This window comes from Pseudomonas citronellolis, from assembly GCF_900112375.1.
Lineage (GTDB): Bacteria > Pseudomonadota > Gammaproteobacteria > Pseudomonadales > Pseudomonadaceae > Pseudomonas > Pseudomonas citronellolis.
The window spans coordinates 57,076-113,375 of sequence record NZ_FOLS01000014.1; the positions used below are offsets into that span (position 1 = coordinate 57,076).

The following is a 56,300-nucleotide window of genomic DNA, read 5'->3' on the forward strand; positions in this document are numbered from 1 at the left end:
GATCAGCACACGCTCGGCGCTCAGGTAGGGCGCGGCCTGGGCCACGGCGTGGCCGGTGCCCAGCTGTTGTTCCTGGACCACGAAATTCAGGTCATCGGCCTGCAGGCGCTCGCGCACCCGTTCGGCGCCATGCCCGATCACCACGTGGATGCGCTGCGGGGCGAGGCCACGGGCGGTATCGATCACGTGGGCCAGCATGGGTTTGCCGGCGACCGGATGGAGGACTTTCGGCAGGGCCGAGCGCATGCGCGTGCCCTGGCCGGCGGCGAGGATGACGATTTCGAGGGACATGAAGTTGGACCGTCCTGGTAACGCTGGATGTAGAAAAAGAAAAAGGGTAGCCAAGGCTACCCTTTTCCCCTAGGTCGCTAAAGCCCGGGCCCCGGATTCGTCGCCGACTCCGAAGGCCCTGGCCGTTGCGAGCCGGCTCAGCCGCCGAACTTCTTGCGAACCTGCTGGACCGTGCGCAGTTGCGCTGCGGCTTCGGCCAGGCGGGCTGCAGCGGAGCTGTAGTCGAACTCGGCACCTTTGGCGTGCAGAGCCTTCTCAGCTTCCTTCAGCGCGGTCTGAGCGGCCGCTTCGTCGAGGTCGCCCGCGCGGATCACGGTGTCGGCCAGGACCTTCACCATGTTCGGCTGGACTTCGAGGAAACCGCCGGAGATGTAGTACACCTCCTGCTCGCCACCCTGCTTGACCACGCGGATCGGACCCGGCTTGAGCTCGGTGATCAGCGGCGCGTGGCCCGGGGCGATACCCAGATCGCCGAGGGAACCGTGCGCAACGACCATCTCGACCAGACCGGAGAAGATCTCCGCTTCGGCGCTGACGATGTCGCAGTGGACAGTAATAGCCATACCCTTGCCTCACGTAAGCGCCCGTTGCCGGGCGCACGGATTACAGCTTCTTCGCTTTCTCGATGGCTTCTTCGATGCCGCCGACCATGTAGAACGCCTGCTCCGGCAGGTGGTCGTAGTCGCCGTTGAGGATGCCTTTGAAGCCAGCGATGGTGTCCTTCAGGGAGACGTACTTGCCCGGCGAGCCGGTGAAGACTTCTGCCACGAAGAACGGCTGGGACAGGAAGCGCTGGATCTTACGAGCACGGGCCACCAGCAGCTTGTCGGACTCGGACAGTTCGTCCATGCCGAGGATCGCGATGATGTCCTTCAGCTCCTTGTAGCGCTGCAGGATGTACTGCACGCCACGAGCGGTGTCGTAGTGCTCCTGGCCGATGACCAGCGGGTCCAGCTGACGGGAGGTGGAGTCCAGCGGGTCGACGGCCGGGTAGATACCCAGCGAGGCGATGTCACGGGACAGTACCACGGTGGCGTCGAGGTGGGCGAAGGTGGTCGCCGGGCTCGGGTCGGTCAGGTCGTCCGCGGGAACGTAGACGGCCTGGATCGAGGTGATCGAGCCTTGCTTGGTGGAGGTGATGCGCTCTTGCAGCACGCCCATTTCCTCGGCCAGGGTCGGCTGGTAGCCCACTGCGGAAGGCATACGGCCCAGCAGTGCGGATACTTCGGTACCGGCGAGGGTGTAACGGTAGATGTTGTCGATGAACAGCAGTACGTCACGGCCTTCGTCACGGAACTTCTCGGCCATGGTCAGGCCGGTCAGCGCCACGCGCAGACGGTTGCCCGGCGGCTCGTTCATCTGGCCGTAGACCAGGGCTACCTTGTCGAGAACGTTGGAGTCCTTCATCTCGTGGTAGAAGTCGTTGCCCTCACGGGTACGCTCGCCCACGCCAGCGAACACGGAGTAACCGCTGTGCTCGATGGCGATGTTGCGGATCAGCTCCATCATGTTCACGGTCTTGCCGACGCCGGCGCCACCGAACAGGCCTACCTTGCCGCCCTTGGCGAACGGGCAGACCAAGTCGATCACCTTGATGCCGGTTTCCAGCAGCTCGTTGCCGCCAGCCTGGTCAGCGTAGGAGGGAGCCTCGCGGTGGATACCCCAGCGCTCTTCCTCGCCGATGGGGCCGGCTTCGTCGATCGGGTTGCCCAGTACGTCCATGATGCGGCCCAGGGTCGCTTTACCGACCGGGACGGAGATGGCTGCGCCGGTGCTTTCCACGTTCAGGCCACGCTTGAGGCCTTCGGTGGAACCCATCGCAATGGAACGGACCACGCCGTCGCCCAGCTGCTGCTGGACTTCCAGGGTGGTGTCGACGCCCTGAACCTTCAGGGCCTCGTAGATGCTCGGCACGGCATCGCGCGGGAATTCCACGTCGATCACGGCGCCGATGATTTGAACGATACGTCCGCTACTCATGTCTGGTTCCTCTGAATTTTGAACCTGTTCTTACACCGCGGCAGCGCCGCCGACGATTTCCGAGATTTCCTGGGTGATCGCCGCCTGACGCGCCTTGTTGTAGACCAGCTGCAGTTCGCTGATCAGGTCACCGGCGTTGTCGGTAGCGTTCTTCATTGCAATCATCCGGGCCGCCTGCTCACAGGCGTTGTTCTCAACCACCGCCTGGTACACCTGGGATTCCACGTAGCGCACCAGCAGGCCGTCGAGCAGGGCCTTGGCATCGGGCTCGTAGAGGTAGTCCCAGTGGTGTTTCAGGTCTTCGTTGTCCTCGGCCACCAGCGGAACCAGCTGTTCCACGGTCGGCTTCTGGGTCATGGTGTTGACGAACTTGTTGGAAACCACGTACAGGCGATCGATACGCCCGTCCAGGTAGGCATCCAGCATGACCTTGACGCTGCCGATCAGATCGTTGATCGACGGCTCTTCGCCCAGGTGACTGATGGCTGCGACCACGTTGCCGCCATAGTTCTTGAAGAAGGATGCGCCCTTGGCACCGATCACGCACAGGTCGATCTCCGCGCCGGCTTCACGCTGGGCGGACATGTCCTTGACGAGCGCCTTGAACAGGTTGATGTTCAGGCCGCCGGCCAGGCCGCGATCGGAGCTCACCACGATGTAACCGACGCGCTTGACGGGGCGCTCGATCATGAACGGGTGACGGTACTCCGGGTTGGCGTTGGCCAGATGGCCGATCACCTGGCGAATGCGCTCCGCGTAGGGACGGCCGGCCGCCATGCGCATTTGTGCCTTGCGCATCTTGCTCACCGCCACCTTTTCCATGGCATTGGTGATTTTCTGCGTGCTTTTGATGCTCGCAATCTTGCTGCGAATCTCTTTTGCGCCTGCCATTTCACACCTATCGGGTTAGCAGGCGGGGGCCATTACCGGCCCCCGCTGCGGCTTACCAGGTTTGGGTGGCCTTGAACTTCTCGATGCCGGCCTTGATGCCCGCGTCGATTTCGTCGTTGAAGTCACCCTTCTCGTTGATCTTCGCCAGCAGAGCGGCATGCTCGCGCTGGAAGTAAGCGATCAACGCCTGTTCGAAGGCGCCCACCTTGGCGATCTCGACGTCCTGCAGGAAGCCACGCTCGGCGGCGTACAGGGACAGCGACATCTCGGCGATGGACATCGGCGCATACTGCTTCTGCTTCATCAGCTCGGTAACGCGCTGACCGTGCTCGAGCTGCTTGCGGGTGGCGTCGTCCAGGTCGGAAGCGAACTGGGCGAAGGCCGCGAGTTCGCGGTACTGCGCCAGTGCGGTACGGATACCGCCGGAGAGCTTCTTGATGATCTTGGTCTGGGCCGCGCCACCAACACGGGATACCGAGATACCGGCGTTGACCGCCGGACGGATGCCCGAGTTGAACATCGAGGTTTCCAGGAAGATCTGACCGTCGGTGATGGAGATCACGTTGGTCGGAACGAACGCGGACACGTCGCCAGCCTGGGTTTCGATGATCGGCAGAGCGGTCAGGGAACCGGTCTTGCCAGTCACGGCGCCATTGGTGAACTTCTCGACGTATTCCTCGGAAACGCGGGAAGCGCGCTCCAGCAGGCGGCTGTGGAGATAGAACACGTCGCCCGGATAGGCTTCACGGCCCGGCGGACGGCGCAGCAGCAGGGAGATCTGGCGGTAGGCAACGGCCTGCTTGGACAGGTCGTCGTACACGATCAGGGCGTCTTCACCGCGGTCGCGGAAGTATTCGCCCATGGTGCAGCCGGAGTACGGCGCCAGGTACTGCAGCGCAGCGGATTCGGAAGCGCTGGCAACCACCACGATGGTGTTGGCCAGGGCGCCGTTCTCTTCCAGCTTGCGTACGACGTTGGCGATGGTCGATTGCTTCTGACCGATGGCCACGTAGACGCAGCGGATGCCGCTGTCTTTCTGGTTGATGATGGCGTCGACGGCCAGGGCGGTCTTGCCGATCTGACGGTCGCCGATGATCAGCTCGCGCTGGCCACGGCCTACCGGGATCATGGCGTCGACCGACTTGTAGCCGGTCTGCACCGGCTGGTCTACCGACTTACGCCAGATCACGCCCGGTGCCACTTTCTCGACGGCGTCGGTCAGCTTGGCATCGATCGGGCCTTTGCCGTCGATCGGGTTGCCCAGCGCGTCGACCACGCGGCCCAGCAGTTCCGGACCGACCGGAACTTCCAGGATGCGGCCGGTGCACTTGGCGTTCATGCCTTCTTTGAGGTCCTGGTATTCACCCAGTACCACGGCGCCGACGGAGTCCTGCTCCAGGTTCAGCGCCATACCGTAGACGCCGCCCGGGAATTCGATCATCTCGCCGTACATGACGTCGGCCAGACCGAAGATGCGCACGATGCCATCGGATACGGAGACGATGGTGCCTTCGTTGCGCGCTTGCGAGGCGACATCGAGTTTCTCGATGCGCCCCTTGATGATTTCACTAATTTCGGAAGGATTGAGTTGCTGCATGCCGCTGCCCCTTCAAACTCAAGATTTCAACGCTTCAGCCAGTTTCGCGATCTTGCCGCGCACCGAGCCATCGATTACCAAGTCACCGGCGCGGATCACCACGCCGCCGATCAGGCTCGCGTCTTCCGACGCATGGAGTCGCACTTCGCGACTGAGCCGGGCGCTGAGAGCCTTGGCGAGTTTGTCCTGCTGTTCCTGGTCCAGGGCGAAGGCGCTCACGACTTCTACCTCGACCAGCTTTTCCTGCTCGGCCTTGAGCTGCTCGAACATCTCGGAGATGGTCGGCAGCAAGTCCAGGCGCTTGTTTTCAGCCACGGTCCGCACGAAGTTCTGGGCCGGAGCATTGAGCTTGTCGCCACAGACGTCGATCAGGGCATCGGCCTTGGCCGCCGCGGTCAGCTGAGGCTCCTTGAGCAGCTGGCGCACGGTGTCGTCCTGCGACACTGCAGCCAGCACACCCAGAGCAGCGGACCAATCGGCCAATTGCTGATGAGCCTGGGCGTACTCGAAAGCCGCCTTCGCGTAAGGACGAGCCAACGTGGTCAGTTCTGCCATATCGCCCTCGCTCAGATTTCGGCGGCCAGTTGATCAACCAGCTGCTTTTGCGCGTTGGCATCGATCGAAGCACCCAGGATCTTCTCGGCGCCGGACACGGCCAGGGCACCCACTTGGGCACGCAGGGCATCCTTGACGCTGTTCAGTTCCTGTTCGATCTGGGCCTTGGCCTGGGCGATCATGCGATCGCCTTCGGCACGGGCCTGCTCACGGGCTTCATCAACGATCTGATTGGCGCTTTTCTTCGCCTGCTCGATGATTTCGGCCGCCTGAGCCTTGGCCTCGCGCAGTTGCTGGCCCGCTTTCTCGTGGGCCAGTTCCAGGTCACGAGCAGCACGGTTGGCTGCGTCCAGACCGTCGGCGATCTTCTTCTGACGCTCGTGCAGAGCCGCGATGACCGGAGGCCATACGAACTTCATGCAGAAGATGACGAAGATGGCGAACGCAATGGCCTGGCCGATCAGAGTTGCATTAATGTTCACGCCAACACCTCGCTCGTTCGTTGTCAGTCACGGATTTCCGGAGGCCGGAAATTAGTGGGCTACCTGAGCAATGAACGGGTTAGCGAAGGTGAAGAACAGTGCGATACCAACACCGATCATGGTCACGGCGTCGAGCAGACCGGCGACGATGAACATTTTCACCTGCAGCATCGGAACCATTTCCGGCTGGCGAGCAGCGCCTTCCAGGAATTTACCGCCCAGCAGGCCGAAACCGATGGCGGTACCCAGGGCACCCAGACCGATCAGCAGAGCGACGGCGATAGCAGTGAGTCCAACTACAGTTTCCATTTTTCCTCCCGACTTTCTGTCGTGTTGGTTAAGTTTTGAAGCAAGTTAAGGTGGTGAAACTTCCCTTCCGCCCCCGCCGACGTGGCGGGGAGCGGTCAGAATCTTTGGATCAGTGGCTGTCTTCGTGGGCCATCGACAGGTAGACGATGGTCAGCATCATGAAGATGAAGGCCTGCAGGGTGATGATCAGGATGTGGAACACCGCCCACGCCCAGTTCAGCACCACGCCCATGCCGCCCAGCCAGAGAATGCCGGAGCCGAACATGACGGCGATGAGGATGAAGATCAGCTCGCCGGCGTACATGTTGCCGAACAGACGCAGGGCCAGGGAAACCGGCTTGGCGATCAGGGTGACGAACTCCAGCAGGAAGTTCACCGGGATCAGGATGATCTGCACCAGCATGTTGCTGCTGTGGAAGGGGTGCAGGGTCAGCTCGCCGAGGAAGCCGCCGATGCCCTTGACCTTGATGCTGTAGAAGATGATCAGGGCGAACACCGCGATGGACATGCCGAAGGTGGCGTTCGGATCGGTGGTGGCCACGGCGCGGAAGAACAGGTGCTCGTTGCCGGTGATCTTCGCGGCGGCCAGCGGCAGGAAGTCCACCGGCACCAGGTCGATCAGGTTCATCAGGAAGATCCACACGAACACGGTCAGCGCCAGCGGTGCGATCAGCGGGTTACGGCCGTGGAAGGTGTCCTTCACGCTGCCGTCGACGAACTCGACCATGACCTCGACGAAGTTCTGCAGGCCACCCGGAATACCGCTGGTGGCCTTCTTGGCCGCCATGCGGAAGATCAGGATGAACACCAGGCCGAGGAATACCGACCAGCCCAGGGTGTCGATGTGGAATGCCCAAAAGCCCATTTCCTTGGCTTGTTCGGCTGTGTGGGCGAACCCCCAGCCACCTTCCGGCAGACGACCGAAGGTCAGGTTCTGCAAGTGGTGCTGGATGTAACCCGAAGCGCTTTCTGCTGCCATGTTTGCCTCAATCGCTCTAAGGTCTTGTAAATGTGTGTCCCATCAGCAGGGGTGCGCACCAGCTGACCATCAGGGTCAGCAGGTAGAGGCCGAACAGAGCCAGGGGCTCCAGCGGCTTCACGCCTGCGAACGCCAGTGCGAAGAGCACTGCCGTCAAAACCAGCTTCCCGGCCTCGCCCGCATAGAAGGAGCGGACGATCATCTGAGCCGAGCGCGCTCCGCTATAGCGGAACGCCTTGTATGCGAAATAAACGTTCGGCAGCCAGGCGATCAGTCCGCCGAGCAGACCAGAATAGCCGGCAACCACGCCCCGGGAGAAAAACAGGACGGCAGCCCCCAGAAGCACCACGGCCAGCTGGACGAGCAACAGGCGCAAGGCCGGTTGGCGATGGAAGGGCAGGCGGTTCGGCTTGCTGGGTTCCATCTGTCTCAAAGTCCTCTGGCGTCGGCTTCGCAAATCAACAACTTGGCATACTTTGTGCCGACAAAATTGCGCGCAGAGTATAGGGGGCCGGGCATACCCATTCAACAGCCGGGTAGTGATTTCCGACTATCGCTACACAGACGATGGTCTTAGCGGATGTGGGCCAGAACCCCTTGCAACTCGTCCAGCGAGTTGTAGCGGATCACCAGTTGCCCCTTGCCCTTCTGGCCGTGGCGAATCTGCACCGGAGCGCCCAGGCGCTCGGCCAGGCGCTGTTCCAGGCGGCTGATGTCGGGGTCGGACTTGACCACCTTGGCAGGTTCGCTGGGGGCGTTGAGCCAGTGGCGCACCAGTGCCTCGGTCTGGCGCACGGTGAGGCCGCGTGCGACAACATGTCGCGCACCTTCCACCTGCCGCGCCTCGGGCAGACCGAGCAGCGCGCGGGCATGGCCCATCTCCAGGTCGCCATGGGAAAGCAGCGTCTTGATCTCCTCGGGCAGGGCGATCAGGCGCAGCAGGTTGGCCACGCTGACGCGGGACTTGCCGACGGCGTCGGCGACCTGCTGCTGGGTCAGCTGGAACTCCTGCTGCAGGCGTTGCAGCGCGACGGCTTCCTCGAGGGGGTTGAGGTCCTCGCGCTGGATGTTCTCGATCAGCGCCATGGCGATGGCGGCTTCGTCCGGCACCTCGCGCACCAGCGCCGGGATGGTGTCCAGGCCGGCCTGCTGGGTGGCGCGCCAGCGGCGCTCGCCGGCGATGATCTCGTAGCGGCCCTTGTCGACGGGGCGCACCACGATGGGTTGCATCACCCCCTGGGCCTTGATGGACAGGGCCAGCTCTTCCAGAGCCTGGGGGTCCATGTCGCGGCGCGGCTGGTACTTGCCGCGCTGGATCAGGTCCAGCGGCAGGTGCTGCAGTTCCTTGCGGTCCGCCTGGACGGCTTCTTCCTGCAGGGTGGCGGCGCTGGAGCCACTGAGCAGGGCGTCCAGCCCGCGTCCGAGACCTCGTTTCTTAACGGCCATGCGGGTTCCTTAATGGGTCATGCGGTGGCGGCTTTGCGGGCGGCGCGCTGTCGGCGCGAGAGTTCGCCGGCCAGCGCCAGGTAGGCCATGGCCCCGCGCGATTGCTTGTCGTAGACCAGCGCCGGCATGCCGAAGCTGGGCGCCTCGGCCAGTCGCACGTTGCGCGGGATCACGGTGGTGTAGAGCTTGTCGCCGAAGTGTTCCTGCAGCTGCGCGCTGACGTCGTTGGTCAGGCTGATGCGCGGATCGTACATGGTCCGCAGCAGGCCCTCGATGCTCAGCGTCGGATTCAGACGCTCGGCGATGCGCTGGATGCTGTTCATCAGGTCGGTCAGGCCTTCCAGCGCGTAGTACTCGCACTGCATGGGAATGATCACGCCGTCGGCGGCGGAGAGGGCGTTGACCGTGAGCATCGACAGCGACGGCGGGCAGTCGATGAGGATGTAGTCGTAGTTCTCGCGCACCGGGGCCAGGGCCTGGCGCAGGCGGTGCTCCTTCATGTCCATCTCCAGCAGCACCACTTCCGCGGCGGTGAGGTCGCGGTTGGCCGGGAGGATCTGGTAGCCGCCGTGCTCGGAGAACTGCATGGCCTGGGCCAGGTCGGCCTCGCCGGTGAGCACGTCGTAGATGGAATATTCCAGGGACAACTTATCCACACCGCTGCCGGTGGTGGCGTTGCCCTGTGGATCGAGGTCGATCAGCAGCACGCGGCGCTTGGTGGCGACCAGCGAGGCGGCGAGGTTGATGCAGGTGGTGGTCTTGCCGACACCGCCCTTCTGGTTGGCGATCGCGAATACCTTAGCCATGGTTTTCCCCCGTCCCCGTCATGCTCCGGCGCAGTATCAGCAGATGCCGCTGGCCTTGGCAACCCGGCACGCTGAGGGCGTGCTCGGCTTCGACCCGGAAATCTTCCGGGAGTGCCGTCAGCTCCTGCTCCGGGTGCACGCCTTTCATCGCCAGCCAGCGGGTCTCGCCGTCGCCGAGGTGGCGGGTCCAGTTGCAGAAGTCTTCCAGGCTGCTGAAGGCCCGGGAGACGATGCCGTTGAATGCCCGGTCCGGCTGGTAGGCCTCGACCCGGCTGTGGATAACTTCCAGGTTGTGCAGCTTCAGTTCCAGCTTCACCTGGGTGAGGAAGCGGGTCTTCTTGCCGTTGCTGTCGAGCAGCGTCAGGCGCTTGTCCGGGAACAGGATCGCCAGCGGGATGCCGGGCATGCCGCCGCCGCTGCCGACGTCCAGCCAGTTGTCGCCGCCGGCGGCGAGGAAGTGCGGGACGACGCTGAGGCTGTCGAGCAGGTGGCGCGAAACCATCTCGTCAATGTCGCGCACCGCGGTGAGGTTGTAGGCCTTGTTCCACTTCGCCAGCAGGGCGAGGTAGGCGAGCAGGCCCTGGCGGCCGGCTTCGTCGAGTTCGACGCCGAGCGCCGCGGCGCCACGCACGAGCTCGTCGGCGTGGGCTTGGGTGACCTGGGACATCAGGCGCTCTGCTCCAGTTGGCGGCCGCTGGCGCGTTTCTTCAGGTGGATCAGCAGCAGCGAGATGGCCGCCGGGGTGACACCGGGGATGCGGCCGGCCTGGCCGAGTGTCTCGGGGCGGGCCTGGCCGAGCTTGTTCTGGATTTCCTTGGACAGCCCGGAGATGCCCGTGTAGTCGATATCCACAGGCAGGCGGGTATCTTCGCTGGCGCGCAGGCGGGCGATCTCTTCCTGCTGGCGGTCGATGTAGCCGGCGTACTTGGTGCGGATCTCCACCTGTTCGGCGACCTGCGGGTCCTCGGCGCCGGCGCCGGTCACCTCGGCCAGGCTGGCGTAGTCGATTTCCGGGCGGGCCAGCAGGTTGAGCAGGTTGTACTCGTGGGCCAGCGGGGTGCCGAAGCGCTCGGCGATGGCGTCGCCCTGCGGGGTGTTCGGCCGCACCCAGGTGCTTTTCAGGCGCTGTTCCTCACGCTCGATGCCTTCGCGCTTGGCCTCGAAGGCCGCCCAGCGGCGGTCGTCGACCAGGCCCAGCTCGCGGCCCTTCTCGGTCAGGCGCAGGTCGGCGTTGTCCTCGCGCAGGATCAGCCGGTACTCGGCGCGCGAAGTGAACATGCGGTACGGCTCCTGGGTGCCCAGGGTGATCAGGTCGTCGACCAGCACGCCGATGTACGCCTCGTCGCGACGCGGGCACCAGGCCTCGCGGCCCTGGGCGCGCAGCGCGGCGTTGGCGCCGGCGAGAAGGCCCTGGGCGCCGGCCTCTTCGTAGCCGGTGGTGCCGTTGATCTGGCCGGCGAAGAACAGGCCGCCGATGACTTTCGTCTCCAGGCTGTACTTCAGGTCGCGCGGGTCGAAGTAGTCGTACTCGATGGCGTAGCCCGGGCGCACGATGTGGGCGTTCTCCATGCCGCGGATCGAACGCACGATCTGCAGCTGCACGTCGAACGGCAGCGAGGTGGAGATGCCGTTGGGGTACAGCTCGTGGGTGGTCAGGCCTTCCGGTTCGAGGAATACCTGGTGGCTGTCCTTGTCGGCGAAGCGATGGATCTTGTCTTCGATCGACGGGCAGTAGCGCGGGCCGATGCCCTCGATGACGCCGGAGTACATCGGCGAGCGGTCAAGGTTGGCGGCGATGATCTCGTGGGTGCGCGCGTTGGTGTGGGTGATCCAGCAGCTGACCTGGCGCGGGTGCTCTTCTTTGCTGCCGAGGAAGGACATCACCGGGATCGGGGTGTCGCCGGGCTGCTCGGTCATCACCGAGAAGTCCACGCTGCGGCCATCGATGCGCGGCGGCGTGCCGGTCTTCAGGCGGCCGACGCGCAGCGGCAGTTCGCGCAGGCGCCTGGCCAGGGCGATGGCCGGCGGATCACCGGCGCGGCCGCCGGAGTAGTTCTGCAGGCCGATGTGGATAAGTCCGCCGAGGAAGGTGCCGGCGGTCAGTACCACCTGGTCCGCGTGGAATTTCAGACCCATCTGAGTCACCACGCCGCGCACCTGGTCCTGCTCGACGATCAGGTCGTCGCAGGCCTGCTGGAATATCCACAGGTTCGACTGGTTCTCCAGGATCTCGCGCACCGCGGCCTTGTACAGCACGCGGTCGGCCTGGGCGCGGGTAGCGCGCACGGCTGGGCCCTTGCGGCTGTTGAGCACGCGGAACTGGATGCCGCCCTTGTCGGTGGCATGCGCCATGGCGCCGCCCAGGGCATCGATTTCCTTGACCAGGTGGCTCTTGCCGATGCCGCCGATGGCCGGGTTGCAGCTCATCTGGCCCAGGGTTTCCACATTGTGGGTGAGCAGCAGGGTCTTCACGCCCATGCGTGCGGCCGCCAGCGCGGCCTCCGTGCCGGCATGGCCACCGCCGATCACTATCACGTCAAAACGGGAAGGGAAATCCACCACGCACCTCGTGCCTGTCGATCAGGGAAAGAAAAAGAGAGCCGCACAGTATAGGGGCTTAGCCCTGCCGATTGAAGGGACCTGTATGAAAAGTAGCCAATCGGCATTTCGTGCGTCACACGAGGGAGTGCTTCATTCACAAAATAAAGAGAGAGGGAATTTTTAAATCTTTTTAGAGCTAGTGATTATGTTTGGTGTGGACAATTTTTGTGGATAAGTACCTTGAGCCCTTCTGCAGCGATATTTAAAGCGAAGGATAAACCTGTGCCGAAGGTGTCCGGAAGCGGGGTATTTCCGGTTGAACGCCTGTGTATGGAAAGCAGGGTTATGCACAGGCCGGTTATCCCCCGTTTTGACCACCGGGTTGTCTACGTAGCTATACGGTAGTTTTCCACAGGATTCGGGGCGACATGTGAATAGGTTGATCCAGGCCAGATTCCACGGTGGTTTCGTTGTTTACGCCGATAGATCAATCCACAAGCTGCCAGGGATATGGGCAAGGAAAGGGGCTATCCACAGGCCATTTCTTCCTGTGTTCAAACCAAGACGTGGGGAACGCGCACTGCTCTTCGTAGGAGCGAGCTTGCTCGCGAACCCCTGGGAATGAGTTCCTGGACAGAAGCGAGCGTGTACCATCGCCACTCTTCACCCGAACCAAGACAGCCAGTCATGAGTGAATACCAGTACTACGAATTCGCAGCCATCGATCGGCCGCTCACCCCGCAAGAGATGGCCGAACTGCGAGCCAGGTCCGGTCGCGCCGTCATTACTCCGACCGCTTTCACCAACCATTACAACTGGGGTGATCTCAACGGCGACCCGGATGAGTGGATGCGGCGCTATTTCGACGCCTTTGTCTATTTCGCCAGTTTTGCCAGCTGCCGGCTGTCGTTGCGGCTGCCCAGGTCCGCCCTCCCGGCGGAACGGGTATTGCCCTTCGCCATCGCCTCCTTCCGTTTTTCCATCGTCGCCAGCGATTCGCATTGGTGCTTCAACTGGATGCTCGACGAGACCGAGAACTTCGATCGTTTCGCCGTGGACAATGGCACGCAGTGGATGCCGCGCCTGCTGCCATTGCGGGAGGAATTGCAGGGCGGCGACCTGCGCCCGCTCTACCTGGGTTGGCTGGCGGATGCGCCTTTCCTGGAAGCTGAGGATGAGGAACCCGAGGTCCCGCCAGGCCTGACGGAGTTATCCACAGCGCAGCAAGCCCTGGTGGAGTTCCTCGAGATCGACCCGGACCTGCTGGACGCGGCTGCGGAGCCATGCGCTGGGACCGCCAGGCGTCGCGTGGCCGAACTCTGTGAACGCGCGGAGGCGATCGCTTCGGCCCGTTAGCGAAGTCACTGGAGAGTTTGTTTTCAGGCGCAAACCCGATAGGGGCGAGACGCAGGGCTCGAGTCAAGGCTATGGGTTGTTGCGGCAAAGGCTTGGCCGAGATTCTGCTGGAATTGGCGTATCGCTTTAGCGCGGACCGAGCCAAGGCAGCGGGTGGCCTTGGTAACGTTCAGCTTAGTACCAGCCAGCGATCGAGTGACCAACACGCCCGACAGCAGATCAGCCATGAACTCGGGCATGAAAGGTTGAAAGTGACGTCGATCTATCTGGGAACCTGAGGCTTATCCGTCATCTTGAGCGTTCGGATCACTGGCTGCCAGATTTTTCACTGCCTTGTCGAAGTCACTTTCAAACAGTCGATCCTGCACAATTCTGTACTTCTCAAATTCACTTTCCGCATGTGTCTGGGCAAGTTTCGCAGAAATCTTGCCGCTGTCCTGTAGCACTTCCCGGTCATCAAACTCCAGGAAGGCGTCCAGACGCTTGGACCAGTCTTCCATACTCATGGGGATCTTGCGGCGAGCACGATCCTCGGCCAATTCCAGGTAGGCGTTGACGATACGGCCCAATGAATCCAACTCGTCCTTGGTCAGGTAGTTCTTGGCCACGGCCACATCGGTTTTCAGAATCTTTCCTTCGGGCGCGTTCGCCCAGGAAGTCAGCCCCATATGTGACTTGCTGCTATCGGCCCGCTTACGGATCAACTCTGCAGCGGTATGACCGTGGATGGCGTAATGCAGTTTGTTCTGTACTTTGGCGAAGAATGCCTTGGTCGTCGGTGCGTCCTTGTTGTAATCCACGCTGGTGGCGTAGATGTCGGTGATCTTCTGGTAGAAACGTCGCTCGCTGAGGCGGATCTCGCGGATTTCCGCCAGCAGCCGCTCGAAGTAGTCCTCGCCCAGGAAGCTGCCGTTTTCCATGCGCTGACGATCCAGCACATAGCCCTTGATGGCGAACTCGCGAAGAACACCAGTCGCCCACTGGCGGAACTGCGTTGCGCGTATGGAGTTGACCCGGTAGCCGACGGAAATGATGGCGTCGAGGTTGTAGAAATCCACCGCCCGGGACACCTCCCGCTGGCCCTCCTGCTGAACTATCCGGAATTTCCGGATAGTTGCCTCAGGCGCGAGCTCATGACTGGCAAAGATGTTCTTCAGGTGCTCGCTGACGGTGCGCACATCCACCCCGAACAGTTCGGCCATCAGCTTCTGAGACAGCCACAGGGTTTCGTCCTCATAGCGGGCCTCGATGCTCTGTTCGCCGGCCTGGCCAGTGAAGATCAGAAACTCGGCCGTGCTGTTGCGGATCAGTTTTTTGCCATTCATACCAAGCCCCCTATGCAGTCATCACTTCGACCAAGCGCTCGACAGTGATTCCGCCTGCTTCAGCACCAGTTCGATGGCGGTAAGTGCTGCCCTGCCAGCCCAGCGCCTCAAGCTGGCGCTGAGATTGTCACGAGCCAGTTCCTGGGGTTGCCAGCGCACTTTGCGTGCCAATGGCATGCCTTGCTCGACCCATTCGGGATGGTGTTCGGAAGGCCCGTTGACTTGACCCACCATGTAGGCGCGGTTGGCTGGGGAATAGGTAATGGCCCAGTCCCCGTCCTGAATCTCATTGACGAAGCGCCACATTTGCGAGGCGCCAGAGATCACGGAACCTTGCTTCATTTGCGGCTCGGCCGATTGGTACAAGGCGATCAGTTGCTTGCGGGCAATTCCCGGTTTAGCTTGCGCCGAGATTTGTCGCCAGCCGATCGCTGCAATTCCGTGTTCTCTGAAGGCTTCATACAGACTTCCGCCTTCACCGCGTACCATCCACATCCGCGCCATACACGATCCTTAAAGATTTGCAGATTAAAGAGGGATGATGAGGCGCTCTACTTTACGGGGCCATCAAGCCTCACTTCCCGATGCAGAAACTGGAGAAGATCCGCCCCAGCAGATCATCGGAGCTGAACGCCCCGGTGATCTCGCCCAGGGCCTGCTGGGCATGGCGCAGGTCTTCGGCGAGCAGTTCGCCGGCGCCGGCCAGCAGCAGCTGGGCGTGGCCGTGGTCGAGGTGCTGGCCGGCCTGGCGCAGGGCTTCCAGGTGGCGGCGGCGGGCGCTGAAGCTGCTTTCGGCGGTCTGTTCGAAGCCCATGCAGGCCTTCAGGTGTTCGCGCAGCAGCTCCAGGCCGTCGCCGGAGCGCGCGGAAAGGGTGAGGGTGACGTGGCCGTCGGCGCTTTCCTCGATGCCTACCGGACTTGTGGATAAGTCGGCCTTGTTGCGGATCAGGGTGACCCGCGCCGGGTCCGGGCGTTCGTCGAGGAATTCTGGCCAGAGGGCGAAGGGATCGGCGGCCTCCGGCGCGGTGGAATCGATCACCAGCAGCACCCGGTCTGCCTCGCCTATGGCCTTGAGGGCGCGTTCCACGCCGATCTTTTCCACATGGTCCTCGGTGTCGCGCAGGCCGGCGGTGTCCACGACGTGCAGCGGCATGCCGTCGATGTGGATATGTTCGCGCAGCACGTCGCGGGTGGTGCCGGCGATGTCGGTGACGATGGCCGCCTCGCGCCCGGCCAGGGCGTTGAGCAGGCTGGACTTGCCGGCGTTGGGGCGGCCGGCGATCACCACCGTCATGCCGTCGCGAAGCAGCGCGCCCTGACCGGCCTCGCGCAGCACGCCGGCTAGTTCCGCGCGGACCTTATCGAGCTGCGACAGCACGTGGCCATCGGCGAGGAAGTCGATTTCCTCCTCGGGAAAGTCGATGGCCGCCTCGACGTAGATGCGCAGCTGGATCAGCTGTTCGGTGAGCTGGTGCACGCGCCGCGAGAACTCGCCCTGCAGCGAGCGCACGGCGTTGCGCGCGGCCTGAGCCGAGCTGGCCTCGATGAGGTCGGCGATGGCCTCGGCCTGGGCCAGGTCGAGCTTGTCGTTGAGGAAGGCGCGCTCGCTGAACTCGCCGGGGCGCGCCTGGCGCGAACCCAGTTCCAGGCAGCGCTGCAGGAGCATGTCCAGCACCACCGGACCGCCGTGGCCGTGCAGTTCCACCACGTCCTCGCCGGTGAAGGAGTTCGGCCCGCGGAAGAACAGCAGCAGGCCTTCGTCGATCACCTCGCCTTCGTCGTCATAGAAGGGTCCGTAGTGGGCGAAGCGCGGCTGCGGCTCGCGGCCGCTGAGGCTGATGGCGATGGGCAGCGCCCGCGGCCCGGAGACGCGGACGATACCCACGCCGCCCCGGCCCTGGGCGGTGGCGACGGCGGCGATGGTTTCACGGGCTGCGTTCATGGCTTTCCTCCGGATAGCAGAACGCCCCACGAGGGGGCGTTCTGAAGGTGGTTCGACAGCGCGGGGATCAGGCGGCCTTGGCCTTGCTCGTGGCGCGTTCGATCTGCCGGGTAATGTACCACTGCTGGGCAATGGACAGGCAGTTGTTGACCACCCAGTACAGCACCAGGCCGGCCGGGAACCACAGGAAGAAGAAGGTGAAGACGATCGGCATCAGCTTCATCACCTTGGCCTGCATGGGGTCCGGCGGGGTCGGGTTGAGCATCTGCTGGACCAGCATGGTGGCGCCCATGATGATCGGCAGGATGAAGAACGGATCCTTCACCGAGAGGTCGGTGATCCAGCCCAGCCACGGGGCCTGGCGCATCTCGACGCTTTCCAGCAGTACCCAGTAGAGGGAGAGGAACACCGGCATCTGCACCAGGATCGGCAGGCAGCCGCCCAGCGGGTTGATCTTCTCCTTCTTGTACAGCTCCATCATCGCCTGGGACATCTTCTGGCGATCGTCACCGTGCTGTTCCTTGATCGCGGCCATCTTCGGCGAAACGGCACGCATGCGCGCCATCGACTTGTAGCTGGCGGCGGACAGCGGGAAGAAGGCCAGCTTGATGACGATGGTCAGCAGGATGATCGACCAGCCCCAGTTGCCGACCAGGCCGTGGATATGTTGCAGCAGCCAGAAGATCGGCTGGGCGATGAACCACAGCGGGCCGTAGTCGACGGTCAGCTCCAGGCCCGGGGACAGCTCGCCCAGGTACTTCTGCAGCTTGGGACCGGCATACAGGGTCAGGCTGGTCTCGCCCTTGGCGCCGGCGGGCACGCTCAGGGTCGGGCCGGTGAAGCCGACGATGTAGTTGCCCTGGGCGTCCTTGCGCGTCATCACGTTGTGGGTATCGCCCTTGGCGGGCACCCAGGCGGTGACGAAGTAGTGCTGCAGCCAGGCTACCCAGCCGCCCTGCAGGCTCTGCTTGAAGGGCTCCTTGTCCATGTCCTTCATGGACACTTTCACGTAGGGCTTTTCCGGGGTCCAGACCGCGGCGCCCAGGTAGGTGGACACGCCGGTGGCGGTGGTGGACGACGGATCGGCGCTGGCGTCACGCTTGAGCTGGGCGAACAGCGAGGCGCTCCAGGGCTTGGCGCTCTGGTTGTCGATCAGGTAGGTGACGTCGATCTGGTAGGCGTTCGGGTTGATGCAGTCGAGCTTCTTCTGCGCCTTTTCCTTGTCGCTGCAGTCGGTCTTCAGGCCGCGGTGGAAGGTGAAGCGCTTGATGTAGCTGACACCGTCGCGGGCGAAGTTCAGGTCGACCACCAGTTGGTCCTGGCCGTCGGCCAGCTGGTACTGGGGCTTGGCGCTGCTGTACAGCGGGCGGCCGGCCACGGCGGCGTCCGGACCGTCGGTGCCGGTCAGGCCGCTCTGCGCCAGGTAGGTGCGCTGGCCATGCTCGAACAGGGCGAAAGGCAGGTCCGGGCGATCCTGGCGCATCGGGTACTGGGTCAGGCCCAGTTGCACCACGTCGCCACCGCGCGGGTCGATGGCCAGGTCGAGGACGTCGGTCTTCACCTGGATCAGCTGGCCGTTGGCGGCTGCCGGTTGCTGGGCGCTGGGCAGCCCGGTTTCGCCGCTCTGGGCGGTCGGTACGTCGGCGCTGGCAGTGCCGCTGGCCGGCACGGAAGTGTCCGGCAGGCCCTGGGGCTGCTGATTGAACGACGCGGTCTGGGCCGGCAGTTCAGGCTGACCGTAGTCCTTGTTCCACTGGAGAACCAGCGCATAGGACACGATAGCCAGGGCGACGATGAGGATCGAGCGTTTGATGTCCATGGTTACTCGGCCGTCGAGGATGGGCGGTGCTTGGAAGTGGCGGGCGGCACGGGATCATAGCCACCGGGATGCCAGGGATGGCAGCGGCCCAGGCGACGCAGGGCCAGCCAGCCGCCGCGCAGGAAGCCATGGTGTTCGATGGCTTCGTACGCGTAGCAGGAGCAGCTGGGGTGAAAGCGACAGTGACTGGCCATCAAGGGGCTGATGGCGTAGCGGTAAAACTGGATGAGAAGCAGCGCCAGTCTACGCATGGGAACTGTCGGCGACCCCCGGAGGTTCGGTTGCGCTTTCCGGCCGGGGTCGGTTGCGCAGCAGGCGTTTGAAGAGCTTGCCGAATTGCTGGTGCAGTTCGGGGTTCTGCAATTCACCCAACCCCTTGCGCGCAATGACCACGATGTCCAGGCCAGCCAGGGCTTCCTGGTTGTGCCGGAACGATTCGCGGATCAGGCGTTTGAGGCGGTTGCGCTCGACGGCGAGCTTGACGTTCTTCTTGCCGATCACCAGGCCGAGGCGGGGGTGATCCAGAGCGTTTTCGCGCGCCAGCAGCAGGACGTGCTTACCGGGAACCTTGGCGCTGGGGGAGTCGAAGACCGCTGTGAAGTGCCGGGCTGTCAGAAGACGCTTTTCCCGGTCGAATCCTCGACTCACCACCTGTGCCGGGCGAATCAGACGGTCAGACGCTTGCGGCCCTTGGCGCGACGACGCGACAGAACCTGACGGCCGTTCTTGGTGGCCATGCGAGCGCGGAAACCATGGACGCGAGCGCGCTTGAGAGTGCTGGGTTGGAAAGTACGTTTCATTGTTCGGTACCTGGATTGATGACCTGAGGTCGCAGGGACCCCGTTTAAAGAGACCGGCGATTCTAGTGAAAACACCGGTGCAGGTCAATTTCCAACCAGCCGGTAATTGCTCAGCGGCTTTCTGCAGAAATAGAAAGCAAGGAAAAGGTTTCTTAAAAGATGGTGAAAGCGATTGTTACTAGGGAGCGCCAGATCTGTGGATAAGTCAATTCCGGCCACTGTTTTCGTGGCACGGCGGATTTGACGAAGGTGTCGAGAAGCGGTGACCCTCCTGTGCGGCGGCAGTGGATAATCTGGGGAAGAAAGACCGGTTTGTCCACAGCGGAAGTTCTCAACAGCTTTCCAGCCCGGTTCATCCCCCCATCGGTGCAGGGGTTATCCACAACTTTCAGGGTGCGCCGGCTGTTGCCATGTGCCATCATTAAGGCCTTGATTTTGCTTGCCCACTTGTTGATTTCTCATGTGGATAAGTCGCTAGCGCACGGCTACAATTGCGCTTTCCTTTTCGTTCCATTCCTTTCCAATCTCCTGGGGGATACCCGTGTCCGTGGAACTCTGGCAGCAGTGCGTGGAATTGCTCCGCGACGAGCTGCCATCCCAGCAATTCAACACCTGGATCCGGCCGCTGCAGGTCGAGGCCGAGGGCGAGGAGCTGCGTGTCTACGCACCGAACCGCTTCGTGTTGGACTGGGTCAACGAAAAATACATGGGGCGTCTGCTCGAACTGCTGGGTGAGCGTGGCAACGGGCAGATTCCCGCCCTCTCGCTGCTCATCGGCAGCCGCCGCAGCCGGGCTCCGCGTCCTGCGCTGATGCCGCAGAGCCACGCGATGCCCGCGCCGACCATCACCCCGCCGCCGTCGCCGGCGCAGGTGCGCGCAGCCAAGGCCCAGGCCTACCAGGCCGAGGCGCCGGCCCAGGCCGAAGCGGCCAGCCGGGTGCAACAGATGCAGCTCAACGTGCAGGAGCCGATGCCCGACATCGACGAGTCCAGCCCGGGCATCGACCCGCTCGCCGCCGCCGCGGCCATGCCGTCGGCACCCGCGGTGCGCACCGAGCGCAACGTGCAGGTGGAGGGCGCGCTCAAACACACCAGCTACCTGAACCGCACCTTCACCTTCGAGAACTTCGTCGAGGGCAAGTCCAACCAGCTGGCCCGCGCCGCGGCCTGGCAGGTGGCGGACAACCTCAAGCACGGCTACAACCCGCTCTTCCTTTATGGGGGCGTGGGCCTGGGCAAGACGCACCTGATGCACGCCGTGGGCAACCACCTGCTGAAGAAGAACCCGAACGCCAAGGTCGTGTACCTGCATTCGGAGCGCTTCGTCGCGGACATGGTCAAGGCCCTGCAGCTGAACGCCATCAACGAGTTCAAGCGCTTCTACCGCTCGGTGGACGCCCTGCTGATCGACGACATCCAGTTCTTCGCCCGCAAGGAGCGTTCCCAGGAAGAGTTCTTCCACACCTTCAACGCCCTGCTCGAAGGCGGCCAGCAGGTGATCCTCACCAGCGACCGCTACCCGAAGGAGATCGAAGGCCTGGAAGAGCGCCTGAAGTCGCGCTTCGGCTGGGGCCTGACGGTGGCGGTGGAGCCGCCGGAACTGGAAACCCGCGTGGCCATCCTGATGAAGAAGGCCGAGCAGGCGAAGGTGGAGCTGCCGCACGACGCGGCCTTCTTCATCGCCCAGCGCATCCGCTCCAACGTGCGCGAGCTTGAGGGGGCCCTGAAAAGGGTGATCGCCCACTCCCACTTCATGGGCCGGCCGATCACCATCGAGCTGATCCGCGAGTCGCTGAAGGACCTGCTGGCCCTGCAGGACAAGCTGGTCAGCATCGACAACATCCAGCGCACCGTCGCCGAGTACTACAAGATCAAGATCGCCGACCTGCTGTCCAAGCGCCGTTCGCGCTCGGTGGCGCGTCCGCGCCAGGTGGCCATGGCCCTGTCCAAGGAACTGACCAACCACAGCCTGCCGGAAATCGGCGTGGCTTTCGGTGGTCGGGACCACACCACGGTGCTGCACGCCTGTCGTAAGATCGCTCAACTGAAGGAATCCGACGCGGACATCCGCGAGGACTACAAGAACCTGCTGCGTACGCTGACCACCTGAGGCCAAGCTGCAGCCCCACGAGGCAAGGGATTAGACCATGCATTTCACCATTCAACGCGAAGCTCTGTTGAAACCCCTGCAACTGGTCGCTGGTGTGGTCGAACGCCGCCAGACGCTGCCGGTTCTTTCCAACGTACTGCTGGTGGTCCAGGGCCAGCAGCTGTCGCTGACCGGTACCGACCTCGAGGTCGAACTGGTTGGCCGCGTCACCCTGGAGGAGCCGGCCGAACCGGGCGAGATCACCGTCCCGGCGCGCAAGCTCATGGACATCTGCAAGAGCCTGCCCAGCGACGTGGTGATCGACATCCGCGTCGACGAGCAGAAGCTGCTGGTGAAGGCCGGCCGTAGCCGCTTCACCCTGTCGACGCTGCCGGCCAACGACTTCCCCACCGTCGAGGAAGGCCCGGGCTCACTGACCTTCAGCCTGGTGCAGAGCAAGCTGCGCCGCCTGATCGATCGCACCAGCTTCGCCATGGCCCAGCAGGACGTGCGCTACTACCTCAACGGCATGCTGCTGGAAGTCTCCAGCGGCACCCTGCGCGCCGTGGCCACCGACGGCCACCGCCTGGCCATGTGCTCGTTCACCGGCGGCGTGCCGGAAGCCCAGGACCGCCACCAGGTCATCGTGCCGCGCAAGGGCATCCTGGAGCTGGCGCGCCTGCTCACCGAGCAGGACGGCCAGGTGGACATCGTCCTCGGTCAGCACCACATCCGCGCCACCACCGGCGAATTCACCTTCACTTCCAAGCTGGTGGACGGCAAGTTCCCTGACTACGAGCGCGTGCTGCCAAAGGGCGGCGACAAGCTGGTGATCGGTGATCGCCAACTGCTGCGCGAGGCCTTCAGCCGTACCGCGATTCTCTCCAACGAGAAGTACCGCGGTATTCGCCTGCAACTGACCTCCGGCCTGCTGAAGATCCAGGCGAACAACCCGGAGCAGGAGGAAGCGGAAGAAGAAGTGCAGGTCGACTACAACGGCGGCAGCCTGGAAATCGGCTTCAACGTCAGCTACCTGCTGGACGTACTGGGCGTGATGGGCACCGAGCAGGTTCGCATGATCCTCTCCGACGCCAACAGCAGCGCCCTGCTGCAGGAAGCCGACAACGACGACTCCGCCTACGTCGTCATGCCGATGCGTCTCTGACCTTCACTGAATGTCACTGACCCGCGTCTCGGTCACCGCGGTGCGCAACCTGCACCCGGTGACCTTCTCCCCCTCCCCTCGCATCAACATCCTCTACGGCGAAAACGGCAGCGGCAAGACCAGCGTGCTCGAAGCCGTCCACCTGCTCGGCCTTGCCCGCTCCTTCCGTAGCCAGCGCCTGCAACCGGTCATCCAGTATGAACAGGCCGCCTGCACCGTCTTCGGCCAGGTTCAGCTTGCCAATGGCATGACCAGCAACCTGGGTATTTCCCGGGAACGCCAGGGTGAGTTCCAGATTCGCATCGATGGCCAGAATGCGCGCAGCACTGCGCAGTTGGCGGAAACCTTGCCGTTGCAGCTGATCAACCCGGACAGCTTCCGCTTGCTGGAAGGCGCGCCGAAGATTCGCCGGCAGTTCCTCGACTGGGGTGTGTTCCACGTGGAACAACGCTTCATGGTCGCCTGGCAGCGGCTGCAGAAGGCGCTGCGCCAGCGGAACTCGTGGCTCCGACATGGTAGACTGGACGGTGCTTCGCAGGCTGCCTGGGATCGCGAATTGTGTACTGCCAGCGACGAAATCGATGGCTATCGGCGGTCCTATATCCAGGCCCTCAAACCGGTCTTCGAACAGACGCTGGGAGAGTTGATCCAGTTGGACCAGCTCACCCTCAGCTATTACCGCGGCTGGGACAAGGATCGCGAGCTGAGCGAGGTATTGAACGGCAGCTTGTTGCGCGACCAGCAGATGGGGCATACCCAGGCTGGACCGCAACGGGCCGATCTACGAATTCGCCTGGGCGGGCATAACGCGGCGGAGATCCTGTCGCGGGGGCAGCAGAAACTGGTGGTCTGCGCCCTGCGTATCGCCCAAGGGCACCTGATCAATCAGGCCAAGCGAGGACAATGCGTCTACCTGGTGGACGACCTGCCCTCGGAACTCGACGAAAAGCACCGGCGTTCGTTGTGCCGGTTGCTTGAAGACTTGGGTTGCCAGGTATTCATCACCTGTGTCGACCCTGAACCTTTGAAGGACGGCTGGCGAACGGACACGCCGGTTGCCATGTTCCACGTGGAACATGGGCATGTCTCTCAGACCACCCTCGGGAGTGAAGAATGAGCGAGAACAATACGTACGACTCTAACAGCATCAAGGTGCTGAAGGGGCTGGACGCGGTACGCAAGCGTCCGGGTATGTACATCGGCGACACGGACGATGGCACCGGCCTGCACCACATGGTGTTCGAGGTGCTGGACAACTCGATCGACGAGGCCCTGGCTGGCTACTGCAGCGAGATCAGCGTCACCATCCACACCGACGAATCGATCACCGTCCGCGACAACGGCCGTGGCATTCCGGTCGATATCCACAAGGAAGAAGGGGTTTCCGCGGCCGAGGTCATCATGACCGTGCTGCACGCCGGCGGTAAGTTCGACGACAACTCCTACAAGGTTTCCGGTGGCCTGCACGGCGTGGGTGTGTCCGTGGTGAACGCGCTCTCCGAGGAACTGCGCCTGACCATCCGCCGCGAAGGCAAGGTCTGGGAGCAGATCTACCGCCACGGCGTGCCGCAGTTCCCGCTGCGCCCAGTGGGCGAGACCGATGGCTCGGGCACCGAGGTGCACTTCAAGGCCTCCGACGAGACCTTCACCAGCATCCATTTCAGCTGGGACATCCTGGCCAAACGCATCCGCGAGCTGTCCTTCCTCAACTCCGGCGTGGGCATCCTGCTGCGTGACGAACGCACCGGCAAGGAAGAGCTGTTCAAGTACGAGGGTGGCCTGCGCGCCTTCGTCGAGTACCTGAACACCAACAAGAACATCGTCAACCAGGTGTTCCACTTCAACACCCAGCGCGAGGAAGACGGCGTTGGCGTGGAAGTCGCCCTGCAGTGGAACGACAGCTTCAACGAGAACATCCTCTGCTTCACCAACAACATTCCGCAGCGTGACGGCGGTACCCACCTGGCGGGCTTCCGCTCCGCCCTCACCCGCCACCTGAACAACTACATCGAGCAGGAAGGCCTGGCGAAGAAGTACAAGATCGCCACCACCGGCGACGACGCCCGTGAAGGCCTGACCGCGATCATCTCGGTGAAGGTGCCGGATCCGAAGTTCAGCTCGCAGACCAAGGACAAGCTGGTGTCCTCCGAGGTGAAGACCGCGGTGGAGCAGGAAATGGGCAAGTACTTCGCCGACTTCCTGCTGGAGAACCCCAACGAAGCCAAGGCCGTGGTCGGCAAGATGATCGATGCCGCCCGCGCCCGCGAGGCCGCGCGCAAGGCCCGCGAGATGACCCGCCGCAAGGGCGCGCTGGACATCGCCGGCCTGCCGGGCAAGCTCGCCGACTGCCAGGAGAAGGATCCCGCCCTCTCCGAACTCTACATCGTGGAAGGTGACTCCGCGGGCGGTTCTGCCAAGCAGGGCCGTAACCGCAAGACCCAGGCGATCCTGCCGCTCAAGGGCAAGATCCTCAACGTCGAGAAGGCTCGCTTCGACAAGATGCTGTCCTCCCAGGAGGTCGGCACCCTGATCACCGCGCTGGGCTGCGGCATCGGGCGCGAGGAGTACAACATCGACAAGCTGCGTTACCACAACATCATCATCATGACCGATGCTGACGTCGACGGTTCGCACATCCGTACCCTGCTGCTGACCTTCTTCTTCCGCCAGCTCCCCGAGCTGGTCGAGCGCGGCTACATCTACATCGCCCAGCCGCCGCTGTACAAGGTGAAGAAAGGCAAGCAGGAGCAGTACATCAAGGACGACGTGGCCATGGAGGAATACATGACCCAGTCGGCCCTCGAAGACGCCAGCGTGCACGTCAACGAAAGCGCCCCGGGCCTGTCCGGCGAAGCGCTGGAGAAGCTGGTCAACGAGTACCGCACCGTCATGCGCACCCTCTCCCGCCTGTCGCGCCTGTACCCGCAGGACCTGACCGAGCACTTCGTCTACCTGCCGCGCATCGACGTCGAGCAGCTGGGCGACCAGGCCGCCATGCAGGCCTGGCTGGAGCAGTACCAGGCGCGTCTGAAGACTTCCGAGAAGTCCGGCCTGACCTACACCGCCAGCCTGCGCGAAGACCGCGAGCGCCACCTGTGGCTGCCCGAGGTGGAGATGGTCGCCCATGGCCTGTCCAACTACGTGACCTTCAACCGCGACTTCTTCGCCAGCAACGACTACCGCTCGGTCACCGAGTTGGGCGCCAAGCTGAATAGCCTGATGGAAGAAGGCGCCTACGTGCAGAAGGGCGAGCGCAAGCGGCCGGTCTCCAGCTTCAAGGAAGCCCTGGAATGGCTGATGGCCGAAGGCACCAAGCGCCACAGCATCCAGCGATACAAAGGCCTCGGCGAGATGAACCCGGACCAGCTGTGGGAAACCACCATGGACCCGAACGTGCGCCGCATGCTGAAGGTGACCATCGAGGACGCCATCGCCGCCGACCAGATCTTCAACACCCTGATGGGCGATGCCGTGGAGCCGCGCCGCGACTTCATCGAAAGCAACGCCCTGGCGGTGTCGAACCTGGACGTGTGAGGGGGGGCTGACAGCGTCGAACGGATATCCTGCTAGACGTTAGCTGCTCTGCTGCTCTTGAAAACCCCGGCTCTCCGAAAGGTCAGCCGGGGTTTTTTATATGTGCTGGTTGCTGGAATGGCATCGAAATGGCCTTCTTTCGAGCTTATCTCTCACGCCAGGGCTCTTTGTGCCACCGGGGCGTTCGGCGGGGCTGGTGAGGCCAATCGCGGACGGAGTCCGCTCCTACGCCCGTGCTTCCCTGAACCGTAGGAGCAACTGTCTTGCCGGTTGCGCCGAGGTGCTCTTCGTAGGACTCTGTTCGCGATTCGGCGGATAACGCCGTAGGCGTTATCCGCCCTACGTTTCTTTTTTCCGGGATATGGCGAGGTCGGGGCGGAGGATCGGGTTCACGCCTCTTCCCTATAGGAAACGCCATTAGGGCAATTGTTGGGCTTGCTCCGAAGCCGCTCTCCGACCAAGGAGGGCGTTTATGCGGAAAACGGATTCAGAAACCCGCGCCGGGTCTCAGCGGAAAGACCGCCTCGGGATAACCCGCATCCTCGGGAATACACAGATGACGGATGCCGCCAATTTCCTCCAACCAAGGCTGCACGCTACGCCTTGGGCGTTGGCGGGCCATGTCCAGTGCCTGGGCGAGACTGTCGATGCCCAGCAGCAGACGAAGATTTTGAGCGGTGACAAAGACCAGACTGTGACGCCCTGCTTCCCCCTCCTCCAGCGCCCGCAGCGGATTGATCCACAGCGAGTCCACCGCCTCGCCTCCGTCGTGGAGAGCAGCCTGTCCCACCGGTGCAGGAGCAATGAAGAAACGCGTATCGAAGCGCTTGTCGAGGAAGGCCGGGGTGATCCAGTGGGCGAAGGGCTCCAGCAGGTCGATGGCCAGGTGCAGCGCTTCTTCCTGCAGCAGGTCGAGGAAGCGACCTGCATCGCCCTGGAGGTGACCCTGCCAGCGGCTTTTCAGCTCGATCAGTTCGGCACCGTCGAGCAACTGTTCATTGCCCTTGCGCCGTGCCAGGAGGATGCCGCTCTCCTCGAACAGCTCGCGCAGCCCCGCCACCCGGAAACGCAGTTCGTCATCGTCCAGGGCATCTGCGCCTAGGCAATGCTGACGGAGCCGGGCATGGCCGTCAGCCTGTTCCACCTTGCCGCCGGGGAACACCAGGGCGCCGCCGCAGAAGGCCACCTGGGGATTGCGCAGCAGCATGAAGACTTCCAGCCCCGTGCCCTCCTCCGCTTCGCGCAGAAGCAGGATGGAGGTGGCTGGACGCGGTTCGATCGAAGGCATGGCGAGCGCTCTTCCCTGGGGCCTGCCCTTGAGCTTATAGGCCGCCTGGGACGCGCGTGGAGGGCGTATCGGACAAAATCCAGGGGATGGTTGCCGTAACGCCTTATCGTGCGCCAGAAACGAAAACAGGGCCCTTTGGGCCCTGTTCGCTACAGCTGGGTTATCCGCCTCAGGCCACGTCGGCCTTGGGGGTTGCCTGCGCCGGCAGCTCGCCCATCTCGCGCAGCGTCCGCGCCACCCATTCCTCGGCGCGCTGGTTGAGTTCGGCGATGGCGCGCGGGCCCTCGCCTTCGGCGTGCATCGCCGGACCGAACACCACTTCGATGGTGCCCGGGTGCTTGGCCCAGCCGTTCTTCGGCCAGCAGTGGCCGGCGTTGTGGGCGATGGGCAGCACCGGCAGGCCGGCGTTCACCGCCAGGGCCGCGCCGCCGCGGGAGAACTTGCCCAACTCGCCGGTGGGGATGCGCGTGCCTTCCGGGAAGATCAGCACCCAGGCGCCCTGCTGCAGGCGCTCGTGGCCCTGCTTGGCGAGCTGCTTGAGGGCCAGCTTGGGCTGGCTGCGGTCGATGGCGATGGGCCTGAGCAGGGCCAGGGCCCAGCCGAAGAAGGGCACGAACAGCAGCTCGCGCTTGAGCACCTGGCTCAGCGGCTCGAAGTAGCCGGAGAGGAAGAAGGTCTCCCAGGTGCTCTGGTGCTTGGAGAGGATCACGCAGGGCTTCTGCGGGATGTTCTCCAGGCCGCTCAGGCGGTAGCGCACGCCGACCATGTGCCAGGCCAGCCAGACGGCGAAGCGGCACCAGCGCTGGACCACGAAGCGGTAGCGCGCGCGGAACGGCAGGAAGGGCGCGATCAGCAGGCTGAGGGTGCCCCAGAGGAAGGCGCTGGCGGACAGCAGCAGGTAGAAAAGAACGGTTCTGATGGCCTGCACTGTCGACATGGTCAGCGGGTCCTTAGGGCAAGAGGTGGGAGGCGACGGCGGCCAGGTCGTCGAAGACCAGCGTGCCTTCGGGCAGCGGTTTGGCCAGGGTACGTTCGCCCTTGCCGGTTTTCACCAGCACGGGCTGACAGTCGACGGCCAGGGCGGCGTCCAGGTCACCCCGGGTGTCGCCGACGAACCATACGCCCTTGAGCGGAACGTCGTAGTGCGCGGCGATCTGCCTGAGCATACCCGGCTTCGGCTTGCGGCACTCGCAGCCTTCGTCGGGTCCGTGGGGGCAATGGACGATCAGGCCCAGTTCGCCGCCCTGCTCCGCCACCAGCTCGCGCAGCCGCGCGTGCATGCTTTCCAGTGTCGCCAGGTCGTAGTAGCCGCGGGCGATGCCGGACTGGTTGGTGGCCACCGCGACCGTCCAGCCGGCCTTGCTCAGGCGGGCGATGGCGGCGATGGCGCTGGGAATGGGAATCCACTCGTCGAGGGATTTGATGTACGCGTCGGAGTCCAGGTTGATGACGCCGTCGCGGTCGACGATCAATAACTTCATAGCGGCAAGCTCCAGGCCGCAAGCCACAAGACTGCGTGCTTGCAGCTTGGGGCTTGCGGCTTTCGACTGGCTTCAGCCAAGCAGAGAGATATCGGCGACGCCGAGGAACAGCCCACGCAGCTTCGCCAGCAGGGCGTAGCGGTTGGCGCGCACGGCGCTGTCGTCGGCGTTGACCAGGACTTCCTCGAAGAAGGCGTCCACCGGTGCGCGCAGGGCCGCCAGGCGGGCCAGGGCGGTGCGGTAGTCGCGCGCCCGGGCCAGCGGCGCCACTTCGCCTTCGGCGGCCGCCACGGCGCTGCCCAGGGCCTTCTCGGCGGCCTCGTTGAGCAGGCCGGCATTCACGCTCTGCGGCACCTCCCCTTCGGCCTTGGCGAGGATGTTGGACACGCGCTTGTTGGCGGCGGCCAGGGCCTCGGCTTCGGGCAGTTGGCGGAAGGCCTGCACGGCCTGCACGCGCTGGTCGAAGTCCAGCGGCGCGGTCGGCGTCAGGGCACGCACGGCCTGGTACACGGCGACGTCCACGCCTTCGTCCTCGTAGCGCGCGCGCAGGCGGTCGAAGATGAAGTCCTGGACCTGGGCGGCCAGGCCCTCGGCCTTGACCTTGTCGCCGTACTGGCCGACGGCGAAGGCGATGGTCTCGCCCAGGTCGAGGTCCAGCTGCTTCTCGATGAGGATGCGCAGCACGCCCAGGGCGGCGCGGCGCAGGGCGTACGGGTCCTTGCTGCCGGTGGGCAGCATGCCGATGCCGAAGATGCCGACCAGGGTGTCGAGCTTGTCGGCCACCGCCACCGCCGCACCGGTCAGGGTGCCCGGCAGCTCGGCGCCGGCGCCGCGCGGCATGTACTGCTCGTTCAGCGCCAGGGCGACGTCGTTGGCCTCACCGCCCGCGGTTGCGTAGTAGTAGCCGGCGATGCCCTGCATCTCCGGGAACTCGCCGACCATCTCGGTAGCCAGGTCGCACTTGGAGAGGATGCCGGCGCGGGCGGCGTTCTTCGCGTCACCGCCAATGCGCTCTGCGATGAAGGCGGCCAGGGCGGAAACCCGCTCGGCCTTCTCGAACACGGTGCCGAGCTGGGCCTGGAACACCACGTTCTTCAGGCGCTCGTTGAAGCGCTCCAGCGGCTGCTTCTGGTCCTGCTTGAAGAAGAACTCGGCGTCGGTCAGGCGCGGGCGCACGACCTTCTCGTTGCCCGAGACGATGTGCTCGGGCGCCTTGCTCTGCACGTTGGCCACGGTGATGAAGCGTGGCAGCAGCTTGCCGTTGGCGTCCAGCAGGCAGAAGTACTTCTGGTTGTCCTGCATGGTGGTGATCAGCGCTTCCTGGGGCACGGCGAGGAAGCGCTCCTCGAAGGAGCACACCAGCGGCACCGGCCATTCGACCAGGGCGGTCACTTCGTCCAGCAGGGCCGGCGGCACGATGGCGCTGCCGTTCTGCTCGGCGGCCAGTTCGGCGACGCGCTTGGCGATGATCTCGCGGCGCTCGGCGAAGTCGGCCAGCACGTGGGCGCTGCGCAGGTCTTCCAGGTAGTTGGCGGGGCTGGAGATCAGCACGTTGTCCGGGTTGTGGAAGCGGTGGCCGCGGGATTCACGGCCGGCTTTCTTGGTCAGGATCTCGCACTCCACCACCTCGTCGCCGAACAGCATCACCAGCCACTGAGTCGGACGCACGAATTCTTCGCGGCGGGCGGCCCAGCGCATGCGCTTGGGAATCGGCAGCTCGTTCAGCGAGGCCTCGACGATGCCCGGCAGCAGCCCCACGGCCGGCTGGCCGGGGATGCTCTGGCTGAACTTCAGCTTGGGCCCGCTCTTGTCGACCTGCGCCAGGTCCACGCCGCACTTCTTGGCGAAGCCCAGGGCGGCTTGGGTCGGGTTGCCGCTGGCGTCGAAGGCGGCCTGCAGCGGCGGGCCGTCGAGGTTCACGGTGCGGTCGGGCTGCTGCACGGCGAGCTGGTCGATCTGCACGGCCAGGCGGCGCGGCGCGGCATAGCAACGGGCGGCCGAGTAGGTCAGGCCGGCGGCCTTCAGGCCCTTCTCGATGCCGGCCAGGAAGGCTTCACCGAGGCTCTTCAGGGCCTTGGGGGGCAGCTCTTCGGTGCCCAGTTCGACGAGGAAATCCTTCGCGCTCATTATTCGGCCTCCTTCAGCTTGGCCAGTACTTCGTCACGCAGTTCGGGGGTGGCCATCGGGAAGCCGAGGCGCGCGCGCGCCTGCAGGTAGCTCTGTGCCACGGCGCGGGCCAGGGTGCGCACGCGCAGAATGTAGCGCTGGCGCTCGGTCACCGAGATGGCGCGGCGCGCGTCCAGCAGGTTGAAGGTGTGCGAGGCCTTGAGGACCATCTCGTAGGTCGGCAGCGGCAGCTGCAGCTCGATCAGGCGGTTGGCTTCGCTTTCGTAGAAGTCGAACAGCTCGAAGAGCTTCTCGACGTTGGCGTGCTCGAAGTTGTAGGTCGACTGCTCCACCTCGTTCTGGTGGAACACGTCGCCATAGGTGACCTTGCCGAACGGGCCGTCGGCCCACACCAGGTCGTACACCGAGTCGACGCCCTGGATGTACATGGCCAGGCGTTCCAGGCCGTAGGTGATCTCGCCGGTGACCGGGTAGCACTCGATGCCGCCGACCTGCTGGAAGTATGTGAACTGGGTGACTTCCATGCCGTTCAGCCAGATTTCCCAGCCCAGGCCCCAGGCGCCGAGGGTCGGCGATTCCCAGTTGTCCTCGACGAAGCGGATGTCGTGCACCAGCGGGTCGATGCCGATGGCCTTCAGCGAGCCCAGGTAGAGCTCCTGGAAGTTCTCCGGGTTGGGCTTGAGCACCACTTGGAACTGGTAGTAGTGCTGCAGGCGGTTCGGGTTCTCGCCGTAGCGGCCGTCGGTGGGGCGGCGGCTGGGCTGCACGTAGGCGGCGTTCCAGGTCTCCGGGCCGATGGCGCGCAGGAAGGTGGCGGTATGGAAGGTGCCGGCGCCAACTTCCATGTCGTAGGGCTGCAGCACCACGCAGCCCTGGTCGGCCCAGTACTGTTGCAGGGCGAGGATCAGGTCCTGGAAGGTGCGCACGGCGGGCGTAGTCTGGCTCACGAATTTCACCTGTGCTGGGTATGCGACGAAAACCCCGCAGTATACCCGAAGCCGCGTACCGCTTGGGGTGCACGCACGTTTTCGGATGAATTCGCAAACGGCGGGAAGCAGGTACTGGACTGTATCTTCATACAGTGTTCCGGCTATAGTGGGACTTTCTTCCGCCCCGTCAGGACGACCGCCATGCCCCGCTGCTTCTGGTGCAACGACGACCCGCTGTACATCGCCTACCACGACACCGAGTGGGGCGTGCCGCAGAGAGACCCGCAGGCGCTGTTCGAACTGCTGGTGCTCGAAGGCGCCCAGGCCGGGCTGTCGTGGATCACCGTGCTGCGCAAGCGCGAGCGTTACCGCGAGGTGCTGTTCGGTTTCGACCCCAAGCGCCTGGCGCGCATGAGCGACGAGGAGATCGAGCAGCGCATGCAGGATGCGGGCATCATCCGCAACCTGGCCAAGCTCAAGGCCGCGCGGCAGAACGCCCGGGCCTGGCTGGAACTGCCCGAGCCGGTGGAATTCCTCTGGTCCTTCGTCGGTGGCCAGCCGAAGGTCAACCACTTCAGCGGCCGTGGCGACGTCCCGGCGGTGACGCCCGAGGCCGAGGCCATGAGCAAGGCCCTGAAGAAGGCCGGCTTCACCTTCGTCGGGCCGACCATCTGCTACGCCTTCATGCAGGCCACGGGGATGGTGATGGACCACACCACCGATTGCGACCGTTACGCCGAGCTGTCCTGACGCCCTGCTTCTCGTAGGAGCGAGCTTGCTCGCGAATGGCCCCGCTGCGGCATTCGTTCGCGAGCAAGCTCGCTCCTACGAAGAGAAGAGCAGTGCGAAGGGCTGCTCTATCGCCCTGATCGACAGTCGCCTTTCGCCTTCGCCCATGCCCGCTGGTTAGAATGTGCGCATTCGGCTGAAGGAGCATTCCGTGGAGAAATTCAAAGGTGCCTTGGTGGTGGGTGGGCTGCGCCTGTTCGCCATGCTGCCCTGGCGGGCGGTGCAGGGGCTGGGGGCCGCCATCGGCTGGCTGATGTGGAAGCTGCCCAACCGCTCCCGCGAGGTGGCGCGCATCAACATCTCGCATTGCTTCCCCGAGCTGTCCGCCGCGGAGCTGGACAAGCTGCTGGGCCAGAGCCTGATGGACATCGGCAGGACCCTCACCGAGAGCGCCTGCGCCTGGATCTGGCCGCCGCAGAAGTCGCTGCAGTACATCCGCGAGGTCGAGGGCATGGAGGTGCTGGAAGAGGCCCTGGCCTCCGGCGACGGCCTGGTGGGCATCACCAGCCACCTGGGCAACTGGGAAGTGCTCAACCACTTCTACTGCTCCTACGCCAAGCCGATCATCTTCTACCGCCCGCCGAAGTTGAAGGCGGTGGACGATCTGCTGAAGAAGCAGCGCGTGCAGCTGGGCAACCGCGTGGCGCCGTCGACCCCCGAAGGCATCATCAGCGTGATCAAGGAAGTGCGGCGCGGCGGCTGCGTCGGCATTCCCTGCGACCCGGAGCCGGACCTGGGCTCGGGGCTGTTCGTGCCCTACCTGGGCACCACCGCGCTGACCAGCAAGTTCGTACCCTCGCTGCTGTCGCGCGGCAAGGCGCGCGGGGTGTTCTTCCACGCGGTGCGCCTGCCCGACGGCAGCGGCTACAAGGTGATCCTCGAAGCCGCGCCGGCGGACATGTACGACAAGGACATGGAAGTCTCGGTCGCCGCCCTGAGCCGCGAGCTGGCCCGCTACGTGCGCGACTACCCGAGCCAGTACATGTGGACCATGAAGCGCTTCAAGAAGCGCCCGGAAGGCGAAGCCAGGTGGTATTGAACTGACATGTGGGGATTGCCGACTACCGCCACCGCGCCCTTCTGCCCTTCCGAGGTCAGGGGCAGCGTCGTCGTTTCGCCCAGCGCGCCGCTGTGGAAGCGCATCCTGCAGTTCGCCGGGCCCGGCCTGCTGGTCTCCATCGGCTACATGGACCCGGGCAACTGGGCCACGGCCATCGAGGCCGGTTCCGGCTTCGGCTACCAGCTGCTCTACGTGGTGCTGCTGTCCAGCCTCGCCGGCATGGTCCTGCAGTGCCTGGCCATGCGCCTGGGCATCGTCACCGGCCAGGACCTGGCGCAGCTCTCGCGGCAGCGCTACAGCCCGGCCATGGCCAAGGTCCAGTGGCTGCTGGCGGAGCTGTCGATCGTCGCCACGGACCTGGCCGAGGTGCTCGGTTGCGCCCTGGCCTTCCACCTGCTGCTGGGCGTGAACCTCACCGGCGGCATCCTCCTCACCGCCCTCGACACCCTGATCGTCCTCGGCCTCAAGGGCCAGCGCTTCCGTCACCTGGAGGCGATCATGCTGGGGCTGATCATCACCATCAGCGCCTGCTACGTGGTCGAGCTGGTGCTGATCAAGCCGTACTGGCCGGACGTCGCCGCCGGCTTCGTGCCCAGCCTGGACACCCTCAGCCAGCGCGAGCCGCTGTACCTGGCCATCGGCATCCTCGGCGCCACCGTGATGCCGCACAACCTCTACCTGCACTCCTCCATCGTGCAGACCCGCGCGGTGGCCGGCAGCCAGGGCAAGGCCTCGGCGATCCGCCTGGCGCGGCTGGACACCGTGGTTTCGCTGAGCCTGGCGCTGCTGATCAACGCCGCCATCCTGATCCTCGCCGCCGCGGCCTTCCACGAGACCGGGCACGCCGACGTCACCGAAATCCAGGACGCCTACCGCCTGCTCGAACCCCTGGTCGGCGCCGGCCTGGCCGCGATCCTCTTCGGCGTCGCCCTGCTCGCCTCCGGGCAGAGTTCCACCTTCACCGGCACCATCGCCGGCCAGGTGATCATGGAAGGCTTCCTGCAGATGAAGATCCCCTGCTGGCAACGCCGCCTGATCACCCGCGCCCTGGCGCTGATCCCGGCGCTGCTGGGGGTGATGCTGATGGGCGACAGGGCGGTGGGCAAGCTGCTGGTGTTCAGCCAGGTGGTGCTCAGCCTGCAGCTGCCCTTCGCGCTCTGGCCGCTGATCCGCTTCACCAGCGACCGCGCGCTGATGGGCGAATTCGCCAACCGCTGGCCGACCCGCGCGCTGGCCTGGCTGCTGTTCGTGGTCATCAGCGGCGCCAACCTCTGGCTGCTGGGGCAACTGGCCGCTTGACCGGCGGCGGCGGATCGGGCCGACTATGCCGCTGACATTCCGGACGGATGCCGAGCATGGCGAATCAGAGGCAGTACCCGCGTACCCCGATGAAGTGCAGGATCAAGATCGTCCACCCCAGCTTCGGCGAGGTCATCGGCCACACCCGTGACCTCTCCGACGGCGGCGTCTACGTGCGTCACGCGGCGCTGGCCGAGCTTGCTCCCGGCACCCGCGTGCACGGCCAGGTGCAGGACCTGCCCATGGAAGCGCCGGTGCTGGAGATGGAAGTCATGCGCACCGACGCTGAGGGCGCCGGCCTGCGTTTCGTCGACTCCGACTGAAGTTCGCCGCGCCCGCGCTTGCCGCCGGCCCTGGCTGGGCCGTATATTCCGCCGCCACGACGTGAATGATAATTCTTATCAATTGAGCGGATGGGCAGCCCATGTCGGCGGCAACTGGTGCGAAGGAAACCCTGCAGCAGCTCTACCTCGACCACCACGGCTGGCTGCACGGCTGGTTGCGGCGGCGCCTGGGCGACCGCGAGCGCGCCGCCGACATCGCCCATGACACCTTCCTGCGCCTGCTGGTCTCCGGCCGCTACCCGGCCCGCGAGGAAGGCCGCGGCTACCTGGTGCAGATCGCCCGCAACCTGGTGGTCGACCAGTGGCGCCGGCAGCGCATCGAACAGGCCTACCTGGACAGCATCGCCCAGCTGCCCGAGCCGGAAACCCCGTCGCTGGAAACCCGCGCGATCATCGTCGAAACCCTGCTGCGCATCGAGGCCATGCTCGAACGCATGCCCGCCAAGGTGTGCGCGGCCTTCCTCATGTCGCAGTTCGAGGGGCTGGGCTACGCGCAGATCGCCGAGCGCCTGGGGGTGAGCCTCAGCTCGGTGCAGAAGTATATGATCCGCGCCATCCAGGCCTGCTACCAGGTGCTCTACGAATGAGGCGGCCCGACGCGCCGGTGGCCCCGGCCGTGGTCGAGCGCGCCAGCGAGTGGCTGATGCTGCACTGGGGCGGTGAGCTGGATGCCGGCCAGCGCGAGGCCTTCGCCGCCTGGCATGCCGCCGACCCCGAGCACCGCCGCGCCTGGCAGCGCCTGCAACAGCTGCAGGGCACCCTGGCCAGCGTCCCCGCCGCCACCGCCCGCCAGGTGCTGGGCGAACTGCCGGACCGCCGCCGCCGCGACCTGCTGAAGACGCTCGGCCTGCTGCTGGCCGCCGGCGGCAGCGCCTACCTGGCCGGCGACCTGCCCTGGCGCGAGACCTTCGCCGACCAGCGCACCGCCAAGGGCGAGCGGCGCCACCTGCGCTTGGCCGACGGCAGCCAGCTGGACCTGAACAGCGACAGCGCCGTGGACATCCGCTTCGACGCCAGCCAAAGGCGCATCTGCCTGCTGGCCGGGGAAATCCTCTGCCAGGCCGTGCGGGAAGCGCGGCCGCTGGTGGTCGAGACCGCCGCCGGCGACATCCGCACCCATGGCGCGCGCTTCGCCGTGCGCGAGCTGGACGGCGGCAGCCGCGTCGACCTCTACCAGGGGCAGCTGGAAATCCTGCCGCGGCATGCCCCTGCCGCGCGCCTGGAAGCCGGCCAGCGCCTGTGGTTCAGCGCCGAGGGCGTCGGCGCGCTGCAGGCCGCAGACAGCAACGCCAGCGCCTGGAGCGAAGGCCGCTTGATCGCCGAACGGCAGCCGCTGGGGCAGTTCCTCGCCGAACTGGGGCGCCACCGCCCCGGCCTGCTGCGTTGCTCCGACGATGCCGCCGGGCTGCTGCTCACCGGCGTGTTCCCGCTGGCCGACACCCGCCGCGTGCTCGATGCCCTGGAGCGCAGCCTGCCGGTGCGGGTGAGCTACCTCACGCGCTACTGGGTGACGGTGGAACGCCGCGCCTGATACGCCCGCCAACGGTCTGTCGAAAAAACTTCTGCGGCGCTTGTCGGTTTCGCCGGCTCGTCCGGGATACCTCTTGAACCCCCTGCAGCTCCCGCACAAGAGGAACCTCCCGCAATGCCCAGAATGCCCCTCGCCCTCCTGGCCGCCGCCCTGCGCCCCGGCACCTTCGCCGCCGCGCTGGCCGTCACCCCGCTGCTCTGCCCGCCGGCCTGGGCGGCCGAGGCGCAGCAGCAGTACGCCATTCCCGCCGGCGGCCTGGACCAGGCCCTGAACCGCTTCGCCAGCCAGGCCGGGGTGCTGCTCTCGGTGGACGCCAACCTCACCGCCGGCAAGCACAGCCCGGGGCTGCAGGGCGCCTACCCGGTGGAAACCGCCCTGGGCCGCCTGCTCGAAGGCACCGGGTTGCAGGCCGAACGCCAGGTCGACGGCAGCTACACCTTGGTGCCGCGGCCCGATGCGGCGCTGAAGATGGACGACACCGTGGTCTCGGGGCTGGCGCCGGACGCGCCCAGCGAAGCCACCCGCTCCTACACCACAGCCGCCAGCAGCACCGCCACCGGCCTCGGCCTGTCGCTGCGCGAGACGCCGCAATCGGTCAGCGTGATGACCCGCCAGCGCATCGACGACCAGGGCCTGCACAGCCTCACCGACGTGCTGGAGCAGACGCCGGGCATCTCGGTGCAGCACTACGACAGCGAGCGCTTCAACATCTGGTCGCGCGGCTACGCGGTGGACAGCTTCCAGTACGACGGCGTGCCCACCACCCTCATCCCCAGCACCACCGCCACGCCGCAGAGCCTGTCGGACATGGCGGTCTACGACCGGGTGGAAGTGCTGCGCGGCGCCAGCGGCCTGATGACCGGCGCCGGCGACCCCTCGGGCACGGTCAACCTGGTGCGCAAGAAACCCACCGCCGAATTCCAGGGCCACGTCAGCGCCGGCCTCGGCTCCTGGGACCTGTACCGCACCGAGGCGGACGTCTCCGGGCCGCTGACCGACAACGGCCGCCTGCGCGGGCGCAGCGTGGTCGCCTACCAGCAGAACAACAGCTACGTCGACCACTACCAGCAGGAAAAGCAGGTCTACTACGGCATCCTCGAAGCCGACCTGAGCGACAGCACCCTGCTCACCTTCGGCGTCGACTACCAGAAGTACGCGCCGCGCGGCGTCTCCTACGGCAGCTTCCCGATCTTCTACAGCGACGGCAGCCAGACCGACTTCCCGCGCTCGTTCAACCCGGCCTCGCGCTGGAGCCACCGCGACCAGGACACCCTCAGCACCTTCTACACCCTGGAACAGCGCCTGGCCGGCGACTGGTCGCTGAAGCTCGCGCTCAACCAGCTCTACAGCACCCGCGAGCTGTCCCTGGCCTCGGCCAGCTGGGGCTATCCGGACAAAGTGACCGGCGACGGCCTGCGCCTGTACGGCGGCGACGGTAGCGGCTGGCAGAAGCAGACCGGCGTCGACCTGATGGCCAAGGGGCCGTTCCAGCTGCTGGGCCGCGAGCACGAGCTGGTGCTCGGCTACAGCTGGTCGAAGTACGAGGACCACAACGACCCCGACCTCGACGACCTAGAAGGCCGCGAGGTGAACATCTACACCTGGGACAACCGCACGCCGCGCCCGGTGTCCGAGGGCCCGCTGATGGACAACGACACCCTGATCTACCAGCAGGGCGTCTACCTGGCCACCCGCCTGCGCCCCACCGACGCCCTCTCGGTGATCCTCGGCGCCCGCGCCAGCGACTACAAGTACAGCTACTCGCTGGACTACGTGGTGCCCGCCTTCGCCGACTTCAGCAGCACCACGCGCATGCGCGAGAGCGGCCAGGTGACGCCCTACGCTGGCGTGGTCTACGACCTCACCGAGCAGCACTCGGTGTACCTCAGCTACACCAGCATCTTCCGCCCGCAGAGCGAGCGCGACCGCACGGGCCGGCCGCTGGACCCGCGCGAGGGCGACAACTACGAAGTGGGCCTGAAGAGCGAGTTCTTCGACGGCCGCCTGAACACCAGCATCGCCTACTACGAGATCAAGCAGGACAACCTGGCCGAGGCCGACCCCGGCCAGACTGTCCCGGGCACCGTCGACGAACCTGCCTACCGCGCCGTGCAGGGCGCCAGGACCAAGGGCTTCGACCTGGAGGCCGGCGGCGAACTGGCGCCGGGCTGGAACCTCACCGCCAGCTACAGCCACAGCGTCACCAAGGATGGCGAGGGCGAGCGCATCAACACGGTGGCGCCGGCGGAGATGTTCAAGCTGTGGACCACCTACCGCCTGCCCGGCGCCTGGAACCGCCTGACCGTCGGCGGCGGCGCCAACTGGCAGAGCGGCATCCACTTCAGCGACACGCCCTGGGACCTGGGCAAGACGGTCAAGGCCAAGCAGGAGCAGTACACGGTGGTCGACCTGATGGCGCGCTACCAGCTCAGCGAGCAGCTGTCGACGACGCTCAACGTCAACAACCTGTTCGACAAGAAGTACCTGAGCGCGCTGGATACCACCTTCTACGGCGGCTACTACGGGGAGCCGCGCAACCTGTTGCTGAGTGCGGAGTATCGGTTCTGAAACCGCGGGCCTTGCCCGCGAAATCGTGCGCAGGGCGCGCTCCTACAGGGTAGGGCAGCGTAGGAGCGGATCTCATCCGCGAATCGCGCCGGGACGGCCGGCTATCGCGGACAAGGTCCGCTCCTATGGTGTGGATGGGTATGGCTTTTCGTAGGAGCGAGCTTGCTCGCGAACGGTGCCTGCCGGCGGCTTCGGTGCCTTGGCTTGACTCCGCTCCCTCTCCCCAGCCCTCTCCCTGAAGGGAGAGGGGGCTTGTCCGTGCCGAGGGGGGGAATGGTTTCAGCCGGAAACCAACGGCGCTGCCGGCTGACTCCAGAACCCCCAGTTCTGCCCAACGGTCCCCTCTCCCTTCAGGGAGAGGGTTAGGGAGAGGGCGTTCTTTGGAACCCTGCCAACTCCCTCCGACGGAACACTGTTCGCGAGCAAGCTCGCTCCTACAACCATCCCCCTCAACTCGCCTCGTTCACCGCGCTCAGGAAACACCGCGTCCGCTCATGCTGCGGGTGCCCGAACAGCTGCTCCGGCGTCCCCTGCTCCAGGATGCTGCCCTGGTGGAAGAAGCACACCCGGTCGGCGAATTCGCGGGCGAAGCCCATCTGGTGGGTGACCATCAGCATGGTCAGGTTGTGCTCGGTGCCGAGCCGGCGCACCACGTTGAGCACCTCGCCGCACAGCTCCGGGTCCAGCGCCGAGGTCACCTCGTCGAACAGCATCACCTTCGGCCGCATGGCCAGGGCGCGGGCGATGGCCACGCGTTGCTGCTGGCCGCCGGAGAGCTGCGAGGGGTAGTGCTCCAGCTTGTTGCCCAGGCCGACCATCTCCAGCAGCTCCACGGCGCGCTCGCGGGCCTCGTCGCGGCGCATGCCCAGCACCTGCACCGGCGCTTCCATCACGTTCTTCAGCGCGCTCATGTGCGGGAACAGGTTGAAGCTCTGGAACACCATGCCGATCTTGCCGCGCACGCGGCGCACGTGGGCTTCCGAGGCGCGCACCGGTTCGCCGTTGCGCAGCTGGTGGGTGAGCGGGTCGCCGTCCACCTCGATCGCCCCGCTGTCGATGCTCTCCAGGGTCATCAGGGCGCGCAGCAGGGTCGACTTGCCCGAGCCGCTGGGGCCGATGATGGCGACCTTCTCGTTGGCGCCCACCTCCAGGTTCAGGTGGTTCAGCACGCTGAAGCTGCCGTAGCTCTTGCACACGTCGCGGAAGCGCACCATCGGCTGGGCGGTCTGTGCCCGCGGGGCCTCGTCGGCCAGCGGCCGGGTGGTCATGGACAGGACGGTCATGGGGTTTCCTCCGGTGGGCGCTTTCATGGCAGTGCCGTGCGTTTTTCCACCTGGCGGACCACGCCGGCCAGGCTGATGCTGATGAGCAGGAAGAACACCCCGACCAGGGTGATCGGCTCCAGGTAGCGGAAGCTGTCGGAACCGATGTTCTTGGCCTGCTGCATGATTTCCACCACGGTGATCGCCGAGAGCACCGGGGTGTCCTTGAACATGGCGATCAGGTAGTTGCCCAGGGCCGGCAGCACCGGGCGGATGGCCTGGGGCAGGATCACCTGGCGGTAGGCCCGCCACGGCGAGAAGTTCAGCGCCGTGACCGCCTCCCACTGCCCGCGCGGCACCGATTCCAGGCCGGCGCGGTAGACCTCGGCGGTGTAGCAGGCGTAGTGCAGGGCGATGCCCAGGGTGCCGGCCACCAGCGAGGTCATGTTCAGCCCGTAGCTGGGCAGCACGTAGAACAGGAAGTACACCTGGATCAGCAGCGGCGTGCTGCGGATGAACTCGATCAGCCAGGCCGCCGGCCACGACAGCCAGAAGTGCCGGCTGCGCCGGGCCAGGGCGAAGAGCAGGCCGAAGACCACCGCCAGGGCGAAGCCGACCAGGGTGATGCCGATGGTCTTGAGCGAGGCGTGCAGCAGCTGCGGCAGGATCTGCCAGGCGAATTGCCAGTCGAACAACTTCATCACAGGCCTCCCCGGATGCGCCCATGCCCCAGCCGGCGTTCCAGGCGGCGCATGAGGAAGACGATGGCCTGGGCCATGGCGAAGTACAGCACCAGGGTCAGGGTGAAGATCTTCAGCGTCTCGAAGGTCGCCTGGTCCAGCTGGCGGGCGCGGAAGGTCAGGTCCGAGAGGGTGATCAGCGACACCAGCGAGGTGTTCTTCAGCAGCTCGATCAGCAGGTTGGTGCCCGGCGGTATGGCGCACAGCAGCGCCTGCGGCAGGATGATCCGGCGGAAGCGCGTGAACGGCGTCATGTTCAGCGCCAGCGCGGCCTCGTACTGGCCCTTGGGCACCGAGCCGATGGCCCCGCGCATCACCTCCGCGCCATAGGCGCCGATGTGCAGGCCCAGGCCGAGGATGGCCACCGTGTAGGCGCCCAGTTCCAGGTTGAACGGCGGCAGCGGCAGTACGAAGAACAGCCAGAACAGCTGCACCAGCAGCGAGGTGCCGCGGAACAGCTCGATGTAGCCGATGGCCAGCCAGCGCACCGCCGGCCACGGCGCCAGGCGGCCGAGGGCGGCGACGATGGCCAGCGCCACCGCCAGCAGCGAGCCGAAGAAGGTGACCTGGACGGTGACCCAGGCGCCCTCCATCAGCAGTGGAAGCAATTCACCCATGTTGCGCATCCCGTATCGACAGGTTCGACGGAACGGCCGAGGGGGCGGAGCCCCCTGCGGTCACTGTTTGCAGAGCTCGGCGGCACTCTTGTCGGTCAGGTTGGACTTGTCGAAGCCGAACGGCTTGACCGTCTGCAGGTGCTCGTCGCTGCCCAGCCACTTCTTCAACTGCTGGTTCACCGCGTCGCGCAGGTCCTTGTCCTCCGGGCGGAAGGCCAGGGCGCCGTAGCCGATGTGCGCCGGGTCGTCCTTGAAGTCGGCGATGGCCTCGACACTGTCGCCGCCCTTGGCCGCCAGGCCCTTCATGGTCAGCGCGGTGCCGACGCTGGCGTCGGCGCGGCCGGCGCGCACCGCCTGCAGCTGCGCGGTGGTGTCCGGCACCTGGACGATCTGATCGTCGCTCACCCCCTCGGCGCGGGCGTAGCCCAGCTCGGCGGTGCCGGACATGATCGCCAGGCGCACGTCCGGGTTCTTCGCGACGTCAGCGTAGCTGTGCAGGTTCTTCGGGTTGCCCCGCTTCACCAGCAGGGTGTCGGGGATCTGGTAGTGCGGGTCGGTGAAGATCACCTGCTGGCAGCGCGGCGGGGTGATGTACATGCCCGCGGCGATCACGTCGAAGCGCCCGGCGCGCAGCCCGGGGATCAGCGCGCCCCACTCGGTGAGCACCGGCTCGACCTTCTTCACGCCCATGGCGGCGAACACCTTGGTGGCGATCTCCGGCGACTCGCCGGTGACCTTGCCGGAGGTCTCGGTGTAGGCGAAGGGCGCCTCGTTGGCGTAGCCGATGCGCACCGTGCCGGTGCTCTGGATGCGTTCCAGGGTGGTCTCGGCCTGGCTGGCGAAGCTGGCCGCAAGGCCCGCCAGCAGGGTACAGGCCAGGCCCAGGCGATGGAGGGAAAGGGGGGCGGTACTCATCTTCGGATCTCCTGATCTTCTCGTGCCGGCCTTGTTGTGGTGTTGGGACGCGGCGGTGGATGGCAGGTAGCGATGTCGTGCGACTGTTGTTCTTATGTTGGGACCCGCCGGGCGGGCCTTCCGAAGTACTGCCCCGACAGAGGGCATTCGTTGCGTTGCAGACTAAGCCGTCCGGCCTTGCGGCTGTTCCCGATCGGCGCCGTCGCGGCGGAAAAAACCGCCTGTCGCGACGCGCCCATCCATGGCTTTTTTCTGCGCCGGCCCTGTGCCGCGGGGGCGGCGGCATGGGCGGCTGGTCGGCCCGAGCATACAAAAGGCTTTCCGGCGCCGGAATTGCACTAGGACAATCCATGGAAATGCCCTGATCCATCACCCTGTGCCGAGGTCGAAGGGGAATGCCCATCATGCAAAGCTGGCGCCACGCGCTGGCCGGCCTGCGGGTCGGCGAATCCAAGTACAAGACGCTGGTCCAGGCCATCGCCACGGAAATCGAACAGGGCCGCCTGCACGATGGCCAGCGCCTGCCGCCGCAGCGCCAGGTGGCCGATGGCCTGGGCATCAGCGTGCAGACGGTGACCAACGCATACAAGGAACTGGAGCGCCAGGGCCTGGTGCGTTGCGAGGTGGGCCGCGGCAGCTTCGTCTCGCGGCGCATGACCGAGGGCGTGTCGCGCTACATGCTCGACCACCCCGAGCGCGCGCTGGTGGACTTCTCCATCGCCAGCATCGTCCACACCGACGAGCACGACCGCCTGTGGCAGGACACCTGCCGCCAGCTGGCGCAGGAGGCGGACCAGCCGTGGATGCGCGCCTGCCGGCCGATCGCCGGTTTCGACAGCCACCGCGAGGCGGCGGCGCAGTGGCTGGCGCAGCAAGGCCTGCGCTGCGAGCGCGACGACCTGCTGATCACCAATGGCGCCGCCCACGCCGTATTCCTCGCCCTCGCCTCCCTGGCCGGGCCGGACGACGTGGTGCTCTGCGAGCAGCTCACCGACCACGGGGTGATCGGCAATTCCCAGGTGCTCGGCTTCACCTTGAAGGGCGTGGAGGTCGACCGCGAGGGCATCGACCCGGAGCACTTCGAGGACCTCTGCGCCAACGAGCGCATCACCGCGCTGGTGTGCACGCCCAACCTGAACAACCCCACCTCCAGCCTGATGAGCGACACCCGGCGCCGGGAGATCGCCGCCATCGCCCAGCGCTTCGGCGTCTACGTCATCGAGGACGACGTCTACGGCCCGCTGCTGGGCGAGGACCGTGCACCGCCGCTGAGCCACTATCTGCCGGAGCTGTCGTTCTACTGCACCAGCTTCACCAAGAGCGTGCTCACCGGCCTGCGCATCGGCTACCTGGTGGTGCCGCGGCGCCTGGCCCTGCGCACCGAGAGCATCCTGCGGGTGAACAGCTGGATGGCCGCGCCGCTGCTGGCCGAGGTGGCCACGCGCTGGATCCACAACGGCAACGCCCAGGCCCTGGTGGAGCGCCAGCGGCGCCTGCTGGCGGCGCGCCAGGCGCTGGTGTCCGAGCGTTTCGCCGAACACCTGCTGGGCCATGCGCCGCAATCCCTGAGCTGCTGGATGGGCATTCCCGAGCACTGGGAGCTGGACAGCCTGGTGCGCGAACTGCGCCACCGGCACATCGCCGTGACCTCGCCGGACCCCTTCATGGTCCGCGGCACGCCCCGCCCGCGCGCAGTGCGCCTGTGCATGGGCGCCGAATGCAGCGACGAACGCATGGCCCAGGCCCTGGACGACATGCGCGAGCTGTTCGAGCAGTACCCGAAGATCCACGATTTCTGAACGGGCCGCCGCCCCGTCCCCTTGTAGGAGCGCGCCCTGCGCGCGAATCGCGGGCAGGGCCCGCTCCTACAAGTTACTGGGAAGTACGGTATTTCTCCCCGTAGGAGCGGACCTTGTCCGCGATAGCCGGACGTCCCGGCGCGATTCGCGGATGAGATCCGCTCCTACAGGTGGGTTCGAGGCCCCGTAGGATGGGTTGAGCGAAGCGATACCCATCGCCCATTACCACGACGAATGACAATCTCCACGACATCGTCCTAGTACATTCATCGCGACAATTTCCCGCTCATACACTCGGCCCGACTGCATTGTCGGGAGGCCGCCATGGCCAACGAGATCCCCCTGATCGAGCTGTACCGCGCCCGCCAGCGCATCCGCGGCCTGGTGCGGCAGACGCCGCTGGAGCATTCGCCCAGCCTCTCCGCGCTGCTGGGCGCGCCGGTGTACCTGAAGCTGGAGTCGCAGCAGGCCACCGGCAGCTTCAAGCTGCGCGGCGCCAGCAACGCCATCGCCCAACTGGACGACGCGCAGAAGGCCCGCGGGGTGGTCGCCGCCTCCACCGGCAACCACGGCCGCGCCCTCGCCCATGCCGCCCGCGTGCTGGGCGTGCCGGCCACCATCTGCCTGTCGCAGTTGGTGCCGGCGAACAAGGTCGAGGCGATCCGCGCCCTCGGCGCCGAGGTGCGCATCGTCGGCAACAGCCAGGACGACGCCCAGGCCGAGGCCGAGCGCATCGCCCGCGAACAGGGCGCGGCGCTGCTGCCGCCCTTCGACCACCCGCAGATCATCGCCGGCCAGGGCACCCTGGGCCTGGAAATCCTCGAACAGTTGCCGCAGGTGCGCCAGGTGCTGGTGCCGCTCTCCGGCGGCGGATTGTTCGGCGGCGTGGCCGTGGCGCTGAAGGCGGCCGACCCGTCGATCCGCCTGCACGGCATCAGCATGCGCCGCGGCGCGGCCATGGCCGCCAGCCTGGAAGCCGGCCAGCCCGTGGAAGTGGAGGAACTGCCGAGCCTCGCCGACTCCCTTGGCGGCGGCATCGGCCTGGACAACCGCTACACCTTCGCCCTCGCCCGCGCTCACTGCGACGAGCTGCACCTGCTCGACGAACCCGCCATCGCCGCCGGCATCCGCCACGCCTACCGCGAGGAACGCCAGGTGGTCGAAGGCGCCGCGGCGGTGGGCATAGCCGCGCTGCTGGAAGGCCGCATCAGCGCCGAAGGGCCGGTGGTGGTGGTCGTCAGCGGCCGCAACATCGCCATCGAACAACACCAACGCATCATCGAGGAAGACCTGCATGGCTGACGTCACCCTGCTCAGCGAAGCCGACCTGCGCGCCTGCGTGGCGCTGGACACTGAAAGCCTCGACGCCGTCGAGCAGGCCTTCCGCCTGCTGGCCACGGCGGCGGTGGCGATGCCGCCGATCCTGCGCCTGGACATCCCCGAGCACAACGGCGAGGTGGACGTGAAGACCGCCTACCTGCCGGGCCTGCCGCGCTTCGCCATCAAGGTCAGCCCGGGCTTCTTCGACAACCCGAAGCTCGGCCTGCCCAGCCTCAACGGCATGATGATGCTGCTGTCCGCGCACACCGGCCTGCTCGACGCCCTGCTGCTGGACAACGGCTACCTCACAGCCGTGCGCACTGCCTGCGCCGGCGCCGTGGCCGCCAAGTGGCTGGCCCGTGAGGACGCCCGCCGCGTGGCCATCCTCGGCGCCGGCGAGCAGGCGCGCCTGCAGCTCAAGGCGCTGTGCCTGGTGCGGCCGATCGAGGGCGCCAGCCTCTGGGCCCGCGACGCGGCCAAGGCGCACCAGTGCGCCGCCGAGCTGAGCACCGCCCTGGGTATCCCGGTGGTCGCCTGTTCCAGCGTCGACGAAGCCCTGGAAGGCGCGGACATCGCCATCACCACCACGCCCAGCCGCGAGCCGCTGATCCAGAAGCGCCACCTGCGCCCGGGCCTGCACATCACCGCCATGGGCTCGGACGCCGAGCACAAGAACGAGATCGCCGCCGACGCGCTGGCGGCGCTGGACTGCTACGTCGCCGACCGCCTGAGCCAGACCCGCGTGCTCGGCGAACTGCACCACGCCATCGCGGCCGGGCTGGTGGAGGCGGGCGCCGACTTCGCCGAGCTCGGCCAGGTCATCGCCGGCCAGCGCCCGGGCCGCCGCAGCCCCCGGGACGTGACCCTCTGCGACCTCACCGGCACCGGCGCCCAGGACACCGCCATCGCCGGCCTGGCCTTCCAGCGCGCGCAGCGCATGGGCAAGGGGTTCAAGTTCCACAGCTGACCGCTTCATACCGGACAAACACCTGTAGGAGCGAGCTTGCTCGCGAACAGATTCTTCGGCCGCGCCGGCGCTGGGCGGATTCGCGAGCAAGCTCGCTCCTACAAGAGCCCCCGTGACACCACTCACCCAGAGGATTTCCGCATGCCCGAAATCGTCGTCAACCTCCCCTTCGCGCGGGAGGAATACGCCCAGCGCCTGGCCAAGGTCCGCGCCAGCATGCAGCAGCGCGGCATCGAGCTGCTGCTGGTCAGCGACCCGTCGAACATGGCCTGGCTCACCGGCTACGATGGCTGGTCCTTCTACGTGCACCAGTGCGTGCTGCTGGCGCTGGACGGCGAGCCGGTGTGGTTCGGCCGCGGCCAGGACGCCAATGGCGCGCGGCGCACCGTGTTCATGCAGGCCGACAACATCGTCGGCTACCCCGACCACTACGTGCAGTCCACCGAGCGCCACCCCATGGACTACCTGGCCCGCGAGGTCATCGCCGCGCGGGGCTGGGAAGCGCTGGCCATCGGCGTGGAGATGGACAACTACTACTTCAGCGCCGCCGCCTTCCGCTCGCTGCAGGCCCACCTGCCGCAGGCGCGCTTCGTCGACGCCACCGCGCTGGTCAACTGGCAGCGCGCGGTGAAATCCCCGCGCGAGATCGAATACATGCGCATCGCCGCGCGCATCGTCGAGAAGATGCACGCGCACATCCTCGAACGTATCGAGCCGGGCATGCGCAAGAACGAGCTGGTGGCGGAGATCTACAGCACCGGCATCCTCGGCGCCGACGGCCACGGCGGCGACTACCCGGCCATCGTCCCGCTGCTGCCCACCGGCGCCGACGCCAGCGCGCCGCACCTGACCTGGGACGACACGCCCTTCCAGCGCGGCGCCGGCACCTTCTTCGAGATCGCCGGCTGCTACAAGCGCTACCACTGCCCGCTGTCGCGCACCGTCTACCTGGGCAAGCCGCCGCAGCACTTCCTCGACGCGGAAAAGGCCGTGGTCGAAGGCATCGCCGCAGGCCTGGAGGCGGCCAAGCCGGGCAACACCACCGGCGACATCGCCCGCGCCTTCTTCGGCGTGCTGCAGAAGTTCGGCATCCACAAGGACAGCCGCTGCGGCTACCCCATCGGCATCAGCTACCCGCCGGACTGGGGCGAACGCACCATGAGCCTGCGCCCCAGCGACGAGAGCGTGCTGCAACCGGGCATGACCTTCCACTTCATGCCCGGCCTGTGGATGGACGACTGGGGCCTGGAGATCACCGAAAGCATCCTGATCACCGACGGCGGCGTGCAGACCTTCTGCGACTACCCGCGCCAGCTGTTCGTCAAGGAGTGAGGCCATGAACCAGTTGCGCGACAACCCCATCGCCGCCAGCGTCGACTTCGAGCGCGACGGCGTGCAGCACGGCCACCTCAAGCTGCCCTATTCCCGCGACGACTCGGCCTGGGGCGCGGTGATGATCCCCGTCTGCGTGGTGAAGAACGGCGCGGGCCCCACCGCGCTGCTCACCGGCGGCAACCACGGCGACGAGTACGAAGGCCCGGTGGCGCTCAGCCGCCTGGCCCAGGAACTGCGCGCCGAGGACATCCGCGGCCGGGTGATCATCGTGCCGTACATGAACACCCCGGCCTTCCTCGCCGGCAAGCGCACCTCGCCGGTCGACGCCGGCAACCTCAACCGCAGCTTCCCCGGCCGCCCGGACGGCACGGTGACGCAGAAGATCGCCGACTACTTCCAGCGCACCCTGCTGCCGCTGGCCGACCTGGTGCTGGACATCCACTCCGGCGGCCGCACCCTCGACTTCCTGCCCTTCGCCGCCTGCCACGTGCTGCCGGACAAGGCCCAGCAGGAAGGCTGCGAGGCGCTGATGCGGGCGTTCTCCGCGCCCTACGCCATGCGCATGCTGGAGCTGGACGCGGTGGGCATGTACGACAGCGCCGCCGAGGAGCAGGGCAAGCTGTTCGTCACCACCGAACTGGGCGGCGGCGGCAGCAGCACCGCGCGCAGCGTGGCCATCGCCCGCCGCGGCGTGCGCAACGTGCTGGTGCAGGCCGGCATCCTGCGCGGCGAGGTCGAGCACGCGCCCTCGGTGATGCTCGACATGCCCGACGGCGACTGCTTCGTCGCCAGCGAACACAATGGCCTGCTGGAGATGTGCCGCGACCTGGGCGAGCGCGTGGAGCGCGGCGAGGTGCTGGCGCGGGTCCACGACCTGCTGCGCACCGGCGCCGCGCCGGTGGAGTACCGCGCCAGGCGCAGCGGCATCCTCGCCGCGCGGCACTTCCCCGGCCTGGTGCAGAGCGGCGACACCCTGGCGGTGGTCGCCGAGGTCCTGGACTGATGCGCGCGCCACGGCGCCGGAGGTGGCGATGACCAAGCTCGACCGCTACGACCTGAAGATCCTGCGCATCCTCGCCGGCGACGGGCGCATCACCAAGTCCAGCCTGGCCGAGGCCATCAACCTCTCGGTCAGCCCGGCCTGGGAGCGCGTGCGCAAGCTGGAGGAGGCCGGCCTGATCAAGGGCTACCGCGCGCAGATCGACTGGCCGGCGCTGTTCCGCCAGCAGCAGGTGCTGGTGGAAATCACCCTGGGCCGCCATACGGCCCAGGACATGCGCCGCTTCGAACAGCGCCTGCACCAGGCGCCGGAAGTGGGCTTCTGCTACGCCACCGGCGGCGGGGTGGACTACATCGCGATGATCCAGGCCCGGGACATCGATCATTACCAGCGCTTCATCGACCAGCTGCTGCTGGAGGACCTGGGGATCGAGCGGTATTTCACCTACATCGTTACCAAGGTGATCAAGACATTGGATACGGCGGTACCGGCGGAGGCCTTGGAAGGCGCCTGATGCCGCGCTGTTTTCTTTTCGTAGGAGCGAGCTTGCTCGCGAACAGGTGCCTACCGGTGGCTTCGGTGTAATGGCTTGGCTCCGCCCCCTCTCCCCAGCCCTCTCCCTGAAGGGAGAGGGGGCTAGTCTGTGCCGAGACAGGTCAGGGTTCCAACCTTGAACTACGTGCTTGCCGGCTAACTCCAGAACAGCCGTTTCTGCCCAACGGTCCCCTCTCCCTTCAGGGAGAGGGTTAGGGAGAGGGCGTTCTCAATCCCTGCACCCACGACTCCCGGCAAAACTCCATTCGCGAGCAAGCTCGCTCCTACACCAACCCTCCACCCCACTGCACAAAAAACACCCAAAAAAACCTGACTCCAAGTTCAATCTCCTATAAAATGCGCCCCGCTCGGCACAGGGCCGGGCATGGGTTCCCTCACCCCATCGACGAAAAAGGATCCAGCATGTCGGCGCTTTCCCCGGCGGCTCGGCGCGGCGCTTTGGCCGGCCTGGTCGTCTTCCACCTCCTCGTCATCATCGCCAGCAACTACCTGGTGCAGCTGCCCATGACCCTGTTCGGCTGGCAGACCACCTGGGGCGCGTTCAGCTTCCCGTTCATCTTCCTGGCCACCGACCTCACCGTGCGCCTGCTCGGCAAGGGCCCGGCGCGGCGCGTCATCGCCCGGGTGATGCTGCCGGCGCTGCTGGCCTCCTACGTGGTCTCGGTGCTGTTCCAGGACGGCGGCTACCGCGGCTTCGCCGCGCTGGGCGAGTTCAACACCTTCGTCGCGCGCATCGCCCTGGCCAGCTTCCTGGCCTACGTGCTCGGCCAGTTCCTCGACATCCAGGTGTTCGACCGCCTGCGCCGGCTGCGCCAGTGGTGGATCGCCCCGGTGGTGTCGACGCTGTTCGGCAACCTGCTGGACACCTTCGCCTTCTTCTCCATCGCCTTCTGGCGCAGCGACAACCCCTTCATGGCGCAGCACTGGGTGGAGATCGCCACGGTGGACTACGGCGTCAAGCTGGCGGTCATGCTGATCCTCTTCGTGCCGCTCTACGGCGTGCTGCTGCGCGCCATCCTCCAGGGCCTGGGCCGGCGCTCCGCCAGCGCCTGCTGAGGCGGGCGAAAAACCCGAAGCCGGCGGCGCATCTGCGGAAAGAATTGCCGTCGCCGCCCCGCCCTTAGGAAAAAACCGCCACGGCGCTCCCCCTAGGATGGTCCCCATGCCACCTGCGAGGAGACGCCGTCATGTCCTACGCCCATCCCCTGCTCTTCAAGTCGCTGTGCTACGTCAACGGCCAGTGGCTGCACAGCGCCAGCGGCGCCAGCATCGCCGTGGAGAACCCGGCCAACCGCGAAATCATCGGCCATGTGCCGCTGCTCGAACGCGAGCAGATAGTCGCCGCGGTGGACGCCGCCGCCGCGGCCTTCCCGGCCTGGCGCAAGTTGTCCCTGGACCGGCGCGCCGCGCCCCTGCTGCGCTGGGCCGAGCTGATCCGCCAGCACCGCGAGGACCTGGCGCAGATCCTTTCCCTGGAACAGGGCAAGCCCCTGGCCGAGGCCCGTGGCGAGATCGACTACGCCGCCAGCTTCATCCCCTGGTTCGCCGAACAGGCCCGGCGCCTGGACGGCCGCAACATCCCCAGCCATATTCCCGGCGCCCACCTGGGCACGGTGATGGAGCCGGTGGGCGTGGCCGTGCTGCTGACGCCCTGGAACTTCCCCTCGGCGATGATCACCCGCAAGGCCGCCGCCGCCCTGGCCGCCGGCTGCACGGTGGTGGTCAAGCCGGCCCATGAGACACCCTACTCGGCCTTCGCCCTGGCCCAACTGGCCGAGGAGGCCGGGCTGCCCGCCGGCGCCTTCAACGTGGTACTGGGCGAGCCGCAGATGACCATGGAAACCCTGGTGCAGGACAGCCGCGTGCGCGCGGTGAGCTTCACCGGCTCGACCCGCGTCGGCAAGCTGGTGCTGCAGGCCGCCGCCCAGGACGTGAAGAAAGTGGCGCTGGAACTGGGCGGCAACGCGCCCTTCATCGTGCTGCCCGACGCCGACCTGGAGCAGGCGGTGAAATTCGCCATCGACGCCAAGTTCCAGACCTCCGGCCAGGACTGCTGCGCGGCCAACCGCCTGCTGGTCGCCCGCGAACTCTACGAGCCCTTCCTCAAGCGCTTCGCCGCCGCCGTGCGCGAACTGCGCGTGGGCCCGGCCAGCGACCCGCGCAGCGACATCGGCCCGCTGATGCACCAGGCGGCCTTCGACGTCACCGGCGAGCGCGTGCGCGATGCCATCGACCGCGGCGCGCGCCTGCTGGCCGGCGGCGAACCCCATGCCCTGGGCGGCTGGTTCCACCAGCCGACGCTGCTGGCCGACGTCACCCCGGCCATGCGCATCTGGCGCGAGGAGAACTTCGCGCCCATCGCCGGGGTGATGGCCTACGACGACCTGGAGCAGGCCGTCGAACTGGCCAACGATAGCGAATACGGCCTGGCCGCCTACATTTGTGGGCAGCGCCTCGACCAGGTGTGGCCGCTGATGCGCCGCCTGGAATTCGCCATGGTCGCGGTGAACGGCGCCAGGTTCACCGGCCACCCCATTCCCTTCGGCGGCATGAAGGCCTCGGGCCTGGGCCGCGAGGGCGGCAGCGAAGGCTTCGAGCCCTTCGTCGAGACCAAGTACTTCTGCCTGCACCACGGCGCCATCTGAGGAGAACACCGCCATGACCGACTACGCCAAGCTGTTCGAACAGGACCGTGCGCACTTCATGCACCCCTCCACCCACGCCCACGACCACGCCAGCGGCGCCCTGCCCGGGCGCATCATCACCGGCGCCTCGGGCGTTCGCATCCGCGACCACCAGGGCCGCGAGCTGCTGGACGCCTTCGCCGGGCTGTACTGCGTGAACATCGGCTACGGCCGCACCGAGGTGGCCGACGCCATCCATGAGCAGGCCAAGCAGCTGGCCTACTACCACACCTACGTCGGCCACGCTTCCGAGGCGATCATCGAGCTGTCCGCGCGGATCATCCGCGACTGGGCGCCGGCGGGCATGAAGAAGGTCTACTACGGCCTCTCCGGCTCCGACGCCAATGAAACCCAGGTCAAGCTGGTGCGCTACTACAACAACGTGCTGGGCCGGCCGCAGAAGAAGAAGATCATCTCGCGCCAGCGCGGCTACCACGGCTCGGGCATCGTCACCGGCAGCCTCACCGGCCTGGCCAGCTTCCACCAGCACTTCGACCTGCCGGTGGAAGGTGTCAGGCACACCCTCTGCCCGCACTTCTACAAGGCCCCGGCGGGCATGGACGAGGCGGCCTTCGTGCGCCACTGCGCCCAGGAGCTGGAGAACCTGATCCTCGCCGAGGGCCCGGACACCGTGGCGGCCTTCATCGGCGAGCCGGTGATGGGCACCGGCGGCATCATCGTCCCGCCCAAGGGCTACTGGGAGGCGATCCAGGCGGTGCTGGCGAAGTACGACGTGTTGCTGATCGCCGACGAGGTGGTCTGCGCCTTCGGCCGCCTGGGCGACAAGATGGGCAGCCAGCGCTACGCCATGCGCCCGGACCTGATCACCACCGCCAAGGGCCTGACCAGCGCCTATGCGCCGCTGTCCGCGGTGATCGTCGGCGAGAAGGTCTGGGACGTGATCGACAGCGCCTCCACCCGCGAAGGCGCCATGGGCCACGGCTGGACCTATTCCGGCCACCCGATCTGCGCGGCGGCGGCGCTGGCCAACCTGGACATCCTCGAGCGCGAGAACATCACCGCCAACGCGGCGGACGTCGGCGGCTACCTCAACCAGCAACTGCGCCAGGCCTTCGAAGGCCACCCGCTGGTGGGCGAGGTGCGCGGCGACGGCATGCTGGCGGCGCTGGAGTTCATGGCCGACCGCGAGGCGCGCACGCCCTTCGACGCGGCGCTGAAGGTGGGCCCGAAGGTCTCGGCGGCGTGCCTGGAGCGCGGCATGATCGCCCGCGCCATGCCCCACGGCGACATCCTCGGCTTCGCCCCGCCGCTGGTGCTGAGCCGCGCCGAGGCGGACGAGGTAGTGGGCATCGCCAAGGCCGCGGTGGACGCGGTGGCGGCGGAGGTGCTCTGAGGCCATGGCAATGGCGTACAACCGCGAACGGTTGTACGCCCTACGCCCAGGCGCTCTTCGTAGGATGGGTTGAGCTTGCGAAACCCATCGGGCTGGGGTGATGGGTATCGCTTCGCTCAACCCATCCTACGATGGCGTTTCGTCTGCACCTGTAGGAGCGCGCCCTGCGCGCGAATCGCGGGCAGGGCCCGCTCCTACAAGGTGCCGCGGACTCAGCCGCCCTTGGCCTTGTCCAGCTTGCGCAGGAACACGGTCATTTCCTTCTCCGCCTGCTTGTCGCCATGGGCCTGGGCCGCGGCCAGGCCGTCGGTCCAGGCGGCGCGGGCGCCCTCGAGGTCGCCCTGGGCCTGCAGGGCCTTGCCCAGCAGCTTCCAGGCGGCAGAGTACTTCGCGTCCTGCTCCACGCAGCGGCGCAGGTGTTCGGCGGCCTTCGCCGCATCGCCGGCGTCCAGGTAGCCCTTGCCCAGGCCGAAGCGCAGCAGCGGGTTGTCCATGCCTTTGGCGAGGAGTTTTTCGAGGGATTGAGGATCGGTCATAGGGCTAGAGGCTAGAGGCTAGAGGCTAGAGGCTAGAGGCTAGAGGCTAGAGGCTAGAGGCTAGAGGCTAGAGGCTAGAGGCTAGAGGCGAACAGCATGCGGTGCCGTCGCGGCATGTCAAGCTCTTGCCTACAGCCTACAGCCTACAGCCTACAGCCTACAGCCTACAGCCTACAGCCTAGAAGAACGTCAGACCGGCCTGGAACAGCCGCTCGACGTCACGGATACGCTTCTTGTCGACCACGAAGAGGATCACGTGGTCGCCGGATTCCACCACGGTGTCGCCATGGGCGATCAGCACTTCCTCGTCGCGGATCACCGCGCCAATGGTGGTGCCCGGCGGCAGGTGCACCTCGCCGATGCGCTTGCCGATCACCTTGCTCGACTTGGCGTCGCCGTGGGCCACCACCTCAATGGCCTCGGCCGCGCCGCGGCGCAGCGAGTGCACGCTCTCGATGTCGCCGCGGCGCACGTGGGTCAGCAGGGTGCCGATGGTGGCCAGCTGCGGGCTGATGGCGATGTCGATCTCGCCGCCCTGCACCAGGTCGACGTAGGCCGGGTTGTTGATCAGCGTCATCACCTTGCGCGCGCCCAGGCGCTTGGCCAGCAGCGAGGACATGATGTTGGCCTCGTCGTCGTTGGTCAGGGCCAGGAACAGGTCGGTCTCGTTGATGTTCTCTTCCAGCAGCAGGTCGCGGTCCGAGGCGCTGCCCTGGAGCACGATGGTGCTGTCGAGGTTGTCCGACAGGTGCCGGCAGCGCGCCGGGTTCATCTCGATGATCTTCACCTGGTAGCGGTTCTCGATGGCCTCGGCCAGGCGCTCGCCGATGTTGCCGCCGCCGGCGATGATGATCCGCTTGTAGTTCTCCTCCAGCCGGCGCATCTCGCCCATCACCGCGCGGATGTGGGCCTTGGCGGCGATGAAGAACACCTCGTCGTCGGCCTCGATCACGGTGTCGCCCTGGGGGATGATCGGCCGGTTGCGCCGGTAGATCGCCGCCACGCGAGTGTCCGCGTTGGGCATGTGCTCGCGCAGCTGGCGCAGCTCCTGGCCCACCAGCGGGCCACCGTAGTGGGCCTTGATGCCCACCAGCTGGGCCTTGCCCTCGGCGAAGTCGATCACCTGCAGCGAGCCGGGGTATTCCACCAGGCGCTTGATGTAGTTGGTCACCACCTGCTCGGGGCTGATCAGCACGTCCACCGGGATGGCCTCGTTGTCGAACAGGCCGGTGCGCGTCAGGTAGGCCGCCTCGCGCACCCGGGCGATGCGCGTCGGCGTGTTGAACAGGGTGTAGGCCACCTGGCAGGCGACCATGTTCACCTCGTCGCTGTTGGTCACCGCCACCAGCATGTCGGCGTCGTCGGCGCCGGCCTGGCGCAGCACGGTGGGGAACGAGGCCTTGCCGTGCACGGTGCGGATGTCCAGGCGGTCGTTGAGGTCGCGCAGGCGCTGGCCGTCGGTGTCGACCACGGTGATGTCGTTGGCTTCGCTGGCCAGGTGCTCGGCCAGGGTGCCGCCGACCTGGCCGGCGCCGAGGATGATGATCTTCATGGGGTCGCGCTCGTCCGTGCAGTGCTAGCGGGCTGAGATCTTGATGAGCTTGGCATAGTAGAAACCGTCGTGCCCGCCCTCTTGCGGCAGCAGCTGGCGCCCGTGCGCCTGCTTCAGGCCCCAGGGCCCGGCCAGGTCCAGCTCGCGGGCGCCGGGGGTGCGGCCGAGGAAGGCGGCGATCGACTCGCGGTTCTCCTGCGGCATCACCGAACAGGTGGCGTAGAGCAGGATGCCGCCGACTTCCAGGGTTGGCCACAGCGCGTCCAATAGCTCGCCTTGCAACTGCGCCAGGGCCGGGATGTCCTCGGCGGCGCGGGTCAGCTTGATGTCCGGATGCCGGC

At 66.0% G+C, this 56,300-nt stretch carries 54 protein-coding genes and 1 pseudogene (2 of these 55 only partly in view); 22 read left to right on the forward strand and 33 right to left on the reverse strand.

The window, feature by feature from the left end:
• From glmU to mnmG, 14 genes are all read right to left on the reverse strand, one after another.
• Positions 1–291: the start of a bifunctional UDP-N-acetylglucosamine diphosphorylase/glucosamine-1-phosphate N-acetyltransferase GlmU gene (glmU, locus tag BM060_RS14855; protein ID WP_043270156.1), read on the reverse strand. It extends 1,077 nt beyond the left edge of the window; the window shows 291 of its 1,368 coding nt (coding positions 1–291); it begins with the start codon at positions 289–291; the stop codon falls past the left edge of the window.
• Positions 292–428: 137 nt separating this feature from the next.
• Positions 429–854, reverse strand: coding sequence for a F0F1 ATP synthase subunit epsilon (locus tag BM060_RS14860; protein WP_009614398.1), 426 nt, complete (start codon positions 852–854; stop codon positions 429–431).
• Between the two features lie 40 nt (positions 855–894).
• Entirely contained in the window at positions 895–2,271 is a 1,377-nt protein-coding gene (gene atpD / locus BM060_RS14865; RefSeq protein ID WP_074980753.1) for a F0F1 ATP synthase subunit beta, read from the reverse strand.
• A gap of 30 nt (positions 2,272–2,301) precedes the next feature.
• A complete protein-coding gene (gene atpG / locus BM060_RS14870) occupies positions 2,302–3,162 on the reverse strand; it encodes a F0F1 ATP synthase subunit gamma (RefSeq protein WP_009614400.1) in 861 nt (286 codons plus the stop codon).
• A gap of 52 nt (positions 3,163–3,214) precedes the next feature.
• Entirely contained in the window at positions 3,215–4,759 is a 1,545-nt protein-coding gene (gene atpA / locus BM060_RS14875; protein WP_043270154.1) for a F0F1 ATP synthase subunit alpha, read from the reverse strand.
• 18 nt (positions 4,760–4,777) lie between these two features.
• Positions 4,778–5,314, reverse strand: coding sequence for a F0F1 ATP synthase subunit delta (locus BM060_RS14880; RefSeq protein WP_009614408.1), 537 nt, complete (start codon positions 5,312–5,314; stop codon positions 4,778–4,780).
• Positions 5,315–5,325: 11 nt separating this feature from the next.
• Positions 5,326–5,796: a F0F1 ATP synthase subunit B gene (locus BM060_RS14885; RefSeq protein ID WP_009614410.1), complete on the reverse strand. Its 471-nt coding sequence runs from the start codon at positions 5,794–5,796 to the stop codon at positions 5,326–5,328.
• A gap of 51 nt (positions 5,797–5,847) precedes the next feature.
• The gene (gene atpE, locus BM060_RS14890) at positions 5,848–6,105 is read right to left on the reverse strand and encodes a F0F1 ATP synthase subunit C (protein WP_043256731.1); all 258 of its coding nucleotides are present in this window, start codon (positions 6,103–6,105) and stop codon (positions 5,848–5,850) included.
• Positions 6,106–6,214: 109 nt separating this feature from the next.
• Positions 6,215–7,084: a F0F1 ATP synthase subunit A gene (atpB, locus tag BM060_RS14895; protein WP_009614414.1), complete on the reverse strand. Its 870-nt coding sequence runs from the start codon at positions 7,082–7,084 to the stop codon at positions 6,215–6,217.
• A 16-nt stretch (positions 7,085–7,100) separates the two neighbouring features.
• Positions 7,101–7,508 (reverse strand): F0F1 ATP synthase subunit I, encoded by a 408-nt coding sequence (locus BM060_RS14900; protein WP_009614423.1) that lies wholly within the window; start codon positions 7,506–7,508, stop codon positions 7,101–7,103.
• A 149-nt stretch (positions 7,509–7,657) separates the two neighbouring features.
• The gene (locus BM060_RS14905; protein ID WP_074980754.1) at positions 7,658–8,530 is read right to left on the reverse strand and encodes a ParB/RepB/Spo0J family partition protein; all 873 of its coding nucleotides are present in this window, start codon (positions 8,528–8,530) and stop codon (positions 7,658–7,660) included.
• A 17-nt stretch (positions 8,531–8,547) separates the two neighbouring features.
• Entirely contained in the window at positions 8,548–9,336 is a 789-nt protein-coding gene (locus BM060_RS14910) for a ParA family protein (protein ID WP_074980755.1), read from the reverse strand.
• Positions 9,329–10,003, reverse strand: coding sequence for a 16S rRNA (guanine(527)-N(7))-methyltransferase RsmG (gene rsmG, locus BM060_RS14915; RefSeq protein WP_074980756.1), 675 nt, complete (start codon positions 10,001–10,003; stop codon positions 9,329–9,331). The genes BM060_RS14910 and rsmG overlap by 8 nt, the downstream gene beginning before the upstream one ends.
• Positions 10,003–11,895 carry a tRNA uridine-5-carboxymethylaminomethyl(34) synthesis enzyme MnmG gene (gene mnmG, locus BM060_RS14920; RefSeq protein WP_074980757.1) on the reverse strand — a complete coding sequence of 631 codons (1,893 nt, stop codon included), beginning with the start codon at positions 11,893–11,895 and terminating at the stop codon, positions 10,003–10,005. The genes rsmG and mnmG overlap by 1 nt, the downstream gene beginning before the upstream one ends.
• 669 nt (positions 11,896–12,564) lie before the next feature.
• On the opposite strand from mnmG, the gene BM060_RS14925 reads away from it, so the two are divergent.
• Together BM060_RS14925 and BM060_RS33590 are read left to right on the forward strand one after the other, a co-directional pair.
• Complete coding sequence (locus BM060_RS14925) at positions 12,565–13,233, forward strand: hypothetical protein (protein ID WP_074980758.1); 669 nt, start codon at positions 12,565–12,567, stop codon at positions 13,231–13,233.
• A 137-nt stretch (positions 13,234–13,370) separates the two neighbouring features.
• A pseudogene (locus BM060_RS33590) lies at positions 13,371–13,511 on the forward strand (integrase); the annotation flags it as partial.
• A 3-nt stretch (positions 13,512–13,514) separates the two neighbouring features.
• On the opposite strand, the gene BM060_RS14935 reads toward BM060_RS33590, so the two are convergent.
• From BM060_RS14935 to rpmH, 7 genes are all read right to left on the reverse strand, one after another.
• A complete protein-coding gene (locus BM060_RS14935; protein ID WP_074980759.1) occupies positions 13,515–14,558 on the reverse strand; it encodes a virulence RhuM family protein in 1,044 nt (347 codons plus the stop codon).
• A 21-nt stretch (positions 14,559–14,579) separates the two neighbouring features.
• Positions 14,580–15,062 carry a restriction endonuclease gene (locus BM060_RS14940; protein WP_245322940.1) on the reverse strand — a complete coding sequence of 161 codons (483 nt, stop codon included), beginning with the start codon at positions 15,060–15,062 and terminating at the stop codon, positions 14,580–14,582.
• A gap of 70 nt (positions 15,063–15,132) precedes the next feature.
• The gene (gene mnmE / locus BM060_RS14945; protein ID WP_074980760.1) at positions 15,133–16,500 is read right to left on the reverse strand and encodes a tRNA uridine-5-carboxymethylaminomethyl(34) synthesis GTPase MnmE; all 1,368 of its coding nucleotides are present in this window, start codon (positions 16,498–16,500) and stop codon (positions 15,133–15,135) included.
• 67 nt (positions 16,501–16,567) lie between these two features.
• Positions 16,568–18,319 carry a membrane protein insertase YidC gene (yidC, locus tag BM060_RS14950; protein WP_074980761.1) on the reverse strand — a complete coding sequence of 584 codons (1,752 nt, stop codon included), beginning with the start codon at positions 18,317–18,319 and terminating at the stop codon, positions 16,568–16,570.
• Positions 18,320–18,321: 2 nt separating this feature from the next.
• A complete protein-coding gene (gene yidD / locus BM060_RS14955) occupies positions 18,322–18,570 on the reverse strand; it encodes a membrane protein insertion efficiency factor YidD (RefSeq protein WP_043270141.1) in 249 nt (82 codons plus the stop codon).
• Entirely contained in the window at positions 18,563–18,970 is a 408-nt protein-coding gene (rnpA, locus tag BM060_RS14960; protein ID WP_074980762.1) for a ribonuclease P protein component, read from the reverse strand. The genes yidD and rnpA overlap by 8 nt, the downstream gene beginning before the upstream one ends.
• A gap of 14 nt (positions 18,971–18,984) precedes the next feature.
• The gene (rpmH, locus tag BM060_RS14965) at positions 18,985–19,119 is read right to left on the reverse strand and encodes a 50S ribosomal protein L34 (RefSeq protein WP_003100258.1); all 135 of its coding nucleotides are present in this window, start codon (positions 19,117–19,119) and stop codon (positions 18,985–18,987) included.
• A 541-nt stretch (positions 19,120–19,660) separates the two neighbouring features.
• Between rpmH and dnaA the strand changes: the two genes are divergently transcribed.
• Genes dnaA through gyrB form a run of 4 tightly spaced genes read left to right on the forward strand, consistent with a single transcriptional unit; the run spans position 19,661 to position 25,907 of the window.
• The gene (gene dnaA, locus BM060_RS14970) at positions 19,661–21,229 is read left to right on the forward strand and encodes a chromosomal replication initiator protein DnaA (protein WP_074980763.1); all 1,569 of its coding nucleotides are present in this window, start codon (positions 19,661–19,663) and stop codon (positions 21,227–21,229) included.
• A 37-nt stretch (positions 21,230–21,266) separates the two neighbouring features.
• Positions 21,267–22,373, forward strand: a complete 1,107-nt coding sequence (dnaN, locus tag BM060_RS14975) for a DNA polymerase III subunit beta (protein ID WP_074980764.1) — start codon at positions 21,267–21,269, stop codon at positions 22,371–22,373.
• A 10-nt stretch (positions 22,374–22,383) separates the two neighbouring features.
• Positions 22,384–23,490, forward strand: a complete 1,107-nt coding sequence (recF, locus tag BM060_RS14980) for a DNA replication/repair protein RecF (RefSeq protein ID WP_043313936.1) — start codon at positions 22,384–22,386, stop codon at positions 23,488–23,490.
• Complete coding sequence (gene gyrB, locus BM060_RS14985; protein ID WP_074980765.1) at positions 23,487–25,907, forward strand: DNA topoisomerase (ATP-hydrolyzing) subunit B; 2,421 nt, start codon at positions 23,487–23,489, stop codon at positions 25,905–25,907. Before recF ends, gyrB begins: the two co-directional genes overlap by 4 nt.
• Before the next feature lie 487 nt (positions 25,908–26,394).
• On the opposite strand, the gene BM060_RS14990 is transcribed toward gyrB, so the two are convergent.
• From BM060_RS14990 to glyQ, 5 genes are all read right to left on the reverse strand, one after another.
• On the reverse strand, positions 26,395–27,195 hold the full coding sequence (locus tag BM060_RS14990) for an NUDIX hydrolase (RefSeq protein ID WP_074980766.1): 801 nt from the start codon (positions 27,193–27,195) through the stop codon (positions 26,395–26,397).
• A gap of 169 nt (positions 27,196–27,364) precedes the next feature.
• Entirely contained in the window at positions 27,365–28,132 is a 768-nt protein-coding gene (locus BM060_RS14995; RefSeq protein ID WP_074980767.1) for a lysophospholipid acyltransferase family protein, read from the reverse strand.
• A 13-nt stretch (positions 28,133–28,145) separates the two neighbouring features.
• Entirely contained in the window at positions 28,146–28,676 is a 531-nt protein-coding gene (gene gmhB, locus BM060_RS15000; RefSeq protein WP_074980768.1) for a D-glycero-beta-D-manno-heptose 1,7-bisphosphate 7-phosphatase, read from the reverse strand.
• A 72-nt stretch (positions 28,677–28,748) separates the two neighbouring features.
• Complete coding sequence (gene glyS, locus BM060_RS15005; RefSeq protein ID WP_074980769.1) at positions 28,749–30,803, reverse strand: glycine--tRNA ligase subunit beta; 2,055 nt, start codon at positions 30,801–30,803, stop codon at positions 28,749–28,751.
• Positions 30,803–31,750, reverse strand: a complete 948-nt coding sequence (gene glyQ, locus BM060_RS15010) for a glycine--tRNA ligase subunit alpha (RefSeq protein ID WP_074980770.1) — start codon at positions 31,748–31,750, stop codon at positions 30,803–30,805. Before glyQ ends, glyS begins: the two co-directional genes overlap by 1 nt.
• A gap of 183 nt (positions 31,751–31,933) precedes the next feature.
• Here glyQ and BM060_RS15015 point away from each other — a divergent pair, with 183 nt between their 5' ends.
• The 7 genes from BM060_RS15015 to BM060_RS15045 all read left to right on the forward strand — a co-directional run bounded on the left by BM060_RS15015 (position 31,934) and on the right by BM060_RS15045 (position 39,323).
• Positions 31,934–32,482: a DNA-3-methyladenine glycosylase I gene (locus BM060_RS15015; RefSeq protein WP_074980771.1), complete on the forward strand. Its 549-nt coding sequence runs from the start codon at positions 31,934–31,936 to the stop codon at positions 32,480–32,482.
• Positions 32,483–32,672: 190 nt separating this feature from the next.
• On the forward strand, positions 32,673–33,560 hold the full coding sequence (locus BM060_RS15020) for a lysophospholipid acyltransferase (protein ID WP_043313922.1): 888 nt from the start codon (positions 32,673–32,675) through the stop codon (positions 33,558–33,560).
• Between the two features lie 6 nt (positions 33,561–33,566).
• Positions 33,567–34,880, forward strand: coding sequence for an Nramp family divalent metal transporter (locus tag BM060_RS15025; protein WP_074980772.1), 1,314 nt, complete (start codon positions 33,567–33,569; stop codon positions 34,878–34,880).
• Between the two features lie 56 nt (positions 34,881–34,936).
• Positions 34,937–35,203 carry a PilZ domain-containing protein gene (locus tag BM060_RS15030; RefSeq protein ID WP_074980773.1) on the forward strand — a complete coding sequence of 89 codons (267 nt, stop codon included), beginning with the start codon at positions 34,937–34,939 and terminating at the stop codon, positions 35,201–35,203.
• Between the two features lie 101 nt (positions 35,204–35,304).
• Positions 35,305–35,811, forward strand: a complete 507-nt coding sequence (locus BM060_RS15035; protein WP_074980774.1) for a sigma-70 family RNA polymerase sigma factor — start codon at positions 35,305–35,307, stop codon at positions 35,809–35,811.
• Positions 35,808–36,755 carry a FecR domain-containing protein gene (locus tag BM060_RS15040; RefSeq protein ID WP_074980775.1) on the forward strand — a complete coding sequence of 316 codons (948 nt, stop codon included), beginning with the start codon at positions 35,808–35,810 and terminating at the stop codon, positions 36,753–36,755. Before BM060_RS15035 ends, BM060_RS15040 begins: the two co-directional genes overlap by 4 nt.
• 114 nt (positions 36,756–36,869) lie before the next feature.
• Positions 36,870–39,323 (forward strand): TonB-dependent siderophore receptor, encoded by a 2,454-nt coding sequence (locus BM060_RS15045; RefSeq protein WP_074980776.1) that lies wholly within the window; start codon positions 36,870–36,872, stop codon positions 39,321–39,323.
• 449 nt (positions 39,324–39,772) lie between these two features.
• On the opposite strand, the gene ehuA is transcribed toward BM060_RS15045, so the two are convergent.
• From ehuA to ehuB, 4 genes are read right to left on the reverse strand one after another with little or no spacing between them, the layout of a single operon-like run.
• On the reverse strand, positions 39,773–40,606 hold the full coding sequence (ehuA, locus tag BM060_RS15050) for an ectoine/hydroxyectoine ABC transporter ATP-binding protein EhuA (RefSeq protein ID WP_074980777.1): 834 nt from the start codon (positions 40,604–40,606) through the stop codon (positions 39,773–39,775).
• 23 nt (positions 40,607–40,629) lie between these two features.
• Entirely contained in the window at positions 40,630–41,286 is a 657-nt protein-coding gene (gene ehuD, locus BM060_RS15055; RefSeq protein ID WP_009614464.1) for an ectoine/hydroxyectoine ABC transporter permease subunit EhuD, read from the reverse strand.
• Positions 41,286–41,942: an ectoine/hydroxyectoine ABC transporter permease subunit EhuC gene (gene ehuC / locus BM060_RS15060; protein WP_058071081.1), complete on the reverse strand. Its 657-nt coding sequence runs from the start codon at positions 41,940–41,942 to the stop codon at positions 41,286–41,288. Before ehuC ends, ehuD begins: the two co-directional genes overlap by 1 nt.
• A gap of 60 nt (positions 41,943–42,002) precedes the next feature.
• Positions 42,003–42,857 (reverse strand): ectoine/hydroxyectoine ABC transporter substrate-binding protein EhuB, encoded by an 855-nt coding sequence (ehuB, locus tag BM060_RS15065; protein ID WP_074980778.1) that lies wholly within the window; start codon positions 42,855–42,857, stop codon positions 42,003–42,005.
• A gap of 404 nt (positions 42,858–43,261) precedes the next feature.
• Between ehuB and ehuR the strand changes: the two genes are divergently transcribed.
• From ehuR to BM060_RS15110, 9 genes are all read left to right on the forward strand, one after another.
• On the forward strand, positions 43,262–44,656 hold the full coding sequence (ehuR, locus tag BM060_RS15070) for a MocR-like ectoine utilization transcription factor EhuR (protein ID WP_074980821.1): 1,395 nt from the start codon (positions 43,262–43,264) through the stop codon (positions 44,654–44,656).
• A 324-nt stretch (positions 44,657–44,980) separates the two neighbouring features.
• On the forward strand, positions 44,981–45,958 hold the full coding sequence (gene eutB, locus BM060_RS15075) for a hydroxyectoine utilization dehydratase EutB (protein WP_074980779.1): 978 nt from the start codon (positions 44,981–44,983) through the stop codon (positions 45,956–45,958).
• The gene (locus BM060_RS15080; RefSeq protein WP_074980780.1) at positions 45,951–46,943 is read left to right on the forward strand and encodes a cyclodeaminase; all 993 of its coding nucleotides are present in this window, start codon (positions 45,951–45,953) and stop codon (positions 46,941–46,943) included. The genes eutB and BM060_RS15080 overlap by 8 nt, the downstream gene beginning before the upstream one ends.
• Positions 46,944–47,084: 141 nt before the next feature.
• On the forward strand, positions 47,085–48,275 hold the full coding sequence (gene doeA / locus BM060_RS15085; RefSeq protein WP_074980781.1) for an ectoine hydrolase DoeA: 1,191 nt from the start codon (positions 47,085–47,087) through the stop codon (positions 48,273–48,275).
• A 4-nt stretch (positions 48,276–48,279) separates the two neighbouring features.
• Positions 48,280–49,281, forward strand: a complete 1,002-nt coding sequence (gene doeB / locus BM060_RS15090; RefSeq protein WP_074980782.1) for a N(2)-acetyl-L-2,4-diaminobutanoate deacetylase DoeB — start codon at positions 48,280–48,282, stop codon at positions 49,279–49,281.
• A gap of 28 nt (positions 49,282–49,309) precedes the next feature.
• On the forward strand, positions 49,310–49,792 hold the full coding sequence (locus BM060_RS15095; protein WP_074980783.1) for an Lrp/AsnC family transcriptional regulator: 483 nt from the start codon (positions 49,310–49,312) through the stop codon (positions 49,790–49,792).
• Between the two features lie 443 nt (positions 49,793–50,235).
• Positions 50,236–50,889: a 7-cyano-7-deazaguanine/7-aminomethyl-7-deazaguanine transporter gene (locus BM060_RS15100; RefSeq protein WP_074980784.1), complete on the forward strand. Its 654-nt coding sequence runs from the start codon at positions 50,236–50,238 to the stop codon at positions 50,887–50,889.
• A gap of 131 nt (positions 50,890–51,020) precedes the next feature.
• The gene (locus BM060_RS15105; protein WP_074980785.1) at positions 51,021–52,478 is read left to right on the forward strand and encodes an NAD-dependent succinate-semialdehyde dehydrogenase; all 1,458 of its coding nucleotides are present in this window, start codon (positions 51,021–51,023) and stop codon (positions 52,476–52,478) included.
• A 13-nt stretch (positions 52,479–52,491) separates the two neighbouring features.
• On the forward strand, positions 52,492–53,871 hold the full coding sequence (locus BM060_RS15110) for an aspartate aminotransferase family protein (protein ID WP_074980786.1): 1,380 nt from the start codon (positions 52,492–52,494) through the stop codon (positions 53,869–53,871).
• Between the two features lie 212 nt (positions 53,872–54,083).
• On the opposite strand, the gene BM060_RS15115 is transcribed toward BM060_RS15110, so the two are convergent.
• From BM060_RS15115 to rsmB, 3 genes are all read right to left on the reverse strand, one after another.
• The gene (locus BM060_RS15115) at positions 54,084–54,407 is read right to left on the reverse strand and encodes a tetratricopeptide repeat protein (RefSeq protein WP_074980787.1); all 324 of its coding nucleotides are present in this window, start codon (positions 54,405–54,407) and stop codon (positions 54,084–54,086) included.
• Between the two features lie 178 nt (positions 54,408–54,585).
• On the reverse strand, positions 54,586–55,959 hold the full coding sequence (gene trkA, locus BM060_RS15120) for a Trk system potassium transporter TrkA (protein WP_058487932.1): 1,374 nt from the start codon (positions 55,957–55,959) through the stop codon (positions 54,586–54,588).
• A 24-nt stretch (positions 55,960–55,983) separates the two neighbouring features.
• Positions 55,984–56,300, reverse strand: the end of a protein-coding gene (rsmB, locus tag BM060_RS15125; protein WP_074980788.1) for a 16S rRNA (cytosine(967)-C(5))-methyltransferase RsmB. The gene runs 994 nt beyond the window's last position; 317 of the gene's 1,311 nt are visible here — the last part of the coding sequence; its start codon lies beyond the right edge, outside the window; its stop codon occupies positions 55,984–55,986.

Coding starts and splice junctions, on each gene's coding strand:
- atpB (WP_009614414.1), bottom strand. CDS start 7,084: ATGGCAGCAGAAAGCGCTTCGGGTTACATCCAGCACCACTTGCAGAAC.
- atpA (WP_043270154.1), bottom strand. CDS start 4,759: ATGCAGCAACTCAATCCTTCCGAAATTAGTGAAATCATCAAGGGGCGC.
- BM060_RS15040 (WP_074980775.1), top strand. CDS start 35,808: ATGAGGCGGCCCGACGCGCCGGTGGCCCCGGCCGTGGTCGAGCGCGCC.
- BM060_RS14910 (WP_074980755.1), bottom strand. CDS start 9,336: ATGGCTAAGGTATTCGCGATCGCCAACCAGAAGGGCGGTGTCGGCAAG.
- BM060_RS15025 (WP_074980772.1), top strand. CDS start 33,567: ATGTGGGGATTGCCGACTACCGCCACCGCGCCCTTCTGCCCTTCCGAG.
- trkA (WP_058487932.1), bottom strand. CDS start 55,959: ATGAAGATCATCATCCTCGGCGCCGGCCAGGTCGGCGGCACCCTGGCC.
- rsmG (WP_074980756.1), bottom strand. CDS start 10,003: ATGTCCCAGGTCACCCAAGCCCACGCCGACGAGCTCGTGCGTGGCGCC.
- dnaN (WP_074980764.1), top strand. CDS start 21,267: ATGCATTTCACCATTCAACGCGAAGCTCTGTTGAAACCCCTGCAACTG.
- rpmH (WP_003100258.1), bottom strand. CDS start 19,119: ATGAAACGTACTTTCCAACCCAGCACTCTCAAGCGCGCTCGCGTCCAT.
- BM060_RS14925 (WP_074980758.1), top strand. CDS start 12,565: ATGAGTGAATACCAGTACTACGAATTCGCAGCCATCGATCGGCCGCTC.
- ehuR (WP_074980821.1), top strand. CDS start 43,262: ATGCAAAGCTGGCGCCACGCGCTGGCCGGCCTGCGGGTCGGCGAATCC.
- BM060_RS14935 (WP_074980759.1), bottom strand. CDS start 14,558: ATGAATGGCAAAAAACTGATCCGCAACAGCACGGCCGAGTTTCTGATC.
- glyS (WP_074980769.1), bottom strand. CDS start 30,803: ATGAGCGCGAAGGATTTCCTCGTCGAACTGGGCACCGAAGAGCTGCCC.
- yidC (WP_074980761.1), bottom strand. CDS start 18,319: ATGGACATCAAACGCTCGATCCTCATCGTCGCCCTGGCTATCGTGTCC.
- BM060_RS15100 (WP_074980784.1), top strand. CDS start 50,236: ATGTCGGCGCTTTCCCCGGCGGCTCGGCGCGGCGCTTTGGCCGGCCTG.
- recF (WP_043313936.1), top strand. CDS start 22,384: ATGTCACTGACCCGCGTCTCGGTCACCGCGGTGCGCAACCTGCACCCG.
- gmhB (WP_074980768.1), bottom strand. CDS start 28,676: ATGAAGTTATTGATCGTCGACCGCGACGGCGTCATCAACCTGGACTCC.
- ehuA (WP_074980777.1), bottom strand. CDS start 40,606: ATGACCGTCCTGTCCATGACCACCCGGCCGCTGGCCGACGAGGCCCCG.
- BM060_RS14995 (WP_074980767.1), bottom strand. CDS start 28,132: ATGTCGACAGTGCAGGCCATCAGAACCGTTCTTTTCTACCTGCTGCTG.
- atpE (WP_043256731.1), bottom strand. CDS start 6,105: ATGGAAACTGTAGTTGGACTCACTGCTATCGCCGTCGCTCTGCTGATC.
- atpD (WP_074980753.1), bottom strand. CDS start 2,271: ATGAGTAGCGGACGTATCGTTCAAATCATCGGCGCCGTGATCGACGTG.
- BM060_RS15015 (WP_074980771.1), top strand. CDS start 31,934: ATGCCCCGCTGCTTCTGGTGCAACGACGACCCGCTGTACATCGCCTAC.
- BM060_RS15110 (WP_074980786.1), top strand. CDS start 52,492: ATGACCGACTACGCCAAGCTGTTCGAACAGGACCGTGCGCACTTCATG.
- BM060_RS14905 (WP_074980754.1), bottom strand. CDS start 8,530: ATGGCCGTTAAGAAACGAGGTCTCGGACGCGGGCTGGACGCCCTGCTC.
- doeB (WP_074980782.1), top strand. CDS start 48,280: ATGAACCAGTTGCGCGACAACCCCATCGCCGCCAGCGTCGACTTCGAG.
- yidD (WP_043270141.1), bottom strand. CDS start 18,570: ATGCGTAGACTGGCGCTGCTTCTCATCCAGTTTTACCGCTACGCCATC.
- BM060_RS15105 (WP_074980785.1), top strand. CDS start 51,021: ATGTCCTACGCCCATCCCCTGCTCTTCAAGTCGCTGTGCTACGTCAAC.
- ehuD (WP_009614464.1), bottom strand. CDS start 41,286: ATGAAGTTGTTCGACTGGCAATTCGCCTGGCAGATCCTGCCGCAGCTG.
- ehuB (WP_074980778.1), bottom strand. CDS start 42,857: ATGAGTACCGCCCCCCTTTCCCTCCATCGCCTGGGCCTGGCCTGTACC.
- BM060_RS15035 (WP_074980774.1), top strand. CDS start 35,305: ATGTCGGCGGCAACTGGTGCGAAGGAAACCCTGCAGCAGCTCTACCTC.
- BM060_RS15080 (WP_074980780.1), top strand. CDS start 45,951: ATGGCTGACGTCACCCTGCTCAGCGAAGCCGACCTGCGCGCCTGCGTG.
- BM060_RS15030 (WP_074980773.1), top strand. CDS start 34,937: ATGGCGAATCAGAGGCAGTACCCGCGTACCCCGATGAAGTGCAGGATC.
- gyrB (WP_074980765.1), top strand. CDS start 23,487: ATGAGCGAGAACAATACGTACGACTCTAACAGCATCAAGGTGCTGAAG.
- BM060_RS14860 (WP_009614398.1), bottom strand. CDS start 854: ATGGCTATTACTGTCCACTGCGACATCGTCAGCGCCGAAGCGGAGATC.
- atpG (WP_009614400.1), bottom strand. CDS start 3,162: ATGGCAGGCGCAAAAGAGATTCGCAGCAAGATTGCGAGCATCAAAAGC.
- BM060_RS15115 (WP_074980787.1), bottom strand. CDS start 54,407: ATGACCGATCCTCAATCCCTCGAAAAACTCCTCGCCAAAGGCATGGAC.
- BM060_RS15095 (WP_074980783.1), top strand. CDS start 49,310: ATGACCAAGCTCGACCGCTACGACCTGAAGATCCTGCGCATCCTCGCC.
- BM060_RS14900 (WP_009614423.1), bottom strand. CDS start 7,508: ATGGAACCCAGCAAGCCGAACCGCCTGCCCTTCCATCGCCAACCGGCC.
- BM060_RS14940 (WP_245322940.1), bottom strand. CDS start 15,062: ATGGCGCGGATGTGGATGGTACGCGGTGAAGGCGGAAGTCTGTATGAA.
- BM060_RS14880 (WP_009614408.1), bottom strand. CDS start 5,314: ATGGCAGAACTGACCACGTTGGCTCGTCCTTACGCGAAGGCGGCTTTC.
- eutB (WP_074980779.1), top strand. CDS start 44,981: ATGGCCAACGAGATCCCCCTGATCGAGCTGTACCGCGCCCGCCAGCGC.
- mnmE (WP_074980760.1), bottom strand. CDS start 16,500: ATGAACGCAGCCCGTGAAACCATCGCCGCCGTCGCCACCGCCCAGGGC.
- BM060_RS15045 (WP_074980776.1), top strand. CDS start 36,870: ATGCCCAGAATGCCCCTCGCCCTCCTGGCCGCCGCCCTGCGCCCCGGC.
- doeA (WP_074980781.1), top strand. CDS start 47,085: ATGCCCGAAATCGTCGTCAACCTCCCCTTCGCGCGGGAGGAATACGCC.
- ehuC (WP_058071081.1), bottom strand. CDS start 41,942: ATGGGTGAATTGCTTCCACTGCTGATGGAGGGCGCCTGGGTCACCGTC.
- BM060_RS14990 (WP_074980766.1), bottom strand. CDS start 27,195: ATGCCTTCGATCGAACCGCGTCCAGCCACCTCCATCCTGCTTCTGCGC.